The organism is Streptococcus downii (assembly GCF_004353325.1).
Lineage (GTDB): Bacteria > Bacillota > Bacilli > Lactobacillales > Streptococcaceae > Streptococcus > Streptococcus downii.
The window spans coordinates 181,099-238,475 of the sequence record NZ_MZNX01000008.1; the positions used below are offsets into that span (position 1 = coordinate 181,099).

A 57,377-nucleotide genomic window follows, 5' to 3' on the forward strand; every position below is an offset into this window, starting at 1 on the left:
CAAGCTCTCCTTCCATTTTGTAGAGAGCCTTGTCGCTGGCTTTGTCGTTGGTGCCTTGGTGATAAGGACTGGCAGTCATAACCGCAGGAATCTGTCCATCATATCGAGGGCGAATAATGCTGACCTTGACTAAATCAGGGAGTCCGTCTTTATCAGTATCCACACGACTCTCGACATACACGACTTCACGAATGACATCATGAGTAGAGAAGGTTGCCAAGCTCTTGCCGTTAAAGTAGTGGTAGTGATTATCTTCTGCAATAAGCCCATCACTAACAAGCTGGTCAATGAGTGTATTTCCCTTTTTGGTTCGAGTGTTGAGCAAATGGTAGAGATTTTCAATCAAATCTCCATAAATAATAGGAAATCCAGTCTCTTTACGGAATTGTTCGGCGTCCTCAAAGTCAACAAGATAGCTAAATCCTAAAAGTTGAAAAGCCACAGTATAAAAAATCTCAGCAGTCAGGTCACAATCTGACTGAAAGAAGGTAAGGAGATCAGTCTCCTTGTCTGCTGCTAAGACGGACAAAGGATAGTCGGTATTTTTATAAGTGAAAAAATTCCAGCGGACAAATTGTTCAAGTTGTTTTTTTGATGCTTGTTCTGGTACCAGCTTCAAACCAAGCTGAGATAACTCGCGTAAAACTTGCGAATGAGAAACAGGCAAGTAGCTGAATTGATTAAAACGCATGGCGCTCTCCTTTAGAAATATTCTAAATTTAGTATATCAAAAATAAGGTAAAAAAGATATTGTTGGCCTGTGATGAAGTCACTTTAAAAGGAATGATCTTCTACCTTTTCATTCTAGTTTTTAAAATGGTATAATAGTACTATATCTAAAGCAAGGAGGAGAAGAAATGATTGCACAACTCGACACCAAGACTGTTTATAGTTTTATGGAAAGTGTGGTTTCAATTGAAAAATACGTACAAATGGCTAAAGAATACGGCTATTCTCACCTTGCTATCATGGATGTGGATAATCTCTATGGAGCCTATCATTTTCTAGAAGCAACTCGTAAGCATGGCATTCAACCTTTAATTGGTCTAGAAATGACCTTGGTCAAAGATGAGGACAATATTTCTCTTCGTTTTCTAGCCCTATCCACTAAAGGTTATCAAGAGTTGATGAAGTTATCCACTTTAAAAATGACTGGACGGAAAAATTGGTCTGACTTCACCCCCCACCTCGAAGATGTTGCCATTATTGTTCCTTATTTTGCTGGAGTCGAACAATTGGATTTGGGGCATGATTATTATATCGGTGTTAGTCCAGATACTCCTCAAGAAGTTTTTACCAGACCCATTCTTCCACTGTATCAAGTCAATTCTTTTGAAAAAGAAGACCTACAGGTTTTACAAATCTTGTCAGCAGTCAAGGATAATGTCAGCCTAAGGGAAGTGGATGTGCATTCACAACAAGGAATCTTTCTACCTGCCTCAGACTTGGAAGCACGGTTTAAAAATCACTTCCCTCAGGCACTTGCTAATCTCCAAGATTTGATAGAGAATGTTAGTTACCAACTCGACCCAAGTTTAAAACTTCCTCGCTTTAATCCTGAAAAACCAGCGGTAGAAGAACTTAGAGAGAGAGCTGAGAAAGGCTTGAGTGACAAGGGGCTAACCTCAGCTATCTATCGTGAGCGACTGAATGAAGAGTTAGCTGTGATTCATGATATGGGCTTTGACGACTATTTCCTTGTAGTTTGGGATTTACTCCGTTTTGGACGTTCCCAAGGCTATTATATGGGGATGGGGCGTGGTTCTGCTGTGGGTAGCTTGGTGGCCTACTCACTTGACATCACAGGAATTGATCCGGTTGAAAAGAACTTGATTTTCGAGCGCTTTTTAAATCGTGAGCGCTACACTATGCCTGATATCGATATCGACATCCCAGACCTTTATAGGCCAGAATTCATTCGTTATGTTCGTGATCGCTATGGTAGTCAACACGTGGCGCAGATTGTCACTTATTCGACCTTTGGGGCAAAACAGGCAATTCGTGATGTTTTAAAACGCTATGGTGTTCCAGAGTACGAATTAACCAATATTACGAAAAAAATCAGTTTTCGAGATACGCTAACGACGGCTTATGAAAAGAATTTGCAATTTAGACAGCTCATCAATAGCAAGATTGAATACCAAAAAGCTTTTGAGATTGCTCGAAAGATTGAAGGGTATCCTCGTCAGACCTCTATCCATGCGGCAGGAGTGGTCATGAGTGACCAAGACTTGACGGACTATATTCCTCTAAAATACGGTGAGGATATGCTCATCACTCAGTATGATGCTCATGGTGTTGAAGCCAATGGACTTCTAAAAATGGATTTCCTAGGTCTGCGTAACTTAACTTTTGTCCAAAAAATGCAGGAATTACTGGCTGAGTCAGAGGGTGTTCATCTGAAAATCGAAGAGATTGATTTGGAAGACAAGGCGACTCTGGCCCTCTTTTCTGCTGGAAATACCAAGGGGATTTTCCAATTTGAACAACCTGGAGCCATTCGACTCTTGAAACGAGTTCAGCCGCAAGTCTTTGAAGAAGTTGTAGCAACGACATCCCTCAATAGACCAGGGGCTAGTGATTATATTGATAACTTTGTCGCTCGTAAGCATGGCAAAGAAAAGGTGACAGTGTTAGATCCTGCCTTAGAAGATATCCTTTCATCAACCTACGGTATCATGCTCTATCAAGAGCAAGTCATGCAGGTTGCTCAGCGTTTTGGAGGCTTCAGCCTTGGTAAAGCCGATATTCTCAGACGAGCCATGGGTAAGAAAAATGCTAAAGAGATGCATTTGATGAAGGAAGATTTTATCTCTGGAGCTATGAAATTGGGGCATTCTGAAGAAAAAGCCAACCAATTTTTTGCAGTGATGGAAAAGTTTGCGGGCTATGGATTTAACAGATCCCACGCCTATGCCTACTCAGCACTGGCATTCCAGCTTGCTTATTTCAAGACGCACTATCCTGCTATTTTCTTTCAAGTCATGTTGAATTATTCAAGCAGTGAGTATATTGTCGATGCTCTGCAGATGGGATTTCAAGTAGCGCCTTTAGCTATCAACAGTATTCCCTATCACGATAAGATTGCTCAGAAGAAAATCTATCTTGGTCTGAAAGCCATTAAGGGCATGCCAAGAGATTTTTCTTACTGGATTATCGAAAATCGTCCTTTTTCAAGTGTGGAAGATTTCGTCACTCGTCTTCCTAAAAATTACAAGAAACTATCGCTTTTGACGCCTTTGGTTGAACTAGGGCTTTTTGATGAATTTGACAAGAATCGTCAGAAAATCTTAGTGAACCTACCAAACTTATTTGTCTTTGTTGAGGAGTTGGGTGGACTCTTTGCGGATACAAATTATAGTTGGACTGAAGCTGATGATTTTACTGAGGCAGAGAAATTTTACAAAGAGCAGGAACTGATTGGGGTAGGTATCAGTCCCCATCCTCTCCAAACTCTTGCCAAACAAGCCCTATATCCGACCACTCCAATCACTAATCTTACTGAGGGAGCTCAAGCCACTCTTCTAGTAGAACTTCAAAAGATTAAAGTGATTCGAACCAAGAAAGGTGAGAGTATGGCCTTTCTACAGGTTCATGATAGTAAGTCTCGGATGGATGTAACTGTATTTTCAGACCAATATAGAAAATTTGCTTCCAATTTATCCGAAGGGAAATTTTACTACATCAATGGCAAAATTCAATCTCGAGATGGTCGTCTGCAAATGATTGCACAAGATTTGAAAGAAGCAGTCGCTGAACGATTCTGGATTCAAGTTAAAAATCACGACAACGATAAAGAGATTTCAAATATCCTAGAACAATACAAAGGCCCAATCCCTGTCATTATCAGGTATGTAGAGGAAGAAAAAACAATTGTTTCCTCCTGTCATTTTGTAAAAAAAGACCCTGCTTTACAGGAAAAATTAGAGGGAATTGCTATGAAAACGATTTATCGCTAAAAATACGAAAAATAGAAGAATTTTCAAATGAAATGTGGTATAATCAATAGGAATGTTAAAAGAAAAAGGAGCAAAACCAAATGAAACGTATTGCTGTTTTGACTAGCGGTGGAGACGCCCCTGGTATGAACGCTGCCATCCGTGCAGTAGTTCGTCAAGCAATCTCAGAAGGAATGGAAGTCTTTGGTATCTATGATGGATACGCAGGGATGGTTGCCGGTGAAATCTATCCACTTGATGCTGCTTCAGTTGGAGACATCATTTCACGTGGTGGTACTTTCCTTCACTCTGCTCGTTACCCTGAGTTTGCACAACTTGAAGGTCAACTTAAAGGGATTGAGCAGTTGAAAAAACACGGGATCGAAGGTGTCGTTGTTATCGGTGGTGACGGTTCTTATCACGGAGCTATGCGCTTGACTGAGCATGGATTCCCAGCTATCGGTCTGCCTGGCACAATTGATAATGACATCGTAGGTACTGATTTCACAATTGGATTTGATACTGCAGTTACTACTGCAATGGATGCGATTGATAAGATTCGTGATACATCATCAAGTCACCGTCGTACTTTCGTTGTAGAAGTAATGGGACGTAATGCTGGTGATATCGCACTTTGGGCAGGTATTGCTACTGGTGCCGATGAAATCATTATCCCTGAAGAAGGCTTCAACATGGAAGAAATCGTAGCTAGCATCAAAGCTGGTTATGAACACGGTAAGAAACACAACATCATTGTTTTGGCGGAAGGTGTTATGTCAGCAGCTGAATTTGGTCAAAAACTAAAAGAAGCTGGAGACACTAGTGACCTTCGTGTAACTGAACTTGGTCACATCCAACGTGGTGGTTCACCAACTGCGCGTGACCGCGTCTTGGCGTCACGCTTGGGAGCACATGCTGTTAAACTTCTCAAACAAGGAATCGGTGGTGTCGCTGTTGGTATCCGTAATGAAAAAATGGTTGAAAATCCAATTCTTGGTACAGCAGAAGAAGGAGCTTTGTTTAGCTTGACTGAAGATGGCAAGATTGTGGTGAACAACCCACACAAAGCTGATCTTGAACTCGCTAGCTTGAACAAGAGCTTGTCCTAATCAACTTTCATTAATTTGGTAACATGACCATAAAGGTCGAATTATATAAAGGAGTCACAAAATCATGAACAAACGTGTAAAAATCGTTGCAACTTTGGGTCCTGCGGTAGAAATCCGTGGTGGTAAAAAATTCGGTGAAGATGGATACTGGGGTGAAAAACTTGACGTTGAAGCTTCAGCTCAAAATATTGCGAAATTGATTGAAGCAGGAGCGAACACTTTCCGTTTCAACTTCTCACACGGTGACCACCAAGAACAAGGTGAGCGTATGGCAACTGTTAAACTTGCTGAAAAACTTGCAGGTAAGAAAGTTGGTTTCCTTCTTGATACAAAAGGACCAGAAATCCGTACTGAATTGTTTGAAGGTGACGCAAAAGAATACTCATACAAAACTGGTGAAAAAATTCGTGTTGCAACTAAACAAGGAATCAAATCAACTCGTGAAGTGATTGCTTTGAACGTTGCTGGTGCTCTTGACATCTACGATGATGTTGAGGTTGGTCGCCAAGTATTGGTTGACGATGGTAAACTTGGTCTTCGTGTTGTTGCAAAAGACGATGCAACTCGTGAATTTGAAGTTGAAGTTGAAAACGATGGAATTATCGCTAAACAAAAAGGTGTAAACATCCCTAACACTAAAATTCCTTTCCCAGCTCTTGCTGAACGTGACAACGATGATATCCGTTTCGGTTTGGAACAAGGTATCAACTTCATCGCGATCTCATTTGTACGTACTGCTAAAGACGTGAATGAAGTTCGTGCAATCTGTGAAGAAACTGGTAATGGTCACGTTCAATTGTTCGCTAAAATCGAAAACCAACAAGGTATCGACAACTTGGATGAAATCATTGAAGCTGCTGACGGTATCATGATTGCTCGTGGTGACATGGGTATCGAAGTACCATTCGAAATGGTTCCAGTTTACCAAAAAATGATCATCACTAAAGTGAACGCAGCTGGTAAAGTTGTTATCACAGCAACAAACATGCTTGAAACAATGACTGAAAAACCACGTGCCACTCGTTCAGAAGTATCAGACGTATTTAACGCTGTTATCGACGGTACTGACGCTACAATGCTTTCAGGTGAGTCTGCAAACGGTAAATACCCACTTGAGTCAGTAACAACAATGGCTACAATTGACAAGAACGCACAAACTCTTCTTAACGAATACGGACGTTTGAACTCAGATACATTCGAACGTAACTCTAAGACAGAAGTTATGGCTTCAGCTGTTAAAGATGCTACAAACTCAATGGATATCAAATTGGTTGTTACTTTGACTAAGACTGGTCACACTGCTCGTTTGATCTCTAAATACCGTCCAAATGCTGATATCTTGGCATTGACATTTGACGAATTGACAGAACGTGGATTGATGTTGAACTGGGGTGTTATCCCAATGTTGACAGAAGCACCTTCATCAACTGACGATATGTTCGAAATTGCTGAACGTAAAGCAGTTGAAGCTGGTCTTGTTGAGTCTGGTGACGATATCGTTATCGTTGCAGGTGTACCACTTGGAGAAGCTGTCCGTACAAACACAATGCGTATCCGTACAGTACGTTAATCTAAACTTTTAAAAGCCTATCATACCAAGCTTTTGTGCTTGTGTGATGGGTCTTTTTTCTATTTTAGAAGATAAAAAGAGAGTGATTTTTATTAAACAGAAATGGGAAAAATAGGAGAACTATGGTATAATAGAATGTAGAGACCTTTTTAGTAAATTTTGAAAGAGTATAACATGAGAAAAATTGTCATCAATGGTGGACATCCATTGCAAGGTGAGATCACCATTAGCGGTGCTAAGAATAGTGTTGTAGCATTAATCCCTGCTATTATACTGGCAGATGATGTTGTCACTTTGGATTGTGTCCCAGATATTTCAGACGTTGCTAGTCTTGTAGAAATTATGGAAATCATGGGAGCGAAAGTAAAACGCTACGATGATGTTTTGGAGATTGATCCGAGAGGTGTTCAAAACATTCCTATGCCTTATGGCAAGATCAATAGCCTTCGTGCTTCTTATTATTTCTATGGAAGTCTGTTAGGTCGCTTTGGTGAAGCTACAGTTGGACTTCCTGGTGGATGTGATCTGGGACCTCGTCCGATTGACCTTCACCTAAAAGCCTTTGAAGCCATGGGAGCCAAGGTAAGCTATGAGGGAGATAATATGAATTTATCTGCCCAAGGTAAGGGACTTCACGGCGCAAGTATTTACATGGATACCGTCAGTGTTGGTGCAACGATTAATACCATGATTGCGGCTGTTAAGGCTAAGGGACGGACTGTTATTGAAAATGCGGCTCGTGAACCAGAAATCATCGATGTGGCTACCCTTTTGAATAACATGGGGGCTCACATTCGTGGTGCTGGTACAGATCTTATCATTATTGATGGTGTCGAGAAACTTCATGGAACTCGTCACCAAGTAATACCAGATCGTATCGAAGCTGGAACCTATATATCACTTGCTGCAGCGGTTGGTAAAGGAATCCGTATTAACAACGTTCTCTATGAACACTTAGAAGGCTTTATCGCCAAACTAGAAGAAATGGGCGTTCGTATGACGGTCTCAGAAGACAGTATCTTCGTTGAAGAGCAGTCTGATTTGAAGGCCATCAATATCAAAACAGCTCCCTATCCAGGATTTGCAACCGATTTGCAACAACCAATCACACCACTTTTACTAACTGCTCAAGGTCGTGGTACTATTATTGATACCATTTACGAAAAACGTGTCAACCATGTCTTTGAGTTAGCAAAAATGGACGCGGATATTGCGACTACAAATGACCATATTTTCTACACTGGTGGGCGAATTCTACATGGTGCCAAGGTGAAAGCTACAGACTTGCGAGCTGGTGCTGCACTTGTGATTGCTGGACTGATGGCTCAAGGCCAGACTGAAATTACAAATATTGAGTTTATCCTTCGTGGCTACTCAGATATTATTGAAAAATTACGTAGTCTTGGAGCGGATATTACACTCGTTGAAGACTAAACCGTTGAGGTGATTATGAATATTTGGACCAAATTAGCAATGTTTTCTTTTTTTGAAACGGAGCGCTTGTATTTGCGTCCTTTCTTTTTTAGTGACAGTCAAGCGTTTTACGATATTGCTTCAAATCCGGAAAATCTGCAGTTTATTTTTCCCAGTCAAGCAAGTTTGGAAGAAAGTCAATACGCACTTGCTAACTATTTTATGAAGAATCCTCTAGGTGTTTGGGCAATTTGTCTCCAAGGAAATCAGGAAATGATTGGTTCCATCAAATTTGAAAAGATTGATGAAATCAAAAAAGAAGCAGAAATTGGTTATTTCTTAAAAAAGGATTCTTGGTCACAAGGTTTTATGACAGAAGTGGTTACCAAGCTATGTCAGCTTTCATTTGAAGAATTTGGTTTAAAACAATTATCCATCATCACTCATTTGGAGAATCAAGCTAGTCAAAAAGTAGCCTTAAAATCAGGCTTTAACCTAGTCCGACAGTTTAAGGGGAGCGATCGCTATACACGTAAAATGAGAGACTATCTTGAATTTCGATACATAAAAGGAGAATTCAATGAGTAAACACCAGGAAATTTTGTCCTATCTGGAAGAGTTACCAATTGGGAAGAGAGTTAGCGTTCGCAGTATTTCCAATCACCTAGGTGTTAGTGACGGAACAGCCTACCGAGCTATCAAAGAAGCTGAAAATCGTGGCATCGTTGAAACTCGGCCACGTAGTGGAACCATACGAGTCAAGTCCCAGAAAGTGGCTATTGAGCGGCTAACTTATGCTGAAATTGCTGAAGTAACTTCCTCCGAAGTTTTGGCTGGTCAGGAAGGGCTTGAGAGAGAGTTTAGCAAATTCTCCATTGGGGCTATGACGGAGCAGAATATCTTGTCCTATCTGAATGATGGTGGTTTGTTAATCGTCGGAGACCGTACTCGTATTCAACTTCTAGCTTTGGAAAATGAAAATGCGGTTCTCGTGACGGGTGGTTTTCATGTGCACGAGGATGTACTAGCTCTTGCCAATAAAAAGGGTATTCCTGTCCTGAGAAGTAAGCATGATACTTTTACAGTAGCGACCATGATCAACAGAGCTCTCTCAAATGTTCAAATCAAAACCGATATTCTGACAGTTGAAAAGCTCTATCGTCCTAGCCATGAGTATGGTTTTTTGAGAGAAACAGACACAGTGAAAGATTATCTAGACTTGGTACGCAAGAATCGAAGTAGTCGTTTCCCAGTCATCAATCAGCACCAAGTGGTTGTGGGAGTTGTTACCATGCGTGATGCAGGGGACAAATCCCCTAGCACGACGATTGATAAGGTGATGACGCGCAGCATTTTCGTGACAGGATTAGCGACCAATATTGCCAATGTCAGTCAACGGATGATAGCAGAAGACTTTGAGATGGTTCCGGTAGTGAGAAGCAATCAAACTTTGCTCGGAGTTGTAACGAGACGAGATGTCATGGATAAGATGAGCCGCTCTCAAGTTTCGGCTTTGCCGACTTTTTCAGAGCAAATTGGTCAGAAGTTGTCTTATCATCACGACGAAGTTGTGATTACAGTTGAGCCCTTTATGCTTGAGAAAAACGGGGTTTTGGCAAATGGTGTTCTTGCTGAAATTTTAACTCACATGACACAGGATTTGGTGGCAAATAGCAGACGCAATCTCATCATCGAGCAGATGCTAGTTTACTTCCTGCAGGCTGTTCAGATAGATGATACTTTGCGGATTCAGGCACGCATTATTCACCACACGAGACGCTCAGCCATTATTGATTATGATATTTATCATGGTCATCAAATTGTATCAAAAGCAAATGTTACAGTTAAAATCAATTAGAATCTAGGAGAAAAAATGATAACTTTAAAATCAGCACGTGAAATCGAAGCCATGGACAAGGCTGGTGATTTCCTAGCTAGTATCCATATCGGCTTACGTGATTTGATTAAGCCAGGCGTGGATATGTGGGAAGTAGAAGAGTATGTTCGTCGTCGTTGTAAAGAGGAGAATTTCCTTCCTCTACAGATTGGCGTGGATGGCGCAGTCATGGATTATCCCTATGCCACTTGTTGCTCTCTCAACGACGAAGTTGCTCATGCTTTTCCACGTCATTACATCTTGAAAGATGGAGACTTGCTCAAGGTTGATATGGTTCTAGGTGGGCCGATTGCCAAATCAGATCTCAATGTGTCAAAACTCAACTTCAACAATGTCGAGCAAATGAAAAAACACACCCAAAGTTATACTGGTGGTTTAGCTGACTCATGTTGGGCTTATGCGGTTGGTACACCGTCTGAAGAAGTGAAAAACCTGATGGACGTGACCAAGGAAGCTATGTATAAAGGGATTGAGCAAGCAGTTGTCGGCAATCGCATCGGTGATATCGGTGCAGCAATTCAGGAATATGCTGAAAGTCGCGGTTATGGTGTCGTTCGTGATTTGGTTGGTCATGGTGTTGGTCCAACTATGCATGAAGAGCCAATGGTTCCTAACTACGGTATAGCAGGTCGTGGACTCCGTCTCCGTGAAGGAATGGTACTAACCATTGAACCCATGATCAATACTGGTGACTGGGAAATTGATACAGATATGAAGACTGGCTGGGCTCATAAGACCATTGATGGTGGTCTATCGTGCCAATATGAACACCAGTTCGTGATTACCAAAGATGGACCTGTTATCTTGACCAGTCAAGGTGAAGAAGGAACGTATTAAAATGGGCTCTTTGTCAACTGTAGTGGGTTGAAGTCAGCTAAGATCGAGAAAGGACAAATTTCGTCCTTTCTTTTTTGATGTTGAGAGCGATGAAAATCCTTTTTTTGAAGTTTTCAAAGTTCCGAAAACCAAAGGCATTTCGTTTGATAAGTTTGCTGAAATTATTAGTAGCTTTTCATTATAGATCTTATGGGACTTTTTTGTACAAGGTTTATAAATAAACTGATTAAATTCCTATTTTTGCCTATCATTGTCCCTGTTTTTTCTGGAGTTTTGGGGATATAATAGACCTATCAAATCAAAGAATGGAGGAAGGCAATGGACAATGTAATCTTTTTTATCAGTGTTTTTCTTGCTGGAATTCTTTCCTTCTTTTCTCCTTGTATTTTACCCTTGTTGCCAGTCTATGCAGGAGTCTTATTGGATGATAAGAATGATGCTCAGGCTTCTAGCGGAAAATTTTCAATCTCAGTTATAAGTTTATTGCGAACTCTGGCCTTTATAGCGGGGATTTCCTTTGTTTTTATCTTACTGGGTTATGGAGCTGGTTTTTTAGGCAATTTGCTGTATGCTTCTTGGTTTCAGTATGCGACGGGTGCGATTATCATTCTCTTGGGCTTGCACCAGATGGGTGTTTTACATTTGCAGGGACTCTACAAGGAAAGAAGGCTACAATTAAAGAGACAGGGTCAAAATGCTAATGGCTATAGTCAGGCATTTTTACTGGGGTTGACCTTTAGTTTTGCTTGGACACCGTGTGTAGGGCCGGTTTTGGGATCTGTTTTGGCTTTAGCGGCTTCAGGTGGTTCAGGAGCTTGGCAGGGAGCTGGTCTTATGTTAGTTTATACGCTTGGTCTAGCGCTACCATTTTTAGTTCTAGCTCTTGCCTCCAGCTACGTTTTGAAACATTTCCGAAAACTCCATCCTTACCTCGGAACCCTCAAAAAATTCGGTGGTTTCCTCATTATCCTGATGGGAATCTTGGTGCTTTTGGGAAATGCTTCCATTTTGACTACATTATTTGAATAGAGAGGAAAAAGAAATGAAAAAATGGCAAACATGTCTCCTTGGAGTAGGCTCAATTTGTTGCTTGGCAGCCTGTTCGGCTAAAAATATGTCAGATCAATCTACTATGAAGGAGAAAACTAAAACAGAACAAGTTAGCTCGCAAACTGCCACCAAGGGTCAAGCAGTAGCTGATTTTGAACTGACAGGTGTAGATGGCAAGACCTATCGCTTATCTGATTACAAGGGCAAGAAAGTCTATCTTAAATTCTGGGCTTCTTGGTGTTCCATCTGTCTAGCCAGCCTTCCAGATACGGACGAAATCGCTAAAGAAGCTGGTGATGACTACGTGGTCTTGACAGTGGTGTCTCCTGGTCACAAGGGAGAACAAGCAGAAGCGGACTTTAAGAACTGGTACAAGGGATTGGATTATAAAAATTTTCCAGTTTTGATTGACCCGTCAGGTAAACTCTTGGAAAGTTATGGTGTTCGTTCTTACCCAACTCAAGCCTTTATAGACAAGGAAGGCAAGCTGGTCAAAACACAACCAGGTTTTATGGATAAGGATATGATTTTAAAGACATTGAAAGAAATGGGGTAGAGAAAGGCTATGAATGATAAAGTAAAACTTTTTGTCTTGGCAGGGGTCATTCTCCTAGCCATAATCGGTTTCTATTTTCTATTGATGCGAAATGCAGGGCAGACAGATAGCTCGCAAATTGAGAAAGCGTCAGTTAGCCAAGGAGGAAAAACAGTGAAAAAAACAGCAGTGAGCAAAGACGCAGACTTGCACGAAATTTATCTAGCTGGAGGATGTTTCTGGGGAGTGGAGGAATACTTCTCACGCGTTTCCGGAGTGACAGATGCCGTTTCAGGCTATGCAAATGGTAGAGGGGAAACAACCAAGTACGAATTGATTAACCAAACAGGACATGCAGAGACTGTCCATGTCACTTACGACGCCAATCAAATTTCCCTCAAAGAAATTCTTCTTCATTACTTCCGCATTATCAATCCAACCAGTAAAAATAAACAAGGAAATGATGTGGGGACCCAGTACCGTACCGGTGTTTATTACACAGATGACAAGGATTTGGAGGTGATCAACCAAGTCTTTGATGAGGTGGCTAAGAAATACGACCAACCTCTGGCAGTTGAAAAGGAAAACTTGAAGAATTTTGTGGTGGCTGAGGATTATCACCAAGACTACCTCAAGAAAAATCCAAATGGCTACTGTCATATCAATGTCAATCAGGCTGCCTATCCCGTCATCGATGCCAGCAAATATCCTAAACCAAGTGATGAGGAATTGAAAAAGACCTTGTCACCTGAGGAGTATGCAGTTACCCAGAAAAATCAAACAGAACGAGCTTTTTCAAACCGCTATTGGGATAAATTTGAATCCGGTATCTATGTGGATGTCGCAACTGGTGAACCCCTCTTTTCATCAAAGGACAAGTTTGAGTCTGGTTGTGGCTGGCCTAGTTTCACCCAACCAATCAGTCCAGATGTTGCTACCTACAAGGAAGATAAGTCTTACAATATGACACGCATGGAAGTAAGAAGCCGAGTTGGAGATTCTCACCTTGGCCATGTCTTTACAGATGGACCAGAGGACAAGGGTGGCTTGCGCTACTGTATCAATAGTCTCTCTATCCGCTTTATTCCCAAAGACCAAATGGCAGAAAAAGGCTATGCCTATTTACTAGATTATGTTGATTAAGAAGTCTTTCCTAAGCAGTTAGAGGAGAATTTTGCTATACTGATACTAGTAAGTGACAAAGGAGCAGAGCATGACCTACACAATCTTAATCGTAGAAGATGAGTATCTGGTAAGGCAAGGCTTGACCAAGCTGGTCAATGTAGCGGCCTACGATATGGAAATCATCGGTCAGGCTGAAAATGGAAGGCAGGCTTGGGACTTAATTCAAAAGCAGGTGCCAGATATCATTTTAACCGATATCAACATGCCTCAGCTAAATGGCATCCAGTTGGCCAGTCTGGTACGAGAAACCTATCCACAAGTGCATTTGGTATTTTTAACGGGTTACGATGATTTTGATTATGCCTTGTCTGCTGTCAAACTAGGTGTCGATGACTATCTGCTCAAGCCCTTTTCTCGTCAGGATATTGAGGAAATGTTAGGGAAAATCAAGCAAAAACTAGACAAGGAAGAAAAAGAAGAGCAGTTACAAGATTTATTAACTGATAAGTTTGAGGGAAATATTGCTCAGAAAATCCAGTCCCATCTAGCTGACAGTCAGTTTAGTTTGAAGTCTTTGGCCAGTGACTTGGGCTTTAGTCCGACTTATTTGAGTTCCTTGATTAAGAAAGAGTTGGGCCTGCCTTTTCAGGATTACCTGGTGAGAGAGCGTGTTAAACAAGCCAAGCTCTTGCTTCTGACTACGGATTTAAAGATTTATGAGATAGCCGAAAAGGTTGGTTTTGAAGATATGAACTACTTTACCCAACGTTTTAAACAAATTGCAGGTGTGACACCTCGTCAGTTTAAGAAAGGGGAAGGTCGATGAAGCGTTCTTCTCTTTTAGTCAGAATGGTTATTTCCATCTTTCTGGTCTTTCTCATTCTCCTAGCTCTGGTTGGGACTTTCTACTATCAATCGAGTTCATCAGCCATTGAGGCTACTATTGAGGGTAATAGCCAAACGACCATCAGCCAGACTAGCCACTTTATTCAGTCTTATATCAAAAAATTAGAAACCACCTCGACCAGTTTGACCCAGCAGACGGATGTGTTAGCCTATGCTGAGAATCCTAACCAAAACCAAGCCAAGGGAATCCGAGATCTGTTTTTGACTATCTTAAAGGCAGACCAGGACTTGAAAACGGTGGTACTGGTCACCAAATCCGGTCAGGTTATTTCTACAGATGACAGTGTGCAGATGAAAACTTCCTCTGATATGATGGCCGAGGATTGGTACCAAAAGGCCATTCATCAGGGAGCTAAACCAGTTTTGACACCAGCTCGTAAATCGGATAGTCAATGGGTCATTTCTGTTACTCAGGAACTTGTTGATGAAAAGGGAGCCAATCTTGGCGTACTTCGTTTGGATATTTCCTACGAAACTCTGGAAGCCTATCTCAACCAACTCCAGTTGGGCCAGCAGGGCTTTGCCTTTATCATCAATGAAAACCATGAATTTGTCTACCATCCTAAACGTACTGTCTATAGCTCAGCGAGTGAAATGGAGGCCATGAAACCCTTCATTGAGACGGGGCAGGGCTATACGCTGGATCACCAATCCTACGTCAGTCAGGAACAGATTGCAGGAACTGATTGGACGGTTATAGGCGTGTCTTCGTTGGAGAAGTTAGACCAGGTTCGGAGTCAACTCATGTGGACCTTGCTTGGTGCTAGTGCCTTATCCCTTCTTGCCTGTCTCTGCTTGGTGTGGTTCAGTCTCAAACGCTGGATTGCCCCTTTGAAGGATCTGAGAGAAACCATGCTGGAAATTGCTTCTGGTACACAAAATCTTCGTGCTAAGGAAGCTGGCGCCTATGAACTGAGAAAAGTGACTCGCCAGTTTAATGCTATGTTGGATCAGATTGATCAGCTGATGGCAGATGTGCGCAGGCAGGAAGAAGCAACCCGGCAGTATGAACTTCAAGCACTGTCGAGCCAGATTAACCCCCATTTCCTCTATAATACTTTGGACACTATCATCTGGATGGCTGAGTTTCAGGATAGTCAGCGAGTGGTTCAGGTAACCAAGTCTTTGGCAACCTATTTCCGCTTGGCGCTCAATCAAGGAAAGGATTTGATTTCTCTTTCTGATGAAATCAATCATGTCCGCCAGTACCTCTTTATCCAGAAACAACGCTATGGTGATAAGCTGGAGTATGAGATTGATGAAGAACCTGCTTTTGGTAACCTAGTCTTACCCAAGTTGGTGTTGCAACCTCTTGTAGAAAATGCTCTTTACCATGGTATTAAGGAGAAGGAAGGTCAGGGCCATATTAAACTTTCTGTTCAGAAACAGGATACAGGGCTTGTCATCCGCATTGAGGATGATGGTGTTGGTTTCCAAGCTGCTGGCGATAGTAGTCAAAGTCAGCTCAAACGTGGGGGAGTTGGCCTTCAAAATGTCGACCAACGACTCAAACTTCATTTTGGAGAAAACTATCAGATGAAGATCAATTCTACACCCGAAAAAGGGACGACGGTTGAAATATACCTCAATAAAATAGCAACTAGCTAACTCCCAGTCTATTCTGGGAGTTTTGCTTTTAAAAATCAGAATGATTAGTTGACCTTGATAAAATCAGTAAAAAAAGATATGATAGATAGTGACAAAAGAGGTATCAAGTATGAAGGAAAAAGACATTCAAAGAGCAACAAGCCAGATTGTTGAAGATGTTTTGGAGAAGGCTGGATTGTGTGAAGGAAGCCTCTTTGTCCTAGGTCTATCCTCTAGCGAAGTTTTAGGTGGCCATATTGGCAAGGAATCCAGCCAAGAAATTGGGGAAATCATTGTGAAGACCATCCTAGATATCCTAGAAGAAAAAGGAATTCATCTAGCTGTTCAAGGTTGTGAGCATGTCAATCGTGCCCTCGTTGTTGAACGCCAGGTGGCAGAGCAGTTTGGTCTGGAAATCGTCAGTGTACTACCTACTCTTCATGCGGGAGGTTCGGGTCAACTAGCTGCCTTCAAGTTTATGCAGGACCCTGTTGAAGTGGAGTTCATTAAGGCTCATGCTGGATTGGATATCGGAGATACCGCAATTGGCATGCATGTCAAGCATGTGCAGGTTCCGATTCGACCGGTACTACGTGAGATTGGGCACGCCCATGTAACGGCTTTAGCTAGCCGTCCAAAACTCATCGGTGGTGCGCGTGCACAGTATCCTGAAGACTTCATAAGAAAGTCATAAGTGGGCTGAAAGTTATCGTAAGTTAGAGATATTTCAAGTATGTAGAGGTATAAGGTTGGAAAATTGTGTTTATATCATTTCAGGTCCTCCAGGCGTTGGAAAGAGCACTGTCAGCAAAGAGTTGGTCTATTCTTTTGACAAAAGTGCAGTGATAGAGGGCGACATTATTTACTTAATGATTAAAGGAGGTCTCGTAGCTCCTTGGGAGGATGATGGATTTTACATGGATTTGTTCTGGGATAATATTATCAGTCTGACCAATAATTTCTTGGATCGTGGCATTACTGTCGTGATAGAGTATGTCATATTTGAAGAGCAACTGAAGAAAATTGCCACCTTCTTAAAAGAAAAACGGATTAAGCTAAAATATTGTGTCCTAATGGCTCAAGAAGAAACCTTGAAAGATAGAGATTCTTCTCGAAAAGAAATTGAGAGAACAGGCGATTTATCAATCCAAGCAAGAAGTGAGTTCCTAGCTAAAAATAGTGAGAAACATCATTTTCTGTACACGGATGATTTAGATGTCAAGGAAACGGTAAACATCATTAAAACTTCAAATCAATTTTTAATTTCTGAACAGTAAAAGACAGGGAGAGTAAGGGTACAGAAACCAAGACTCTCCCTGTTTTTTTGTTGAATTCTTGTGCAAAGTACTCCAAACAAGACCATCTTTTACAAGAAGAAGGGACGCCATCTGATGGAGAATTGCCGAAAGTAGAAAATAAGAGGTTTAGAGAAGATTTTGCGTCATAGAGATCAGTGAACAAAGCTGGATTTAGCTGTTCTAGGTCGGCTTTTTTGTGCTATACTTAAGGTATGCATAGAAAAACAGTGATTGATTTTAGGGCTTTGGGGGAGAGATACACCTTCACTCAGCCTATCAAAGAGTTAAAAACGAGAGACTTATCAGAAGTAGCGGACTTGCTGGCACAAGTGGAAAGCTACCAAGAGCATGGAACGGATGCCGTAGAAACATTGGATGAGAGGGATTTTAACCAGCAAAACAGGGTCTAAACTAGGACGACCTTTATCTTCAGAATAAGTATCTGCGAATAAGTCATAGATGAAGGAAAAATCGATCACTTGCTCAACCTGACGAAGAAAATGGGCTTGCGGAACGAGTTCATCTAGCGTGTAAAAACCAACTTGATTGCGGTTATATTCGAGATTTTCTTTGTGAAACATAGGGAACACCTCACAACTTTTCTTACCTCTATTATACGACTTTACACAAAGAAAAGCCCTTAGAAATTTGTAGTCTAAGGACTTTGTCTTCAATCTGAAGGGAGCTTAGCTCCTTTTTTTGTGTCAAGTTTAGATAAAATAAACAAGCGTAGCAGACTTCTTACAAATTTATTCTTTTGTAGTAAAATAGGATTAGAATTTTGAGAAAGTAGGTAATTTGTTGGAGTCGATTATATTTCTAGTATCCGTTTTTTTAGCAGGTATTCTGTCCTTCTTTTCACCCTGTATCTTTCCTTTACTACCTGTCTATGCTGGTATTTTACTGGATGATCAGGGAAATTCGAAAAGCTTTCGCTTTTTTGGAAGAGACGTTGCATGGTCAGGCTTAATTCGGACATTGTGCTTTATTGCAGGAATCTCCCTCATTTTCTTTATTTTAGGATTTGGAGCTGGATTCCTAGGACACATGCTCTATGCAGACTGGTTTCGTTATGCTATGGGGACAGTCATTATTCTTTTAGGGCTTCACCAGATGGAAATCTTGCATTTCAATAAACTGGAAGTTCAAAAGACAGTCACCTTCAAACAATCAAAGTCTAATCACTATCTGTCAGCCTTTTTACTTGGGATAACCTTTAGTTTTGGTTGGACCCCTTGTATCGGACCCGTTTTAAGCTCAGTCTTGGCCCTAGCAGCTTCAGGTGGCAATGGTGCTTGGCAAGGAGCATTACTAACCTTAGTGTATACATTGGGAATGGCCCTTCCTTTCCTTGTTTTGGCCTTGGCTTCGGGCTGGATTATGCCCTATTTTAGTAAATTAAAGCCCCATATGATCCTACTAAAGAAAATCGGGGGAGCTTTGATTATTTTGATGGGATTATTATTAATGCTAGGGCAGTTAAATGCCTTGTCAGGAATTCTTGGATAAAAGGAGAAAAATATGAAAAAAGTTATTTTTGCTGGATTGAGCCTCATGTCTCTATTCTTGTTGATTGCCTGTGGTGAAAAAGAAACCAAACAGACAAGCAGTCCAAAACAACCTGCTGTACAACAAATCGCAGTCGGTAAGGATGCTCCAGACTTCACCTTGCAGTCTATGGATGGCAAAGAAGTGAAGTTATCAGACTATAAAGGGAAAAAGGTCTATTTGAAATTCTGGGCCTCTTGGTGTGGACCTTGTCGAAAGAGTATGCCTGAGCTGATGGAATTAGCTGCCAAACAAGATCGAGACTTTGAAATCTTGAGTGTCGTTGCACCAGGACTACAAGGTGAAAAAACAGTTCAAGACTTTCCAAAATGGTACCAAGAACAAGGCTACAAGGATATTCCAGTTCTATATGATACCAAGGCAACTACCTTCCAAGCCTACCAAATTCGTAGTATTCCAACGGAATACTTGATTGACAGCCAAGGAAAAATCGGAAAAATCCAATTTGGTGCTATTAGCAATGCAGATGCGGAAGCAGCTTTTAAAGAGATGAAATAAAAAAATCGCGAAAACTCGCGATTTTTTTATAGTTTTTCATTGATAAAGCGGATAAATTGATTCCACCAAACTTTCAAAAAGAAGGCTTTTTCTACTTTCTTTTCAGAAACCATTTCAAAAGATGGTTTGTCAGAAGTGAGATAGCCTTGTCCGACCAAATCCTGGTCATCATAGGTTAGAGTACCAATAACCTTGCCTTCTTCCAATGGAGCCATTTCTGATGTTGATTTTGGTGTGAATTGGAGAGATGGTGTGGTACTGCTTCCAATGCGTTGGATGATAGAAATGTCTGACTTAGCAACGGCTGCAACGCTTTCTTCTTTCCCGTCAAGAACTGTCACTTTACTATCGTTGTATGCTTCACCTTTCTGGACGACAGTTTTTAAGGCAAAGTTTGCAGAAATATAATCTAAAAGTGCAGAAGTAGCAGTAAAACGTGCATAAGGGTTGGTATCTTGTTGATCTGCATTCAAAACAACCGTAATAATACGCATCCCTTTCTCAACAGTTGTTCCAACGAAAGAAGCTCCCGCCTTATCTGTTGTACCAGTTTTGAGCCCATCAACTCCACCACGATAGGCAGGCATTCCCTCCAACATATAGTTGGTTGAGTGGATTTCAAGTCCTGCAAAGGTAGAAGTTGGTTTTTTGGTGATTTCCAAAACTTGGGGATAATCTCGTATGAGGTTACGAGCGACGATTGCAACGTCGTAGGCACTCAACTTGTTTTCATCGTCTTTTTTAGAACCAGGATAGATATTATCGCCAAGGGTCTCATTATTTAAACCAGTAGTGTTTACAATAGTTGCATCTTGAATTCCCCATTCAAGAAGTTTAGCCCTCATTTTGTCTACAAAGTCTTTCTCAGAACCAGCAATCTTTTCTGCTAGTGCAATCGCAGCGCTGTTCGCGCTGGATACCATTGTAGCCTCTAATAGCTGTTCAACAGTATAATTTCGAGCTTCCATAGGGACGTTACTCGCCTCAGAATTAGTTGTAAGTTTGTAAGGATAGTCCGAAATATCAACAGGTGTTGACAGGCTGATAGTTCCTTGTTCCAGAGCTTCATAGACCAAATAAACTGTAACCAGTTTTGTAATAGAGGCAATTTCTACAGGCTGATTTGCATCTTTCTCATAGAGGATTTTTCCAGTTGTAGCCTCGACAGCAATGGCATGTTTAGCAGCAACATCAAACTCCTGAGCAGAAACAGTAGAAGCTGTTCCAAAAACAAAAAGTGTCATAAAAGATAGAATTATTTTTTTCATATTAGCTTTATTTTATCATAAAGAAAAAAAATATTCTCGCTTTTTTACTAAAGCCATCTTATCTTTTTCAGAAATATGGTAAAATAGAGAGAAGGAGGATACCTATGTTCCGTAGAAACAAATTATTTTTTTGGACAGCTGAAATTTTATTATTAACACTGATTTTCTATCTTTGGAGAGAAATGGGAGCCATCATTACGCCCTTTGTTACGGTTGTGAATACCATCATGATTCCATTTTTGCTTGGTGGATTTTTTTACTACATTACAAATCCAATCGTTACTTTTTTAGAAAAGAGATGTAAAATCAATCGTCTAATTGGTGTCTTGGTCACTCTTTGTGCCTTAATTGGTGCTATCGTTGTGGGGGTCGTTTATCTCTTGCCGATTTTGATTAATCAGTTGACCAGCTTGATTATTTCTAGTCAAAACATCTATAGTAGACTACAAGATTTGATCATCGATTTGTCCAAGAATCCTGTCTTCCAAAATATTGATATTCAACAAACTATTCAACAACTGAATCTCTCCTATGTGGATATCCTCCAGAATATCCTGAATAGCGTCAGCAACAGTTTAGGAAGCATTCTTTCAGCCTTGTTTAGTACGGTGCTGATTCTCATTATGACCCCTGTATTCTTGATTTATTTCTTGTTGGATGGTCATAAGTTGCTACCAATGTTGGAACGTACTGTCTTAAAGCATGACAAATTGAATCTTTCTAGCCTTTTAACCAATCTCAATACAACTATAGCCCGTTATATCAGTGGAATTGCGATTGATGCGGTTATTATTGGATTTTTAGCCTATATTGGCTATAGCGTTATCGGATTAAAGTACGCCCTAGTTTTTGCTATTTTCTCTGGAATCGCAAATTTGATTCCTTATGTTGGTCCAAGTATTGGCTTAATTCCAATGGTGATTGCCAACGTCTTTACTGATCCGCACAGAGTACTTATAGCTGTAATTTATATGCTGATTATTCAACAAATTGATGGAAATATCCTTTATCCTCGTATCGTTGGAGGGGTCATGAAGGTTCATCCAATCACCATTTTGGTTCTTCTCTTACTTTCTAGCAATATTTCTGGTGTAATCGGAATGATTGTGGCAGTGCCAACCTATTCTATCCTAAAAGAAATTACGAAGTTCTTGGTGAAATTATATGAAAATCATAAAGAAGCTAAAGAAAAAGAACTGGAAAAATCAGAATCAATCTAAAAATCAGGAAGACCTGATTTTTTTGATAAAAAGACTTGAGGTTAGACTGGTCAAAAGTGTTTTAAATGATTCCGTTGGAGAAGGAAAAGAATTTGAAATTATGAGATTTAGAATAATTCACAAAATGTGTGTAAAACACTTGCAATTTAGCTGAAATTTGATAAAATAGTAAGGAAAGTTAGACTGTATTGCCTACTGTCTATCTATAAAATATATTTTATTGGAGGCTTTTACTCAAATGGCAAAAGAAAAATACGATCGTAGTAAACCACACGTTAACATTGGTACTATCGGACACGTTGACCACGGTAAAACTACCCTAACTGCAGCTATCACAACTGTTTTGGCACGTCGCTTGCCTTCAGCAGTTAACCAACCTAAAGACTATGCGTCTATCGATGCTGCTCCAGAAGAACGCGAACGCGGTATCACTATCAACACTGCGCACGTTGAGTACGAAACTGAAAAACGTCACTACGCTCACATCGACGCTCCAGGACACGCGGACTACGTTAAAAACATGATCACTGGTGCCGCTCAAATGGATGGAGCTATCCTTGTAGTAGCTTCAACTGATGGACCAATGCCACAAACTCGTGAGCACATCCTTCTTTCACGTCAGGTTGGTGTTAAACACCTTATCGTCTTCATGAACAAAATTGACTTGGTAGACGACGAAGAATTGCTTGAATTGGTTGAAATGGAAATCCGTGACCTCTTGTCAGAATACGACTTCCCAGGTGACGATCTTCCAGTTATCCAAGGTTCAGCTCTTAAAGCTCTTGAAGGTGACTCTAAGTACGAAGACATCATCATGGAATTGATGAACACTGTTGATGAGTACATCCCAGAACCAGAACGTGACACAGACAAACCATTGCTTCTTCCAGTCGAAGACGTATTCTCAATCACTGGACGTGGTACAGTTGCTTCAGGACGTATCGACCGTGGTACTGTTCGTGTTAACGACGAAATCGAAATCGTTGGTATCAAAGAAGAAACTCAAAAAGCAGTTGTTACTGGTGTTGAAATGTTCCGTAAACAACTTGACGAAGGTCTTGCAGGAGATAACGTAGGTGTCCTTCTTCGTGGTGTTCAACGTGACGAAATCGAACGTGGACAAGTTATCGCTAAACCAGGTTCAATCAATCCACACACTAAATTCAAAGGTGAAGTTTATATCCTTACTAAAGAAGAAGGTGGACGTCACACTCCATTCTTCAACAACTACCGTCCACAATTCTACTTCCGTACTACTGACGTTACAGGTTCAATCGAACTTCCAGCAGGTACTGAAATGGTAATGCCTGGTGATAATGTGACTATCGACGTTGAGTTGATCCACCCAATCGCCGTAGAACAAGGTACTACATTCTCTATCCGTGAGGGTGGACGTACTGTTGGTTCAGGTATGGTTACAGAAATCGAAGCTTAATTCGATTTAGTTCCCAGAAGAACAATTATTTAAGTCAGACACTAAAAGAATCTTGCCTTGCAAGGTTCTTTTTTCATTCTATTTTTTTAAGAAGGCCTTCTAGTATAGCGATATGATAGATTTTTTGGTATAATAAAAGTTATGGAAATCGAAAAAACCAATCGCATGAATGCGCTTTTTGAATTTTATGCTGCGCTTTTGACAGATAAGCAGATGAATTATATTGAACTCTACTATGCAGATGATTACAGTCTTGCTGAGATTGCTGAAGAGTTCGGTGTTAGTCGTCAAGCTGTTTACGACAATATCAAGCGGACAGAAAAGATTTTGGAAGACTATGAGATGAAATTACACATGTACTCAGACTACATTGTCCGCAGTCAGATTTTTGACCAGATCTTGGAGCAGTATCCCAAGGATGATTTTCTGCAGGAGCAGATAGAAATTTTAACAAGTATTGACAATCGGGAGTAATCATGGGCAGTCTAGTTATTTATCAAGGATTACCTTGCAAACTATTAGCCGCAGAGGAACCATTTCCTACTCGACTACAGATTATCTCGCCCAATGATATCTCCAAAGCTATGAAAATAGGTTTTAGCTGTTGGGGATATCCAAATGAAATCATGAAAGAAATCACACCCGAAGAACTTGAGTGTTTGCAACATTTCGGACGATTTCCACTGAATTGAGTAAATAGGAGAAAAAAATGGCATTTGAAAGTTTAACAGAACGTTTGCAGAACGTCTTTAAAAATCTACGTAAAAAAGGAAAAATCTCTGAGGCTGATGTCCAAGAAGCGACTAAAGAGATTCGTTTGGCCTTGCTTGAAGCCGACGTTGCCTTGCCTGTTGTAAAGGACTTTATCAAGAAGGTTCGTGAACGTGTTGTCGGACATGAGGTCATTGATACCCTCAATCATGCCCAACAGATTATCAAAATCGTTGACGAGGAACTGACAGCTGTTTTAGGTTCTGATACGGCAGAAATTATCAAGTCACCTAAGATTCCTACGATTATCATGATGGTCGGTTTGCAGGGGGCTGGTAAAACAACCTTTGCTGGTAAGCTGGCTAACAAACTCAAGAAGGAAGAAAATGCACGTCCTTTGATGATTGCGGCGGATATTTATCGTCCAGCTGCCATTGATCAGTTGAAAACACTTGGACAGCAAATTGATGTTCCTGTCTTTGCACTTGGAACAGAAGTACCAGCTGTTGAGATTGTTCGCCAAGGTTTGGAGCAAGCGAAGGCCAATCACAACGACTATGTCTTGATTGATACGGCAGGGCGTTTGCAGATTGACGAACTCCTCATGAATGAGCTTCGTGACGTAAAAGCCTTGGCTCAACCAAACGAAATTCTGCTCGTAGTTGATGCCATGATTGGTCAAGAAGCAGCCAATGTTGCCCGTGAGTTTAATGCTCAGTTAGAAGTGACTGGGGTCATCCTTACCAAGATTGATGGGGATACTCGTGGCGGTGCTGCTTTGTCCGTTCGCCATATCACTGGTAAACCTATCAAGTTCACTGGTACGGGTGAAAAGATCACGGATATTGAAACCTTCCACCCAGACCGTATGTCTAGCCGTATCCTTGGTATGGGGGATATGCTCACTTTGATTGAGAAAGCTTCTCAGGAATACGATGAGCAAAAAGCCCTTGAAATGGCTGAGAAGATGCGTGAAAACACCTTTGATTTCAATGATTTCATCGATCAATTGGATCAGGTGCAAAACATGGGGCCAATGGAAGATTTGCTTAAGATGATTCCAGGTATGGCTAACAATCCAGCCCTTCAAAATATGAAGGTGGATGAGCGCCAGATTGCTCGTAAACGTGCCATCGTATCTTCGATGACTCCTGAGGAGCGTGAAAATCCTGATTTGTTAAATCCAAGTCGTCGCCGTCGTATCGCTGCAGGTTCTGGAAATACCTTTGTCGAAGTCAATAAATTCATCAAGGACTTTAATCAGGCCAAACAGCTCATGCAAGGGGTCATGTCTGGTGATATGAACAAGATGATGAAACAAATGGGCATCAATCCAAATAACCTCCCTAAAAATATGCCAAATATGGGCGGGATGGATATGTCTGCCCTTGAAGGAATGATGGGACAAGGTGGCATGCCAGATATGTCAGCTCTTGGAGGAGCTGGAATGCCAGATATGAGCCAGATGTTTGGTGGCGGACTTAAAGGTAAAATCGGTGAATTTGCCATGAAACAGTCTATGAAACGTATGGCCAACAAGATGAAAAAAGCTAAGAAAAAACGCAAATAAAAAGGGAAGCAGAAGTGCTTTCCTTTTTTATATAAAATATGTACTTTCTATGATTAGGTAATTTTCTTAATCAAAAATTACTAAATAGAAAGAGTGATTTCAAATCCTTGCATCCATTCGGATTTTACTGTGATTTCGATTTTTAAAGCATCTGCTAATTGTTTGACCAGATAGAGACCCATGCCTGTTGATTTTTTCCTTGTCTCTCCTGAATCACCTGTAAAGCCTTTTTCAAAGATATGAGGGAGGTCGCAAGCTTTAACTCCGCAGCCATTATCCCTAATAATCAGACTTGTGCGCCCCTTGTCTCTTGACATAGAAATACTGAGTTTGGGCTTGTCAGAGCTGTATTTAAGGGCGTTGGCGAGGATTTGGGAGAGGATAAATTCAAAACTGCGTTGATCAGTGTAGCAGGTTCCTTGTATATTTTCTAGCTGAATCGTAAAATTCTTTTCTTTGAGCAAGGGATCAAAGTTTTCCAAAAGATCTTGGATACATTCTTTTAGGTCAAGGTCATCAAATAGAAAATCATTTTTCTCACTTTTCACCCTATAGTAGAATAGGATTTGTGATACATTTCCTTGAATTTGATTTTTCACATAGTCCAACTTAAATGCTGTATCCTTCGGCAGTTGGTCGCTTTGGTTGTCCAAAAGGAGGGAAAGAAGCGATAGAGGGAGTTTAATCTCATGTGCCCATTTTTCAACATAGTCCTCGTACTCGGCTAGTAATGAGTTGAGCTTTCCTATTTCAGCCTGCTTTTGATAAAGTGTATCTGCCATTTTTTCAATGCTTTCTTTCTCTGAGGCACTTGATAAATGCAATAATTCAAGCTCAGTATCGATCTTAGGATTGGCTATGAAGGCTTTATAGGCAGCGGATTTTTTTCTTTCTTTTCTTATCAGTAGGAATGATAGGATGAAAAAGAGCAGGACGGTGGCTAAAATATAGAGAAGGATGAGGGCTTGAAACATTCTCACATCTGAAAGCCAAAGCAGGACAGCTGTAAATAGATCAAATACTAAAAGAACAAGTAACCAAGGCAGATAAGTAGCTAGATATTTTAGATTATATTTCATCTGGACTTACCTCTTCTAGCTTGTAACCAATACCTCTGACGGACTTGACTTGAAGGTCAATACCAGCCTGTTTCATCACCTTTTTGAGCCTTGCAATATTTACTTGAAGAGCATTTTCATCGATGAACTCAGTTGTATTCCACAGTTTCATGCTTAGTTCTTCTTTTGTGACGACAGAATCAGTTGCCACTAATAAGGTTTCTAACAATTTCCCTTGATTTTGAGGGAGTAAAATCGAATGTCCATTGATATAAAGGGTATAGGTATTTCTATCCAGCAGGAAATTATCTTTTTCAAGCAAATTTTGTCTACCTTCATAGCGTTTCAAGATATTTTCTATGCGTGCCAAAAATCTTTCTTTCTTGAAAGGCTTTGTTAGATATTCATCTGCCCCTAATTTTAGAGCGTGGATTTCATCTTTTAATTGTTCACGAGAGGTGAGAATCAATATGGGCACAGAGCGTTTTGATTTGAGATTTTTACAAATTTGAAAGCCAGTTTCTCCCGGTAAATTCAAATCCAGTATGATTAGATCCGTATCGTATTGCAGCACTTGCTGGGTTGTATCTTTGAAGTCAGTCAACTTATCAACTTGATAACCCGCTTTCTCTAACAAGATGACAATTTCATCTCGAATCAAGGCTTCATCTTCAATTACCAGAATATGCTTCATATCGGTTCCTCCTTTTCCTCGCTTTTTAAATTTTATTCTTCTCTTTTTGGTTCCATTAAGGATAACAAGTACTTGTTACTATTTTTCTTTACAATTCTGATATAGATGACTTCAAAACCAGCTAAGAGCAGTACGATCAGCATGGCTGTGATAAATTTCTGCCCCATGTCCATTCTTGCACTAGCTGGCACTATTCCTGTGAGGAGGGAGCTCACACCGAAGCTACTACTGATAAGTGCAAGGACTATTGGTAGACCGAAATACCAGTTGACTTGCTTTTCTGACGATTTACAAAGAGTTTCGTAGTTGGCGCCAAGATGAATCAAGGTTTGGTATCGTCTGTAGGATTGTCTTTGTCCCATCAAAAATTGCACGCCAATGATTGTATTTGCCACAACAAGGAAGATGATAGCCAGATAGATGGTGACATAGCTGGCAGAGATGATGTAAAACAATTGTCTTCCCATATTTTGTATATAGCTTTCATAGCCAAGAGAGGTTTGATTTAGCTTTTCATTCGTATCTGAGATAGCTCTCATCAGGCCTTTTTCCTTGACCAAATCAGGAGCCAGGATGCCACTGACATAGTTTGAGTATTTACTTTCAGTATAGCTCATAAAGGTTTCATCTGGGACTATGAGAGCGACAGAGAGGGTTACCTCACGGTCCGTTACAATTGGTAAAGACTGTACCTCTCCAATCAATTTTATATCATTTCCCATGACTTTGATTTGAGGGTTTGCTTTCAGAACAGAGTTAACCAAGTTTTCATCAGGGAGAAAATCTTTCCCCATATACAAGTAGGCTTCCTTACTAGTTAATTCTAGAGGAGGGAGATTGGCAGCCTTTCTAAGCTCATTGTATTCAGAGAGTGGCAAAAGGTGGCAACTTATATATTTTTGGAAATTATGGACTAAGATTTCCTTGTTTTTACTGTCTTTTTGCTCTTTCAACACCTTGATGAACTGTTCAAAGGACACGGACTCATGTTCTTTCGGTTTGCCGACTTTGATTTGTAGAATCTTTGAAAACTGTGATGCTAGTCCTGCAGCTTCAAGCTCTTTTTTAACTGTGTCTATATCAAGATTTTCATCTGTTTCCTGCTTGCTATCTCTAAATGTATAATCCAATACGTGGGTTTGATTGCCTGAATTGCCACTTGCAATAGCAACACCTGCTCCAAAGAGGCACAAGGCAGAGAAGATTAAGAGGGAGCAGACAGCCAGTATAGTTGAGCGCTGGATAACTAATTCCTGAATCTGTCTAAAATTATAGGCATGAAGTTTTCGATTGTTTCCAAGCTTGACCAAAAAGTCTATAAATAAACGCATACCAAAGAAGAATAGGATAGTTCCCAGAGTTCCTAAGAGAACGGTGATGCCCATTGTTATGACACTCTCCCAAGCTCGTCCACTCATACCCAAGTAATAGGCTGTTCCAAGAAGTAAAATTCCGAGGACAGAAGCAAGAAGGTACACACCCTTGGGGAGTAGTTTTTTCATCCCAGAAGGAGAATAGGATAGCAGGTTTCCGATTTCCTTATTGGCTGTCTTTGCACTTAGAAGGACAAAAACAGCTAATTTGACGGCTAGGAATCCGATGACTGTATAGAGTATAGCTGTGGTAGATAGAGAAAATTGATGTTCAATAATCCCTAGTCCCACAATTTTAGCGGTTATTAGGCTAATCAATTCTGAAATTAAGATGGAAATAGGAAGGCCTATTCCAAGGGCAAGGACACTGTTTCTCAAATCCTCGAGCAGAAGTAGCAAGAACAGTTTGCTTCTTCGCATTCCCAGTGTGAGATAGACACCAAATTCATGTTTTCTCCTTTCCATCTGCATACTGCTTGCGAAGTAGACTAGAAAAAAGAGAATAAAGAGCGTTGCCACGTAAAGAATAGGAATCATGCTAAAGAGTTTATTTACAGCGACACTTTCTATTTGTTTTAGAAAGAGCATCACATCTTGATGAGACAAAGAAAGGATGATGTAAAAGGAGATAATAGAAAGAACCATAGAACTGAAATACAAGCCGTTATTCTTTCGATCTCTCTTGCTATTTCTTGAGACTAATTTAGAAAACATTGCCATCACCTCCAGCTAGCGCTGCCATGACCTTTAATATTCTGTGGTAAAAATCTTCTTGACTTTCTCTTGGATAATCTCGTCGGATTTCATGGAATAGTTTTCCATCTTGGATAAACAGGATGCGATTACAAAAGCTAGCAGCGACCGAGTCGTGGGTAACCATGAGAATGGTGGTTTTTTCCATTTGATTCATTTCAGATAGTTTCTGCATCAAAATGCTTGCATTTTTTGAATCCAAAGCCCCTGTGGGCTCGTCTGCAAATACAATTTTAGGGTCTAAAATCAAAGCACGCGCAGCAGCTACCCTTTGCCGTTGACCACCCGATAATTGAGATGGGAACTTATCCAGAAGTTCAGAAATATCCAGATATTGGGAAAGCAATTCTAACCGAACCTTGCTTTCGTTGGCATCGACCTTGTGCAAAGACAAGGGAAGTAAAATATTTTCTTTGGCTGTCAGATTGTCCAAAAGCTCAAAATTTTGAAAGAGGTAACCGATTTCCTTACCACGATAATCAGCTAACTGACTACCTTTTAATTGACTTAAATCCTTTTCTTGCATTTGAATGGAGCCGTCAGTTGGCTTGATGATAGTGGCGAGACAGTTAAGAAGGGTTGTTTTCCCAGAACCACTGCTCCCCATAATCCCTAAGAACTCACCTTTGACAACTTGAAAAGATATGCCGTTCAAGGCCTTAGTGATATTCGGCTCTTTTCCATAATGCTTTGTTAATGATTCTACTCGTAAAATTGTTTCCATATGAAACACCTCCATCTTTTGTTACTTTCATTATAGTATGAATCAGAGTAGAATAACACTTACGGATGATGTAAGAAATCTTTATCGCTGACTTTTATAGTCAGGTTATTGGACTTATACTTACTATATTATATCATGGTTTTAGGGATTTAAAAAGGAGAGTAGAGGTTGAGAAATTTTCCTAATATTGAAATCATAAAAAATAATACCACTGAAGTTCATGCTCCAGCGGTATTATCTTACAGGAAAATCTATTTCCGTTCTTATTTTCTATTGTTACTTCATTTAAATCTGACAAAGAATAATTGTAGCAAGCTAGTTTTAAAGAATTCTCTTCAGCCTACACTATTTTTTATCCAAAGATAAATCTCACTATACGATTACTGGCTTTCTCTGTTGCCTTATTAATATCATCTTTTTTCCAATAGGGCTTTACAGTATTGCCATAAGTTTCTACAAGAGCAGTCGCTAAGGGATAAATGCTATTAACATAGCCTAATTTACTCTTTTGTGTTGTAGATACCTTTGTTCTAAACCATTCATTTCCAATTGTTTATAGCCAATAAAACAGTAAGAGAATTTGATTTTATTGTTTTTTTGATTTATAATTATAATAGGTTAGATTTGTATAGTATTAAATTTTCGGAGGATACATGGATGCCAAGAGAAGGAGTGACTATTTACGATTTATTAATTTCGTGTCCCGGGGATGTTACTGGCTATCTTCAATTAATTAAGGAAGCTGTTGATAATTTTAATAAACTATATGGTAGTTTGAATAATATACAAGTATCAATCAAGCATTGGTCAACGGATAGCTTTCCTGAATCAGGTGATAAACCACAGGAATTATTGAATAAGCAAATTGTTAGGGAATGTGATGCAGCTGTTGCTATATTTTGGACAAGATTTGGTACAGCAACAGATAATTATGGATCAGGAACGGAAGAAGAAATTGAGGAGATGCTATCAGCTGATAAACAAGTTTTTATGTACTTTTTAGAAGCTCCGATAATTCCGTCTAATATAGACATTAAGCAATATGAAAAAGTGCAAGAATTTAAAGAAAGATATAAAGATAGAGGGATATTTTTTATAGTTAATGACGAGAGTGATTTTCAAAGGCTTTTTACAAATCATCTATCACTTTATTTTTTAAAATTAATTTCAGAAAAAGAAACTTATCAAAACAAAAATATAAAACCGTTTGTGACAATAAGGGATAAAAATACATTATCTGACGAAAATGTTTTACCTAAACAATTTAGTTTACTGGAGTCAAAATTTATCAATGAAAAGCAAAGTAGGATTAATGAATATATAGATGAACTAAACAGTACCGTAATTTCTGAAGAATCAGGTATATTAGAAGATAAAACTAAACAGTTGATCATACATTCAAAAGAAGATGCGAATGTTGATTTTCTTTATAAAATGGCTGATCCTGTGGTTATTAGTGATGAATTCAAAGATACTATAAATAATTTCGCTAAAGAAAACCAAATCAAACTACATGAAAATTTTTGGTACTTAGGAAATTTAAGGAAAGATAAATTTCAGGTAAAAATTCCTTTCGGTAACAGTAGTCCTTCGTATATAGGGTCTGATAGGGAAAAGAAACGCTTTTCTAAATTAAACAAATTATATTGGGAAATAATATCTTACAAAGAGTATATTGAATATTTCACATACATAGATAACATTAAATTTGTCGAACTAATCGTTTCTAACTTAGGAAAAACATATGATGAAGATATTGATGTAAAACTAATGGTACCAAAAGGTTGTCTATTAAAACATAATAACTTACTTTATCCAGGAGAGAACATAATTGAGGAGATACAGGAAATTGAATTAGATGAATTGCTATTTAAAATTGAAGAAAGTGACTCAGTTGATGCTTACTCTTATTTTCAAATAATCCCATCAAATATAGAAAGAATTAATATTAATCCGTCTCTCACATATATTACAAAACCCAGTTATGAAGATCAAAAATACAACTATAAAAACTCTTTAGAACACATATTTATATATAAAAATTTTACAAATTCAGAATTTGATATTTTAAGATTTGGCATTGAGTATTTGAAACATAACTCCTCAATGGCATTTCCATCGATACTAATGTTTGAGAATGTTCCTCAAACGATTGAATATGAGATTACTTCAAAATATATACCGGATGTAGTGAAGGGTAAGATACATTTAAAAATTGATTAATAGGTGTTTAATTGGTTAATAGAGCTCAGGAAGTATTCAGAAAATTTAGGTAGTAAGGAAATAATAAATAAAGAAATAGATTTGATTAGTGAGTTTGAATATAATAATGATTTTTACCGTGTTTATGAATTGTGTGAGGATAATACAGATTATGCTAGAATTGTTAGCAAGTCTAAGAAAGGTATGTATATAGAAAGTACCAAAAAGGTTAAAATGATATTAGGTTTAAATACTGAAAAATAGTTTTTGTTGTTAAATTGTTGTTAAAGCAAAATAAAAAGCCTTAGAAATATTGATTTCTAGGCTTTTTTTAACTCATTAACTCTATTCCCACTCAACGGTTGCTGGTGGTTTACTTGTAATATCGTAGACGATACGGTTAACGTGGTCTACTTCGTTTACGATACGTACAGAGATTTTTTGAAGGACTTCCCAAGGGATCTTGGCAAAATCAGCTGTCATACCATCGATAGAAGTGATAGCGCGAATGGCAATGGTGTAGTCATATGTACGACCGTCACCCATAACACCTACTGAACGAACGCCTGTGTTGACAGTGAAATATTGCCAGATATCACGGTCAAGACCTGCTTTAGCAATTTCTTCACGAAGGATGGCATCCGACTCACGAACAGTTTCAAGTTTTTCCTCAGTGATTTCGCCCATGACACGGATAGCAAGCCCTGGTCCTGGGAATGGTTGGCGCCATACGATGTGGTCTGGCATACCAAGCTCTGTACCAAGGGCACGAACTTCGTCCTTGTAAAGAGTGTTGAGTGGTTCGATGAGTTCAAACTGCATGTCTTCTGGAAGACCACCAACATTGTGGTGTGATTTGATGGTTTGAGCAGTATCTGTACCAGACTCAATCACGTCAGTGTAAAGCGTTCCCTGAGCAAGGAATTTTACATCTTTGAGCTTGCTTGCTTCGTCATCAAAGACATAAACAAACTCGTTACCGATGATTTTACGTTTTTGTTCAGGGTCAGAAACGCCGGCAAGTTTATCAAGGAAGCGTTTTGAAGCATCAGCTTTGACAATATTCAAACCAAACTTACCACCAAGCATGTCCATAACTTGGTCAGCCTCTCCCTTACGAAGAAGACCGTGGTCTACAAAGATACAGATTAATTGATCACCGATTGCTTTTTGAAGAAGAACTCCAACAACAGAAGAGTCAACACCACCTGATAGGCCGAGAAGAACGCGCTTGTCACCTACAGTTTCACGGATTTTCTTGATCTGCATATCGATAAAGTTGTCCATTGACCAGTCACCTTTAGCTTTACAGATTTTAAGGGCAAAGTTGCGAAGGATATCATTCCCGTATACAGAATGGCGAACTTCTGGGTGGAATTGGATACCATAGATGTGCTTATCAGGGTTTTCAATAGCTGCATAAGGACAGTCAGCAGAAGTTCCAGTACGAACGAAATCAGCTGGAATCTCTGTAACAGCATCGCCATGGCTCATCAAAACAATCTGTTCTTCAGGAGTCCCTTCAAAGAGGGCAGAAGTGGTATGGGTAAGTGGTGATTGGCCATACTCACGGTTACCAGCATCACCCGCAGGGACAACTTTTCCTCCAAGTTTATGAGTTAAAAGTTGCATACCGTAGCAGATTCCCAAAATTGGAATACCAAGTTCAAAAATTTCTGGGTCAATATCAAATGAACCATCTTCATATACAGAGTTTGGTCCACCAGAGAGGATAATTCCTACAGGGTTTATCGCACGAACCTCTGCGGCTGAGATTTTGTGACTTTTTAGCTCTGAAAAAACACCGATCTCACGGATACGGCGTGAAATCAGCTGGTTGTATTGGCTACCATAGTCCAGCACGATGATTTTTTCGACATCTTGCAAATCAGTTGAAATGTTGCTCATCTTTTTCCTTTCTCAAAAGAAATATCTTTTTCAATATTCTATCACAAATAGGGGCGAATTACCAACTAAACAAGGCAAAGTTTGACTTTTTCTAATTAAATACGGTACAATAGAGAAAATATAGAAAAGAAGTGAGAATCATGTTACCAGCTTATATGAAAATCCACGATCAAATCAAGAAGGATATAGATGAGCATCATTGGAAAATCGGAGAGAGACTTCCAAGTGAGCGAGATTTAGCGGAACAGTTTCAAGTTAGCCGGATGACATTACGCCAAGCTATCTCTCTCTTGGTTGAGGAAGGAGTTTTGGAGCGTCGTGTAGGAAGTGGGACTTTTGTCTCCAGCACTCGTGTCCAAGAAAAAATGAGAGGGACAACCAGTTTTACGGAGATTGTCAAATCTCAGGGCAAAGTACCTTCCAGCCAACTTATTTCTTACAGAAGAACCATTCCCAACGAGCAGGAAGTGGCAAAGCTAGGTATTTCACCAACTGAAAATATCATCCGTATGGAACGGGTGCGTTATGCTGACCAAGTTCCGTTAGTCTATGAAGTAGCTTCTATCCCCGAAAAGTTCATTAAAAATTTTAAGAAAGAAGAAGTAACTAGTCACTTCTTTCAAACCTTGCAGGAACATGGCTACCGGATTGGCAAATCCCAACAGACCATTTATGCGAAGTTGGCTAAGGAAAAAATTGCTCATTACCTAGAAATTGAAAAGGGGCATGCCATTTTAGCCTTGACTCAGGTCTCTTATCTTGAAGATGGGACGGCTTTTGAATATGTAAAGAGTCAATACGTGGGCGAACGCTTTGAATTTTATCTTGAAAATAACTAGTCTAGAAAGGCTAGTTTTTTGTTTTAGAAAAGATTAGAATTGTCAAAACAATCTGCCTAGGCTTGATTTTATCGCTTATTTACTATAAAATGAGAAGGAAAAACGTCAAACTTTTATATTGCAAATAGGAGAAAAAATGACAAAAACATTAAAACGTCCTGAGGTTTTATCACCTGCAGGAACTTTAGAGAAGCTGAAAGTAGCTGTTCAATATGGTGCGGACGCAGTCTTCATCGGTGGACAGGCCTATGGTCTTCGTAGCCGTGCAGGAAACTTCACCTTTGAACAGATGGAAGAAGGCGTGCAGTTTGCTGCTAAGTACGGTGCCAAGGTCTATGTGGCTGCTAACATGGTTATGCACGAAGGAAACGAAGCTGGTGCTGGAGAATGGTTCCGTAAGTTGCGTGACATCGGGATTGCAGCAGTTATCGTGTCAGATCCGGCCTTGATTATGATTGCAGCAACAGAAGCACCAGGTCTAGAAATCCACCTTTCAACTCAAGCCAGTGCGACCAACTATGAAACTCTTGAGTTCTGGAAAGAACTTGGTCTAACTCGCGTGGTTTTGGCCCGTGAAGTTTCAATGGAGGAATTGGCAGAGATTCGCAAACGTACAGATGTTGAGATTGAGGCCTTTGTCCATGGAGCCATGTGTATTTCCTACTCAGGTCGCTGTACGCTCTCAAACCACATGAGTATGCGTGATGCCAACCGTGGTGGTTGTTCACAGTCTTGCCGTTGGAAATACGATCTTTACGACATGCCTTTTGGTCAAGAACGTAAGAGTCTTAAAGGTGAAATTCCAGAAGAATTTTCAATGTCAGCCGTTGACATGTCCATGATTGACCATATTCCAGATATGATTGAAAACGGTGTAGACAGTCTTAAGATTGAAGGCCGCATGAAATCTATCCACTATGTTTCAACAGTGACTAACTGTTACAAGGCGGCTGTAGATGCTTATCTTGAAAGTCCTGAGAAATTTGAAGCCATCAAACAGGACTTGGTAGACGAGATGTGGAAGGTTGCTCAGCGTGAACTGGCAACAGGTTTCTACTATGGTACACCTACAGAAAACGAACAGTTATTTGGCGCTCGTCGTAAAATTCCTGAATACAAGTTTGTCGCTGAAGTGGTTGCGTACGATGATGCGACTCAAACGGCAACCATTCGTCAACGGAATGTCATCAACGAAGGCGATCAAGTCGAGTTTTATGGACCAGGTTTCCGTCATTTTGAGACTTATATCGAAGACCTTCATGATGCCAAGGGTAATAAAATTGACCGTGCTCCAAATCCAATGGAACTCTTGACAATTAAAGTCCCACAACCTGTTCAAGCTGGGGACATGGTTCGCGCTCTCAAGGAAGGTCTTATCAATCTCTATAAAGAAGATGGAACCAGCGTCACAGTTCGTGCCTAGAGAAGGAAAAGTGAATGAATCAAGCACAAGGTTTGTTAGTTGATGATGAAGGCAGATGTGTTCATTATCATGGCGAAAAGGACATCGTTTCTCTTCAGTGCTATGAGTGTAAAAAATATTATGCTTGCTATCAGTGCCACAATGCTATAGAAACGCATGTTTTTTCGCCCTATCCTTTGGCGCTTTCTGAGGATCGACCGATTTTATGTGGGGCTTGTATGAGGACAATAACATTTCAAGAATATCAAAAGCAGATAGCCTGCCCTTATTGCAAATCTCCATTTAATCCAGGGTGTAAACAACACTATTCCCACTATTTCAAATAAAATGAATCTATCCAAGTTCTAAACTTGGATTTTTCAATTTATTTCGGAAAATATAGAGAAAGTGGAAACACATTTCATCATAAAATGAGAAACTTATCTATACAGTGGTATAAAAATAGCAAAAATAAAAATAAATCATCTGAAACGCTTCCAACGTAAGTAAAAAGTTGACAAAAACAAATTTTAGGACTAAACTAAGTAAGTAAATTTTAAATAAAAGGAGAATTCATCATGAATTTAACATTTTTCGGTCTATGTCTTGCCTGTATGGGTGTATCCCTTGCAGAAGGATTTTTGATGAACGGTTTGTTCAAGTCTGCAGCACGCCAACCAGATATCATCCCACAATTGCGTAGTTTGATGATCATGGGGATTGCCTTTATCGAAGGAACATTCTTTGTAACCTTGGCGATGTCATTTGTCATTAAATAGACAACTCTATTTAGAAATGGAGGTGTCAAACCATGGAAGAAAGTTTGAATCCAACCGTTAATATTGGACCAATATCCTTTGATTTGACCCTGCTTGCCATGTCTCTTGTAACTGTTTTGATGGTTTTTGCCTTTGTCTACTGGGCAAGTCGTAAAATGACCATCCGTCCAAAGGGCAAACAAAATGCTCTTGAGATGATTTACGACTTTGTGATTGGTTTTACCAAACCAAACATTGGAGAATCATACATCAAGGATTATTCCTTATTTCTGTTTTCTCTATTTCTGTTTATCTTGGTTGCCAATAATATCGGCTTAATGGCAAAAGTACAAACAACAAACGGTTATAACTTGTGGACTTCTCCAACAGCCAACCTTGGATACGATTTATCCCTATCATTCTTGATCACTTTGATCGCCCATGTAGAAGGAGTTCGTCGTAGAGGCGTTAAAGAATATTTGAGAGCATTTGTTACACCTGGCTTTATGACTCCGATGAACATTTTAGAAGAGTTCACCAATTTTGCTTCCTTGGCGATTCGGATCTACGGAAATATTTTTGCCGGTGAGGTCTTAGCTGGATTGCTATTAGCCTTGTCACAAAATGCTTTGTATTGGTATCCTTTTGCCTTTATCGCAAACATGTTATGGACAGCCTTTTCAATTTTCATTTCATGTATTCAGGCTTATGTATTTACCATGTTGTCATCTATGTACATTGGTAAAAAAATAAATGAAGGGGAAGAGTAAGTAGAGGAGGATTAGAAGATGGATTTAACTATTAGTACCATTATCGGTGACTTTATTCTTATCGCTGGTTCCTTCCTTTTATTAATCTTTTTAGTGAAAAAATATGCTTGGGGAAATATTTCCAGCATCTTGGATGAACGTGCTGAAAAGATTTCTTCAGATATTGATGGTGCCGAGGAAGCCCGTAAAAAGGCTGAGGAACTAGCTAACCAACGTGAAGCTGAGTTAGCAGGTAGCCGTACCGAAGCTAAAACGATTATCGAGAATGCAAAGGGAACTGCTGAGAAAAGTAAAGCCGATATTTTAGCCGAAGCTAAACTTGAAGCAGGGCGCTTAAAAGAAAAAGCCAACCAAGAAATTGCGCAAAATAAAGCTGAAGCTTTACAAAGTGTTAAGGGCGAGGTGGCAGATTTGACAGTTAGTCTAGCTGGGAAAATCATCTCACAAAACCTTGACAGTCATGCCCATAAGGAACTCATTGATCAGTATATCGATCAGCTAGGAGAAGCCTAATGGACAAGAAAACAGCAAAGGTCATTGAAAAGTACAGCATGCCTTTTGTCCAATTAGTGATTGAAAAAGGAGAAGAGGACCGGATTTTTTCAGACTTGGATCAAATCAAGCAAGTCGCAGAAGAAACGGGTTTACCTTCTTTTTTAGCTCAGGTGGCAGTCGATGAGTCAGATAAGGAAAAAACAGTTCGTTTCTTTCAAGACTCTGTGTCACCTTTAATGCAAAACTTTATTCAAGTTCTGGTTTACAATCACAGAGCAAATCTTTTTTATGAAGTAATTGCAGATTGTTTGAATCGCCTTGAAAAAGAGACCAATCGTTTTGTAGTCACGATTTCTTCAGCTCATCCTTTAACAGATGAACAGAAGGAACGTCTGCTCCCATTGATAGAGAAAAAAATGTCTCTGAAAGTGCGGAGCGTCAAAGAACAAATTGATGAAGGACTCATTGGTGGTTTTGTCATTTTTGCTAATCACAAGACAATTGATGTGAGTATTAAACAACAACTTCGAGTTGTTAAAGAAAATTTGAAATAGAAAGTGGTGTTCTTTTGGCAATTAACGCACAAGAAATCAGCGCTTTAATTAAGCAACAAATTGAAAATTTCAAACCCAATTTTGATGTATCTGAAACAGGTGTTGTAACCTATATCGGGGACGGAATTGCGCGTGCTCACGGCCTTGAAAATGCCATGAGTGGGGAGCTGTTGATTTTTGAAAACGGCTCTTATGGGATGGCGCAGAACTTGGAGTCAACAGACGTTGGGATTATCATCCTAGGTGACTTTACAGATATTCGTGAAGGCGATACCATTCGCCGTACAGGTAAAATCATGGAAGTTCCTGTTGGTGAGAGCCTTATTGGACGTGTTGTGGATCCACTTGGTCGTCCAGTTGACGGTCTTGGAGAAATCCATACTGATAAGTCTCGTCCAGTAGAAGCGCCGGCTCCTGGCGTTATGCAACGTAAGTCTGTATCAGAACCATTGCAAACAGGTTTGAAAGCTATTGACGCGCTTGTACCGATTGGTCGTGGTCAACGTGAGTTGATTATCGGTGACCGTCAGACAGGGAAAACAACCATTGCAATTGATACAATCTTGAACCAAAAAGGGCAAGATATGATCTGTATCTATGTAGCGATTGGACAAAAAGAATCAACAGTTCGTACGCAAGTAGAAACACTTCGTCAGTATGGTGCCTTGGATTACACAATCGTTGTGACTGCCTCTGCTTCACAACCATCTCCATTGCTCTTCCTAGCTCCTTATGCTGGGGTTGCTATGGCAGAAGAGTTTATGTACCAAGGCAAGCATGTTTTGATCGTATATGATGATCTTTCAAAACAAGCGGTCGCGTATCGTGAGCTTTCCCTCTTGCTTCGTCGTCCACCAGGTCGTGAAGCCTTCCCAGGGGATGTTTTCTATCTTCACAGCCGTTTGCTTGAGCGCTCAGCTAAAGTTTCTGATGAACTTGGTGGTGGATCTATTACAGCCCTACCATTTATCGAGACACAAGCGGGAGATATCTCTGCCTATATCGCAACCAACGTGATTTCTATCACTGACGGACAAATCTTCCTTGGTGATGGTCTCTTCAATGCGGGTATTCGTCCAGCCATCGATGCGGGTTCATCTGTATCCCGTGTAGGTGGTTCTGCACAAATCAAAGCCATGAAGAAAGTAGCTGGTACACTTCGTATCGACCTTGCTTCATACCGTGAGTTGGAAGCCTTCACTAAGTTTGGTTCTGACTTGGATGCAGCAACACAGGCTAAGTTAAACCGTGGACGTCGTACTGTGGAAGTATTGAAACAACCTGTTCATAAACCACTACCTGTTGAGAAACAAGTAACCATTCTCTATGCTTTGACACATGGTTTCTTGGATACGATTCCAGTAGATGACATTGTTCGTTTTGAGGAAGAGTTCCATACTTTCTTTGATGCACAACATCCAGAGATTTTGGAAACTATTCGTGAAACAAAAGACTTGCCAGATGAAGCAGTCTTGGATGCTGCGATTACAGAGTTTCTCAATCAATCCAGCTTCCAATAAGAATAGAGGTGTCAGATGGCAGTATCTCTAAATGATATTAAAACAAAAATCGCCTCAACCAAAAATACGAGTCAAATCACTAATGCCATGCAAATGGTATCGGCTGCCAAGTTAGGTCGCTCTGAAGAAGCAGCGCGCAACTTTCAAGTTTACGCTCAGAAGGTCCGTAAGCTTTTGACGGATATTCTGCATGGTAACGGATCTGGTGGTTCAACCAATCCGATGCTCATCAGTCGCCCAGTTAAGAAAACAGGCTATATCGTTATCACTTCAGACCGTGGCTTGGTTGGAGGTTATAATGCTTCCATCCTTAAAGCCGTTATGGAGTTGAAAGAAGAATACCATCCAGATGGTAAAGATTTTGAGATAATCTGTATCGGTGGTATGGGAGCTGATTTCTTTAAGGCTCGAGGTATTCAGCCAATCTATGAACTACGTGGCTTGGCAGATCAGCCTAGTTTTGATGAAGTTCGTAAAATTATTTCAAAAACGATTGAGATGTACCAAAACGAACTTTTTGATGAATTATACGTCTGCTACAACCATCATGTCAATACTCTCACAAGTCAAATGCGTGTGGAACAAATGCTTCCGATTGTTGACTTGGATCCAAATGAAGCGGATGAAGAGTATAGCTTGACATTTGAGTTGGAAACGAGCCGTGATGAGATTCTAGAGCAATTGTTGCCACAGTATGCTGAAAGTATGATTTACGGGGCTATTATCGATGCCAAGACAGCTGAAAATGCTGCAGGTATGACAGCCATGCAAACGGCGACCGATAATGCCAAAAAGGTCATCAATGATTTGACAATCCAGTATAACCGTGCTAGACAGGCGGCGATTACACAAGAAATTACAGAAATCGTAGCGGGGGCTAGTGCCTTAGAATAAGGCCTTACCCTGTAGGTATCAAAATGAACTTAGGCCCTAGGTAAACTAGGAACCGACAGTATCTTATATAGAATAGGAGAAGGAGATGAGTTCAGGTAAAATTGCTCAGGTTATCGGACCCGTTGTAGACGTTTTGTTTGCAGCTGGGGAACCACTTCCTGAGATTAACAATGCACTTGTCGTCTACAAAAATGACGAAAGAAAAACAAAAATCGTCCTTGAAGTAGCCTTGGAGTTGGGTGATGGTATGGTCCGTACTATCGCCATGGAATCAACAGATGGTTTGACTCGTGGTATGGAAGTTTTGGACACAGGCCGTCCAATCTCTGTGCCAGTAGGTAAAGAAACTTTGGGACGTGTCTTCAACGTTTTGGGGGATACTATTGACTTGGATGCTCCTTTCGCTGAAGACGCTGAGCGTCAGCCAATTCATAAGAAAGCTCCAACTTTTGATGAATTGTCTACCTCATCTGAAATCTTGGAAACAGGGATCAAGGTTATCGACCTTCTTGCCCCTTACCTAAAAGGTGGTAAAGTTGGACTTTTCGGTGGTGCCGGAGTTGGTAAAACTGTCTTGATCCAAGAATTGATTCACAACATTGCTCAAGAACATGGTGGTATTTCAGTATTTACTGGTGTTGGGGAACGTACTCGTGAAGGGAACGACCTTTACTGGGAAATGAAAGAATCAGGCGTTATCGAGAAAACCGCCATGGTATTTGGTCAGATGAATGAGCCACCAGGAGCACGTATGCGTGTTGCCCTTACTGGTTTGACAATCGCCGAATACTTCCGTGATGTAGAAGGCCAAGACGTGCTTCTCTTTATCGATAATATCTTCCGTTTCACTCAAGCTGGTTCAGAAGTATCTGCCCTTTTGGGTCGTATGCCATCAGCCGTTGGTTACCAACCAACACTTGCTACGGAAATGGGGCAATTGCAAGAACGTATCACATCAACCAAGAAGGGTTCTGTAACCTCTATTCAGGCCATCTACGTGCCAGCGGATGACTATACTGACCCAGCGCCAGCGACAGCCTTCGCTCACTTGGATTCAACGACTAACTTGGAACGTAAGTTGGTACAATTGGGGATTTACCCAGCCGTTGATCCGTTGGCTTCAAGCTCTCGTGCCTTGGCACCTGAGATTGTCGGAGAAGAACACTATGCAGTTGCTGCGGAAGTCAAACGTGTCCTTCAACGTTACCATGAATTGCAAGATATCATTGCCATCCTTGGTATGGATGAGCTTTCTGATGAAGAAAAGACCCTGGTTGCGCGTGCTCGTCGTATCCAGTTCTTCTTGTCACAAAACTTCAACGTTGCGGAGCAATTTACTGGTCAACCTGGTTCTTATGTACCAGTAGCAGAAACAGTTCGTGGTTTCAAGGAAATCCTTGATGGTAAACATGACCACTTGCCAGAAGATGCCTTCCGTGGAGTTGGTTCAATCGAAGACGTTATTGCTAAGGCTGAAAAAATGGGATTTTAAGAGGTGATCTATGGCTCATTTAACTGTCCAGATCGTGACACCAGATGGCCTCGTCTATGATCACCATGCCAGCTTTGTATCGGTACGAACTCTGGATGGTGAGATGGGGATCTTGCCACGACATGAAAATATGATTGCGGTTTTAGCGGTTGATGAAGTAAAGGTCAAACGCATCGATGATGATACTCATGTGAACTGGATTGCAGTAAACGGAGGAATCATTGAGATTGCCAATAATGTGATTACCATTATTGCTGACTCTGCTGAACGTGCACGTGATATCGATGTTAGTCGTGCTGAACGTGCTAAACTTCGTGCAGAACGTGAAATCGAAGAAGCACAAGACAAACACTTGATTGACCAAGAGCGTCGCGCTAAGATTGCTCTTCAACGTGCCATTAACCGTATCAATGTCGGAAATAAACTATAATCAAAAAATGAACTTGAATCTCAAGTTCATTTTTTGATTATCTTAGTTCGCAAAGTGGATGCAGACTGCTTCAGGAACCTGAAAGTCGTTAGAAAGTTCTGCAAGACGGCCAGTTTCAGGATTACGCTTAAAGACGGTTGCATTATCAGAATCTTGATGAACTGCAATGAGAAATTCTTGATTAGGAGTTAGGTCGAAATCACGTGGATTTTGTCCATGTGTTGGTACTATCTCTAATAATTCCAGACTGCCATCAGCGAGGATTGTATAGACGGCAATGGAATCATGACCTCGGTTGGATGCATAAAGGTATTTCCCATCTTTTGAAAGACGAATAGCAGCAGTAGCGTTGAAATCTTCGTATCCATCTGGTAAGGTTGAAATGACTTGCATGCGTTCAAATTCACCAACCCCATCGTAAATCAAGACTTCAATGGTACTATTTAGTTCGCAGATGAGATAAGCAATCTTATAGTGGTTGTGGAAAACGATGTGGCGAGCACCTGCTCCAGACTGGCTGTGATAGGTGGAGAGTTTACTTAGTCTTCCTTCTGGGCTGACATCATAGGTCGTCACCTCGTCAGTACCGAGGTCACATGTGATGAGATACTGGTCAGGTGTTAGATTCGTAAAGTGAACATGTGGGGAAGTTTGGTTTTCGTGAGGACCATGTCCACTATGCTGATCCAGGTCCGTTTGGATGAGACTACCATCTGCTTGGCGCTGATAAACCAGAACTTGACCTTTGTGGTAGTTGGCTCCGTAAACGAGATTGCGCTTTTCATCCACTGCCACATAACAATGGGGAGCGCCTTCTTCAACCACATGATTTAGCAAAGCGCCATCTGTCTTGTATGCAGCGATTCCCCCCAAGCCATCCTGACTCCCTACGGTGTATATGTGTTGCTGTTGGTCAAAGGCAAGGTAGGTCGGACTTGGTTCAGCAGCAAAAAGCTCAAGATTTGCAAGCTGGCCTGTTTCTGTATCAAAATCTGCCTTGTAAATCCCTTTAGATGAGCGACGAGTATAAGTTCCAAAATAAACAGTTTCTTTCATGTCCATACCTCTTAATAATGATAAGTTCATTATACCACAAAATGACAGTCAGGAAGTGTTCGTTTAATCTATGTAAGCACTTTAATAAGAGTTATTTTAGATTAAAAATGGTATAATGAAATAATGACAGAAAGGATGTATTTATGGAACATAAAGAGAAACATTTTAGCCTATCCTGGTTCTTCAAGTGGTTTTTAGATAATAAAGCTATCACTGTATTTTTAGTAACCTTGTTACTGGGGCTAAACATTTTCATTCTAAGTAAGATTAGTTTTATATTTTTACCCGTTTTAGACTTTCTTGGGGTTGTCATGTTGCCAGTTATTTTATCTGGTTTACTTTATTACCTCCTCAATCCGATTGTGGACTGGATGGAGAAACACAAGATCAATCGTGTCCTTGCCATTAGTATTGTTTTTGTCATTATTGGACTCTTTATCATTTGGGGTCTGGCAGTCGCAATTCCTAATCTGCAACGCCAAGTCTTAAATTTTGCGAAGAATGTGCCGACTTATCTTAAGGATGCTGATATGGTTATCAATGACCTTGTAACCAAACGCTTGCCAGATGATTTTAGACCGCAGTTGGAGCAGGTTCTTGCAAATGTTTCTACAGAAGCAACGATATGGGCCAGCAAAATTTCTTCTCAAGCCGTTAACTGGGTCAGCGCCTTTATCAGTAGCGTTTCTCAGGTGATTGTAGCGGTCATTATCGTACCCTTTATGCTCTTTTATCTTTTGAGAGATGGGAAAGGCTTGCGTGATTACCTGACTAAATTTATCCCAAACAAGTTAAAAGAACCTGTCGGACAAGTTTTGTCAGATGTTAATAAACAGTTGTCAAACTACGTTAGAGGGCAGGTTACAGTTGCTATTATCGTGGCGATTATGTTTATTATCTTCTTTAAGATTATTGGTCTCAGGTATGCTGTAACACTTGGTATCACGGCTGGTATTCTCAATCTAGTACCTTACCTGGGTAGTTTTCTAGCGATGTTGCCTGCTCTTGTTTTAGGTTTAATAGCAGGACCTGTCATGCTATTGAAAGTTGTGATAGTCTTTATCTTAGAACAAACGATTGAAGGGCGTTTTGTTTCACCGCTTATTTTAGGTAGTCAACTCAATATTCATCCGATTAATGTCCTCTTTGTTCTCCTAACTTCAGGTTCTATGTTTGGTATCTGGGGAGTCTTGCTGGGAATCCCTGTCTATGCCTCCGCTAAGGTGGCTATCTCTGCTATCTTTAACTGGTACAAAAAAGTCAGCGGTTTGTATGAAGAAGAAGGGGAGGAAATCAAGAGTGAACAATAGTCAACACATGCTCCAAGCTTTGGATGACCAAGATTTAAACAAAGCAGATCAGTATTTTCGCAAAGCACTTGAAACTGATTCTATGGAAGTTCTCTACGAACTAGCAAATTATCTTGAGGGAATTGGCTTCTATCCTCAAGCCAAGGAAATCTATCTAAAAATTGTGTCAGAATTTCCAGAAGTGAATCTGAACTTAGCTGCAATTGCAAGTGAGGATGGCAATGTTGAGGAAGCCTTTGCCTATCTCGAGGAAATCACACCTAAAAGTGATTGGTATGTATCGGCTTTGGCCTTGAAGGCCGACCTCTATCAGTTGGAAGGATTGACAGATGTAGCACGTGAAAAGTTACTGGAAGCCCTAAACTACTCAGATGATCCCTTATTAGTTTTTGGTTTGGCTGAGTTGGATAGCGAGTTAGGAAATTATCAGGAAGCCATTCAGGGCTATGCCCAATTAGACAATCGCTCCATCTATGAGCAAACGGGTGTCTCAACCTACCAACGAATTGGCTGCGCTTATGCCCAGTTAGGCAAGTTTGAAGCTGCTACAGAATTCTTAGAAAAAGCTTTAGAACTAGAATACGATGACCAAACCGCCTTTGAACTGGCTAGTCTTTACTTTGACCAAGAAGAGTATCAAAAATCAACTCTCTACTTTAAGCAGATTGATACCATTTCGCCAGATTTTGAAGGATATGAGTATGGTTATAGTCAATCCTTGCACAAGGAACATCAGATAGAAGAAGCTCTCCGTATCGCTAAACAGGGTTTGGAGAAAAATCCATTTGAAACTCGTCTCCTGCTAGCTGCTTCTCAGTTCTCGTATGAATTGCATGATTCTAGCGGTGCGGAGCAATTTCTCCTTACTGCCAAAGAAGATGCAGAAGATACGGAAGAAATTTTCCTTCGTCTCGCAACCATTTATATGGAACAAGAGCGGTTTGAGGACATTATCGCTCTCCAAAGTCAAAAACCTGAAAACCTCCTGACCAAGTGGATGATTGCACGCTCTTATCAGAAAATCGAGGATTTAGATAAGGCTTATGAGCTCTATCAAGAACTGTCGTCTGACCTCAAGGACAATCCCGAATTTCTGGAGCAATATACTTATCTCTTGCGTGAATTGGGGTATTTTGAAGAAGCCAAGATGCAAGCAGAGGCATATTTAAAACTGATTCCAGATGATGTTCAGATGCAAGAACTGCTAGAAACACTTTAAAAATATCCTATAAATAAAGCAAAACTGTATCTAGTCATTTTGATGGATACGGTTTTTTATTTTCAAAAAGAAACAGAATTTTTTTACAATAACCCTTGCTAAATTGTTTATTTATGCTATAATAGGAACAATTATTTTTAGGAGGTACAGTATGTCTTATTTGTTTGAGATATTACCGAGTTTATTGAGCGGTGCAAGCATGACTTTACAGGTTTTTGTACTGGTCTTGATTTTTTCTATTCCCTTGGGCGTTTTGATTGCCTTTGCCTTGCAAGTCCATTGGAAGCTCCTCCATTATCTGATCAACATTTATATCTGGATCATGCGGGGAACACCCTTGCTCTTGCAATTGATCTTTATCTATTATGTGCTCCCAAATATTGGGATTCGTTTGGATCGCCTTCCTGCGGCTATTATTGCCTTTGTTTTGAATTATGCAGCTTACTTTGCTGAAATCTTCCGTGGAGGGATTGATACCATTCCTAAGGGGCAATATGAGGCTGCTAAGGTCTTGAAGTTTAGCCCTTTTGCCACAGTGCGCTATATTATCTTACCACAGGTGACCAAAATTGTTCTTCCTAGTGTATTTAATGAAGTCATGAGTTTGGTCAAGGATACTTCTTTGGTCTATGCCTTAGGTATTTCAGATTTGATTTTGGCTAGTCGTACAGCAGCCAACCGTGATGCTAGTCTGATTCCTATGTTTTTAGCTGGAGTGATTTATTTGATCATGATTGGTATTGTGACTATCCTTGCCAAAAAAGTTGAGAAGAAGTACAGTTATTACAGATAGGAGGATTGCTATGTTAGAATTACGAAACATCAACAAGGCCTTTGGTGGCAAACAAATCTTAACCAATTTCAGCCTATCAATTCCTGAAAAGCAAATCCTCGCAATCGTAGGTCCATCAGGAGGCGGAAAAACAACCTTATTACGTATGTTAGCCGGACTGGAAACTATCGATTCTGGAGAAATCTACTATAACGGTGAATCTCTAGCTTTAGACGAACTAGAAAAGCGCAACCTACTAGGATTTGTCTTCCAAGATTTTCAACTTTTCCCTCATTTATCAGTTCTGGACAATTTGACCCTATCGCCTGTGAAAACTATGGGAATGAAGCAGGAAGAGGCTGAGAAGAAGGCGCGTGGACTCTTGGAACAGTTAGGACTAGCAGGGCACGCAGATGCTTATCCCTTCTCACTATCAGGTGGGCAAAAGCAGCGGGTGGCTTTGGCGCGTGCCATGATGATTGACCCAGAAATCATTGGTTACGATGAACCAACTTCTGCCTTGGATCCAGAATTACGCTTGGAAGTGGAAAAACTGATTTTGCAAAATAGAGAACTTGGGATGACGCAAATTGTGGTTACCCACGATTTACAATTCGCTGAAAATATTGCAGATGTATTATTAAAAGTAGAGCCTAAATAGGAGGAAAAATGATGAAAAAATTGATGCTTGTATTAGTCAGTCTAATGACTGCTTTGTTCTTAGTAGCTTGTGGGAAAAATTCTAGTGAAACTAGTGGAGATAATTGGTCTAAGTACGAGTCTAACAAGTCTATTACTATTGGGTTTGATAGTACTTTTGTTCCAATGGGATTTGCTCAGAAAGATGGTTCCTATGCAGGATTTGATATTGATTTAGCTACAGCTGTTTTTGAAAAATACGGAATTACGGTAAATTGGCAACCGATTGATTGGGATTTGAAAGAAGCTGAATTGACAAAAGGAACGATTGATCTGATTTGGAATGGCTATTCAGCTACAGACGAACGTCGTGAAAAGGTAGCATTCAGTAACTCATATATGAAGAATGAGCAGGTATTGGTTACTAAGAAATCGTCAGGTATCACGACTGTAAAAGATATGACTGGAAAGACTTTGGGAGCTCAAGCTGGTTCATCTGGTTATGCGGACTTTGAAGGAAAGCCAGCGATTTTGAAGGATATTGTCGCTAATAATGAAGCGAATCAATACCAAACTTTTAATGAAGCCTTGATTGATTTGAAAAACGATCGAATTGACGGCCTATTGATTGATCGTGTCTATGCAAACTATTATTTAGAAGCAGAAGGCGTTTTAAACGATTATAATGTCTTTACAGTTGGACTAGAAACAGAAGCTTTTGCAGTTGGAGCACGTAAGGAAGATACAACTCTGGTTAATAAGATAAATGAAGGATTTTCTAGTCTTTACAAGGATGGTAAGTTCCAAGAAATTAGTCAAAAATGGTTTGGGGAAGATGTAGCCACCAAAGAAGTACAAGAAGGACAGTGAGATAAAATAGTGGATGAGACTGCGTTTTGATTAGCAAAACGTAGTCTTTTTATCAATTGGGAAAGAGCATGATAGCCATTTAATATAGCGGATTGAATCTGGAATAGTATACTGTGACTTCTAAAACATTGCTAGAAATTGATTTGACTTTCCCAATCAATTTGTTCAGATTTTATTTCATTTCACTATATTCTGGAGAAATTTTCTAAAATTTTTCCTCAAATTGAGTCTCTTTTCTTATCAAAAAATCCTCTGGCAATCACCAGAGGACATTAGTTTATTTCATTGTTGGGAAGAGCAATACGTCACGGATAGTGGTTGTATCAGTGAGGAGCATGCAGAGACGGTCAATACCGATTCCCAAACCACCTGTTGGTGGCATACCATATTCAAGGGCTTCGATGTAATCGTAGTCAATGCCTGTTGCCTCGTCGTCACCAAGTTCTTTAGCTTTAGCTTGAGCTTCAAAACGGCTAAGCTGATCGATTGGGTCGTTCAACTCGGTAAAGGCATTACCATATTCCTTGGTCATAATGAAGAGCTCGAAACGGTCAGTAAAGCGTTCGTCTTCAGGATTTTTCTTAGCGAGCGGTGAGACAGCTACTGGATGACCATAGACAAAAGTTGGTTGGATCAAGGTTTCTTCAACGTACTCTTCAAAGAAAGCGTTGATGATGTGACCAACTTCAGTGTAGTGTTTTTCAACTGGAACTTTCTTCTCAGCAGCGATAGCTTTTGCTTCTTCGAAAGTCATATCTTGCCAGAAATCAACACCAGTAATTTCCTTGATAGCATCCACCATATGAACACGTTTAAACGGTTCATTGATCTTAATTTCAGTTCCTTGATAGTTTACTGGGCCATCACCTTTGACTGATTTAGCAGCGTGCTGGATAATACCCTCCGTCAAGTCCATGATATCTTGGAAGTCAGCATAAGCTTGATAAACTTCGATAGAAGTGAACTCAGGGTTATGAGTGGCGTCCATTCCTTCGTTACGGAAGATACGGCCAATCTCGTAAACGCGCTCCATACCACCAACGATGAGGCGTTTCAAGTGAAGCTCGGTCGCGATACGAAGCACCATGTCAATGTTCTGAGCATTGTGGTGAGTGATAAATGGACGAGCCGCAGCACCACCGGCTTCGTTGTGAAGGACAGGTGTTTCCACTTCAAGGAAACCTTTTTGGTCTAGATAACGACGGATTTCAGAGATGATTTTTGAACGAGTGACAAAACGCTCAAAGCTTTCACGATTCGAAATCAAGTCAAGGTAACGTTTGCGGTAAATTGTTTCAACATCAGTCAAACCGTGGAATTTCTCTGGAAGCGGGCGAAGCGCTTTAGACAAGTGCGTGATGTGTGTGGCCTTGATAGAGAGTTCTCCCATATCTGTACGCATGACTTCACCTTCGACACCGAGGAAGTCTCCTAGGTCAGCCTTTTTGAAGATTTCGTAGTTTTCTTCACCAACTTCGTCTTTACGAACGTAGATTTGGATTTGATCTTCGCGGTCTTGAAGATGGGCGAAGCCAACTTTCCCTTTACCACGTTTGGTTACTAAACGTCCAGCGATAGTAGCAGTTTCGTTTAATTCATGTAATTGTTCTTTATCAAGTTCTGCAAATTTGTCTTTTAGTTCTTGAGAGTTAGCAGTACGTTCAAAACGTTTTCCGAAGGGATCGATTCCTTGTTCACGGAGCGCAGCCATTTTTTCACGGCGAACGATCTGCTGGTCATTTAGTTCTTCCATATGTTCTGTAGACATGGGTTCCTCCTAATTTTACTCAAAATTTGATACGATGAGTCATTTTTTGCGATACTCCCATTTTATCATAAATAGCAGAGAAATTCACGGATATTCTTTGAAAACTAAAAAGAACTTGACTATTAAGATCAAGTTCCATTATTTTCGTTGATAGGAAGTGTCATTCCATCTTTCCAGAGTGAAGGTTTCAAAATCATTAGTCTCTAAAATTGTCAAACTAGCATTGGCCAAGCCTCCATCTTTGCGGAGGTGAGCTTCTTTATAGCCTAAGAGAGTGCGTAGGCTAGCAGTGAGATTTGCACCATGACCGACGATTAGAATGTTTTCAGCCGGACTTCCTTTCAGAGATTTGATAAATTGAATGGTACGCTGAGTCGTAGAGTAGAGGGATTCTGCTTCAAACATCTTCGTATCAAACTGAGCGAGATTAGAGCGAAAGGCCTTGATTTGTTGTGGATAGATGGCATTGAGCGTTGCGATTTTTAAACCTTCAAGTTTTCCAAGTTGCCATTCGCGCAGTTCTGGAATACTTTCTAAAGGACAGGGGGTCTGGAGTTGGCTTTGGATAATCTCAGCAGATTTGACTGCTCGAGGTAAATCACTTGAATAAATCTGATCAAAAGGAATATCCTTAAGATACTGGCCAAGTTGCTTTAGGATATCAATAGACTCTGGAAGAAGGGGAGAGTCACCACTAGCACCTTGAAAACGTCCTTCAAGATTCCAGAGGGTGCGACCATGACGAACAAAATAGAGTTTCATTACTTACTTTCCTCCAAGATATCAGCAAAATCCGCTTTTACAAAGCTGGCTAAGTCTTGAGGTCGGATGATGATACTATGCCCGACTTCCCCAGCAGAGACAATCATTTTATCCAAATCCAAAGCTATTCTATCAATAAAAATAGGATAATTGTGTTTTTGGCGAATGCCGACGGGGTTATTAGCCCCATGAATATAGCCTGTCGTTTTTTCTAGGTCTTTTTGAGGAATCATGCTCACTTTTTTATTGCCAGAAACCTTTGCTAGTTTTTTCTCAGCGAGGTGTTCTGTTATGGGAACGATTCCGATAATTGGCCCCGTTTTGTCCCCTAATAGAGCCAAGGTTTTAAAGATATGAGTTCGATCATATTCTGAAGGAAGTTCACCCTCAAGCGCGTTGATCTGAATACCAGTATGGTCAATACCCGCCTTGGTCAAGATTTGTTCTACCAAGGTTTTTTTAATCTTAACTTTCTTTGCCATTATTTATACTTATCCTCCAATTGACTCATCCAGATACCAAGCCAAATACCAAGCGCAAAGAAGAAGGCAATGAGAACATAACTCACAATAGAAAGCCCAGTGTATTGGATACTTTCAGCATTTCCAGCATTTGGAATCAAGATTAAGAGGGTGCTTGAAAGCACAATTCCGATAATAAAGTGATAGACACGAGAGTGGTAGTTGTTCAAGGCGTGATCCATTAATTTTGAAAAGATAATGAGAGTTGCTCCTGCACCAATACCAATAGGAAGGAAGGTACCAAACAAATCAAAGGTCTTAAAACCAGTGAGCATTGGAGCGTACAGTCCCAAAATCAAGAGTAGATTTGACGGACTTAAACCAGGCACCAAGACACCAAGAGCTAAAAGAACACCTGCTAAGATGAAACTAGCGAAACTAGCACTGAGAGAACCAACAACAAAATTTAACGCGTAGAGTCCTAGGCCTGAAAGGATAAAGGTAGTCCAGAACCAGACTAGGTCAATCTTATCACGATCAGATTCTCGAGTAGATTCTTTAAGGAGGCTAGGAACCGTACCGATGATAGCTCCAGCAAAACTCCATAAAACATAGACTTGGTAATTTTCTAGCAAATATTCAATCGGATAAGAAAACAAACCAATTCCGAGCAACATCCCGATAGCTACTGGGATAAAGTAAAGGACATTTGATTTGAAATCCTTAAAAGGATGAGCCAGAAAAGAAATCATTCGCTCGTAAATTCCCAAAATAGCTGCTAAAACACCGCCAGAAATTCCAGGTAGGATAAATCCTAAGGCGATGACGATTCCTTTAATAACTCGTGCAATCCATGAAAACATAATAAAATCCTCAATTCATAAAATTCTTTCTCTATGCTATCAATTATAACACAGACGGGGAGAAAATGAAAAAACAAGTGAAAAAGTTTGTTATTTTCACTTGTCTTATGGTCTTAAAAATAGTTTTCTGAAGGTTTCTTCCTTCTCTTTAGTAGTAGAAATCAAATTGATGTCCAAATGATGTTCAAATCCTGCAATTCTTCCCTTAGAAGTGTACTGGTGGAGATCGTAGTCCAGATCAGTATTTGGCTTCGTTTCAAAATAACCAGAGTCTGTTCCATAGGAGGGGATCCAAATAGCAGAGAATTTATCTGTATTGATACTATGCTCTTGCATGAAGTAAACCCCAACGTAGATGCCGATGTTTTTAGCGCCGAGAGCTGCCAGTTTGGCACGAAAGGCTTCAACGCCTTCATTCATATCGGACATTGTTTTTTCTTCAACATCTAACCAGTAGTAGCTAGGATTGTAAGGAGAAGCAGCGTTGTAGAAGACTTCAGCAGCCTTCTCCATATCTTCTTTGCTTTTTCCAGCTACATAGGCATAAACCCCCACAGGGACATTCCGTTTTTGAAATTCTGCTATATGATTTTTATAGGCTTTATCGACACCATTGATAAAGGCAGCATCATTTGCTTCAGTATGCTGAGCCCCATTGTGCACGCGAACGATAACACCAGAAATGTTTTGAGATAAGGTGTCGTAGTTGATCTCCTCAGGTCTTTGCCAACCAGAGACATCGATAATGGGCTTGTCAAGATTATGCAAGGCTTGTGTTTCAACTTGAAGAGCATTTGGTTTAATTTTGATAGGATGGTCCTCAAAACTTGGTTTGTTGAGGAGTAAAATCGCTATGAAAATTCCAAATAAACTAAAAATAATAGCAGGATGAATTTGTTTTCTCATATTTATTTAGTTTATCGTAAAAATTTAAAAAAATCAAAGGAAACAGTTTAGAAATGTAGACAATTAGGGGAGATTTTCAGGAAAGCACCTGTTTGTTTGTTCTTTAAAAGTAAAATTATGGTATAATATAAGGGAATTTTTACAGAAAAGAGAATAGTATGTCAAATTATGCCATTATTTTAGCAGCGGGTAAGGGTACTCGCATGAAATCAGATCTTCCCAAAGTACTTCATAAAGTAGCAGGAATTTCGATGTTGGAACATGTTTTTCGCAGTGTTGGAGCTATTCAACCTGAAAAGACAGTTACCGTAGTGGGTCACAAGGCTGAGCTAGTTGAGCAAGTATTGGCTGGTCAGACAGACTTTGTTACCCAATCAGAACAACTAGGCACAGGGCATGCTGTCATGATGGCAGAACCCATTCTCCAAAATCGTACTGGCCATACCTTGGTTATCGCTGGGGATACTCCTCTGATTACAGGTGAAAGCTTGAAAAATCTCTTGGATTTCCATATCAATCACAAAAATGTGGCGACCATCCTGACAGCTGAAGCAGCAAATCCTTTTGGGTATGGTCGTATCGTCCGTAACGATAATGCTGAAGTTCTTCGCATTGTGGAGCAGAAAGATGCCACAGACTTTGAAAAACAAATTAAGGAAATCAATACTGGAACTTACGTATTTGACAATGAACGTCTTTTTGAAGCCCTGAAAAACATCAACACCAACAATGCCCAAGGTGAGTATTATATTACTGACGTGATTGGTATTTTCCGTAATGCGGGTGAGAAGGTTGGCGCCTATACTCTCAAGGATTTTGATGAAAGTCTTGGAGTAAACGACCGAGTGGCTCTTGCTACTGCAGAAGCAGTGATGCGTTGCCGTATCAATCACGCTCACATGGTCAATGGTGTCAGCTTTGTTAATCCAGAAGCAACTTACATTGACATTGATGTTGAGATTGCTCCTGAAGTCCAAATTGAAGCCAACGTTACCTTGAAAGGTCAAACGAAGATTGGGGCGGAGACTATTTTAACAAATGGGACTTATATCGTGGATAGCACCATTGGAGCTGGAGCTGTGATTACGAATTCTATGATTGAGGAAAGTAGTGTTGCGGACGGTGTGACAGTCGGTCCCTATGCCCACATTCGTCCAGGTTCAAGCCTAGCTTCCCAAGTACACATTGGAAACTTTGTTGAAGTAAAAGGATCTTCAATCGGTGAAAATACCAAGGCGGGTCATTTGACTTATATCGGAAATTGTGAAGTGGGTAGCCATGCTAACTTCGGTGCAGGTACGATTACAGTGAACTATGATGGGAAAAACAAATACAAGACTGTTATCGGTAACAATGTCTTTGTTGGCTCAAACTCAACCATTATTGCTCCTGTAGAACTTGGGGATAATTCTCTGGTTGGAGCGGGTTCAACCATTACCAAGAATGTTCCTGCCGATGCCATCGCTATCGGTCGTGGACGTCAGGTCAACAAAGATGAATATGCGACTCGCCTCCCTCATCATCCAAAGAACCAGTAGGAGTCTGTCATGGAATTTGAAGAAAAAACGATTAGTAGGAAGGAAATCTATCAAGGTCCTATTTTCAAACTAGTACAAGATCAGGTGGAACTACCAGAAGGAAAGGGTACTGCCCAACGTGACTTGATTTTTCACAATGGAGCTGTTTGTGTGCTAGCTGTGACAGCCGAAGACAAAATCGTTCTCGTTAAGCAATACCGAAAAGCTATTGAGGCGGTTTCTTATGAGATTCCTGCTGGTAAACTAGAACTTGGTGAAAATGCGGATCCAATGGCGGCTGCCCTCCGTGAATTAGAAGAAGAAGTTGCATACACTGGTAAGTTAGAACTGTTGTACGATTTCTATTCTGCGATTGGATTTTGTAATGAAAAACTAAAACTCTACCTTGCTAGTGATTTGGTCAAGGTGGAAAACCCTCGTCCACAAGATGATGATGAAACCTTGGAAGTTTTAGAAGTCAGTCTAGAGGAAGCCAAGGATCTGATCCAGTCAGGTCATATCTGTGATGCCAAGACAATCATGGCAATCCAGTACTGGGAACTACAAAAGAAATAGAGGAGCAACCCATGGGAAAACCTTTATTAACAGACGAAATGATTGAACGTGCCAACCGAGGTGAGAAAATCTCAGGACCACCTCTTCAAGATGATGAGAAAACCAAGATCCTACCAACATCTTCACAACATTTTGGTAATTCACGTTCTAGAGACCACGGTTTTAGTCAAGATACACTTACAATCGAAGTAGAACCAACGATTCATAAGAGCCGCCGCATTGAGAACACCAAGAGAAATGTTTTTAATTCGAAACTCAATCGCATCTTGTTTGCAGTCATCCTACTTTTGATTTTGCTAGTTTTGGCAATGAAACTCTTGTAATTGAAAGGAAATGAAATGAAAATTGGAATCATTGCTGCCATGCCAGAAGAGCTGATACATTTGACTCAGAATTTGGATAAACCTCAAGAAGTCCAAGTCCTCGGAAATACATACTACACTGGCTCTATTGGCAAGACAGAAGTTGTCCTAGTTCAGAGTGGGATTGGGAAAGTTATGTCGGCTATGAGTGTAGCGGTGTTAGCTGACCACTTCCAAGTAGAAGCCATTATTAATACAGGATCAGCAGGTGCACTTGCAGAAGGGATTGCCGTTGGAGATGTAGTGATTGCGGATAAGTTGGTTTACCATGATGTGGATGTGACTGCTTTTGGCTATGCTTATGGTCAGATGGCTGGTCAACCTCTTTACTTTGAGTCAGATCAGAAGTTTATCACTAGGATTAAAGAAAGTTTATCTCAAGTAGAACAGACCTGGCACCTAGGCTTGATTGCTACAGGGGACAGTTTTATAGCTGGAGATGATAAGATTGCTAGTATCAAATCCCACTTTCCAGATGTTTTAGCAGTTGAAATGGAAGGGGCAGCCATTGCTCAAGCGGCTCAGGCTCTTGACCTACCTTTCCTCGTCATTCGCGCTATGAGTGACAATGCCAATCACGAGGCCTCTATCTCATTTGATGAGTTTATTATCGAAGCTGGACGTCGTTCGGCCCAAGTCTTACTAGCCTTTTTAAAGGCCTTGAATTAAGCGGAAATTTGACAGTTTATCTAGCTTATGATAAGATTTAAATAAAGAAAAGCTAGAAAACGTTTCAGAGGATATTATGAGTATTGAAATGACCGTCAGCGAGATTGCAGAGGTCTTAGGACTATCTCGTCAGGCAATCAACAATCGTGTCAAAGAACTTCCCGAAGAGGACACGAAAAAAAATGACAAAGGTGTAACTGTAGTTACTCGAAGTGGCTTGATCAA

At 40.3% G+C, this 57,377-nt stretch carries 57 protein-coding genes and 2 pseudogenes (2 of these 59 only partly in view); 44 read left to right on the top strand and 15 right to left on the bottom strand.

The window, feature by feature from the left end:
• Nucleotides 1–691 carry the start of a Xaa-Pro dipeptidyl-peptidase gene (locus E2R31_RS05245; protein ID WP_132973224.1) on the bottom strand. Its footprint begins 1,583 nt before the window's first position, so only the first 691 of its 2,274 coding nucleotides appear in the window; its start codon is at nucleotides 689–691; the stop codon falls past the left edge of the window.
• Nucleotides 692–857: 166 nt separating this feature from the next.
• Here E2R31_RS05245 and E2R31_RS05250 point away from each other — a divergent pair, with 166 nt between their 5' ends.
• From E2R31_RS05250 to E2R31_RS05280, 7 genes are all read left to right on the top strand, one after another.
• The gene (locus E2R31_RS05250) at nucleotides 858–3,959 is read left to right on the top strand and encodes a DNA polymerase III subunit alpha (RefSeq protein ID WP_132973226.1); all 3,102 of its coding nucleotides are present in this window, start codon (nucleotides 858–860) and stop codon (nucleotides 3,957–3,959) included.
• An 80-nt stretch (nucleotides 3,960–4,039) separates the two neighbouring features.
• A complete protein-coding gene (gene pfkA / locus E2R31_RS05255) occupies nucleotides 4,040–5,047 on the top strand; it encodes a 6-phosphofructokinase (RefSeq protein ID WP_000820884.1) in 1,008 nt (335 codons plus the stop codon).
• Nucleotides 5,048–5,111: 64 nt separating this feature from the next.
• Nucleotides 5,112–6,617 carry a pyruvate kinase gene (pyk, locus tag E2R31_RS05260; protein ID WP_001042830.1) on the top strand — a complete coding sequence of 502 codons (1,506 nt, stop codon included), beginning with the start codon at nucleotides 5,112–5,114 and terminating at the stop codon, nucleotides 6,615–6,617.
• A 174-nt stretch (nucleotides 6,618–6,791) separates the two neighbouring features.
• Entirely contained in the window at nucleotides 6,792–8,051 is a 1,260-nt protein-coding gene (locus E2R31_RS05265) for a UDP-N-acetylglucosamine 1-carboxyvinyltransferase (RefSeq protein WP_001227076.1), read from the top strand.
• A 15-nt stretch (nucleotides 8,052–8,066) separates the two neighbouring features.
• The gene (locus E2R31_RS05270; protein WP_001028750.1) at nucleotides 8,067–8,618 is read left to right on the top strand and encodes a GNAT family N-acetyltransferase; all 552 of its coding nucleotides are present in this window, start codon (nucleotides 8,067–8,069) and stop codon (nucleotides 8,616–8,618) included.
• Nucleotides 8,611–9,888 (top strand): CBS-HotDog domain-containing transcription factor SpxR, encoded by a 1,278-nt coding sequence (gene spxR / locus E2R31_RS05275; protein WP_132973228.1) that lies wholly within the window; start codon nucleotides 8,611–8,613, stop codon nucleotides 9,886–9,888. Before E2R31_RS05270 ends, spxR begins: the two co-directional genes overlap by 8 nt.
• Nucleotides 9,889–9,903: 15 nt before the next feature.
• Nucleotides 9,904–10,764, top strand: coding sequence for a methionyl aminopeptidase (locus E2R31_RS05280; RefSeq protein ID WP_084947854.1), 861 nt, complete (start codon nucleotides 9,904–9,906; stop codon nucleotides 10,762–10,764).
• Nucleotides 10,765–10,801: 37 nt separating this feature from the next.
• Here the strand turns inward: E2R31_RS05280 and E2R31_RS05285 are convergent.
• Nucleotides 10,802–10,939, bottom strand: a pseudogene (locus tag E2R31_RS05285) (transposase); the annotation flags it as partial.
• A gap of 143 nt (nucleotides 10,940–11,082) precedes the next feature.
• Between E2R31_RS05285 and ccdA2 (E2R31_RS05290) the strand changes: the two are divergent.
• From ccdA2 (E2R31_RS05290) to E2R31_RS05320, 7 genes are all read left to right on the top strand, one after another.
• Entirely contained in the window at nucleotides 11,083–11,793 is a 711-nt protein-coding gene (gene ccdA2, locus E2R31_RS05290; protein WP_132973230.1) for a thiol-disulfide oxidoreductase-associated membrane protein CcdA2, read from the top strand.
• A gap of 13 nt (nucleotides 11,794–11,806) precedes the next feature.
• Entirely contained in the window at nucleotides 11,807–12,370 is a 564-nt protein-coding gene (locus E2R31_RS05295; RefSeq protein WP_132973232.1) for a redoxin family protein, read from the top strand.
• A gap of 9 nt (nucleotides 12,371–12,379) precedes the next feature.
• Nucleotides 12,380–13,492 carry a peptide-methionine (R)-S-oxide reductase MsrB gene (gene msrB, locus E2R31_RS05300; RefSeq protein WP_132973233.1) on the top strand — a complete coding sequence of 371 codons (1,113 nt, stop codon included), beginning with the start codon at nucleotides 12,380–12,382 and terminating at the stop codon, nucleotides 13,490–13,492.
• A gap of 70 nt (nucleotides 13,493–13,562) precedes the next feature.
• On the top strand, nucleotides 13,563–14,300 hold the full coding sequence (locus E2R31_RS05305) for a response regulator transcription factor (protein ID WP_000222604.1): 738 nt from the start codon (nucleotides 13,563–13,565) through the stop codon (nucleotides 14,298–14,300).
• Entirely contained in the window at nucleotides 14,297–15,988 is a 1,692-nt protein-coding gene (locus E2R31_RS05310; protein ID WP_132973235.1) for a cache domain-containing sensor histidine kinase, read from the top strand. The genes E2R31_RS05305 and E2R31_RS05310 overlap by 4 nt, the downstream gene beginning before the upstream one ends.
• Before the next feature lie 109 nt (nucleotides 15,989–16,097).
• A complete protein-coding gene (locus E2R31_RS05315) occupies nucleotides 16,098–16,661 on the top strand; it encodes a TIGR01440 family protein (RefSeq protein WP_162284870.1) in 564 nt (187 codons plus the stop codon).
• A 55-nt stretch (nucleotides 16,662–16,716) separates the two neighbouring features.
• Complete coding sequence (locus tag E2R31_RS05320; protein ID WP_132973237.1) at nucleotides 16,717–17,244, top strand: AAA family ATPase; 528 nt, start codon at nucleotides 16,717–16,719, stop codon at nucleotides 17,242–17,244.
• A gap of 368 nt (nucleotides 17,245–17,612) precedes the next feature.
• Here the strand turns inward: E2R31_RS05320 and E2R31_RS05330 are convergent.
• Nucleotides 17,613–17,846, bottom strand: a pseudogene (locus E2R31_RS05330) (transposase); the annotation flags it as partial.
• Between the two features lie 220 nt (nucleotides 17,847–18,066).
• Here E2R31_RS05330 and ccdA2 (E2R31_RS05335) point away from each other — a divergent pair.
• Nucleotides 18,067–18,774 (top strand): thiol-disulfide oxidoreductase-associated membrane protein CcdA2, encoded by a 708-nt coding sequence (gene ccdA2 / locus E2R31_RS05335; protein WP_132973241.1) that lies wholly within the window; start codon nucleotides 18,067–18,069, stop codon nucleotides 18,772–18,774.
• A 12-nt stretch (nucleotides 18,775–18,786) separates the two neighbouring features.
• Nucleotides 18,787–19,332, top strand: coding sequence for a thiol-disulfide oxidoreductase-associated lipoprotein SdbB (gene sdbB, locus E2R31_RS05340; RefSeq protein WP_132973242.1), 546 nt, complete (start codon nucleotides 18,787–18,789; stop codon nucleotides 19,330–19,332).
• Nucleotides 19,333–19,358: 26 nt separating this feature from the next.
• Here the strand turns inward: sdbB and pbp3 are convergent, their stop codons facing one another.
• Complete coding sequence (gene pbp3, locus E2R31_RS05345; RefSeq protein ID WP_084947879.1) at nucleotides 19,359–20,600, bottom strand: D-alanyl-D-alanine carboxypeptidase PBP3; 1,242 nt, start codon at nucleotides 20,598–20,600, stop codon at nucleotides 19,359–19,361.
• Nucleotides 20,601–20,704: 104 nt separating this feature from the next.
• Here pbp3 and E2R31_RS05350 point away from each other — a divergent pair, with 104 nt between their 5' ends.
• The 5 genes from E2R31_RS05350 to ffh all read left to right on the top strand — a co-directional run bounded on the left by E2R31_RS05350 (nucleotide 20,705) and on the right by ffh (nucleotide 25,536).
• Nucleotides 20,705–21,820: an AI-2E family transporter gene (locus E2R31_RS05350; protein WP_084947881.1), complete on the top strand. Its 1,116-nt coding sequence runs from the start codon at nucleotides 20,705–20,707 to the stop codon at nucleotides 21,818–21,820.
• A 238-nt stretch (nucleotides 21,821–22,058) separates the two neighbouring features.
• The gene (gene tuf, locus E2R31_RS05355; RefSeq protein WP_001040719.1) at nucleotides 22,059–23,255 is read left to right on the top strand and encodes an elongation factor Tu; all 1,197 of its coding nucleotides are present in this window, start codon (nucleotides 22,059–22,061) and stop codon (nucleotides 23,253–23,255) included.
• Between the two features lie 141 nt (nucleotides 23,256–23,396).
• Nucleotides 23,397–23,729, top strand: coding sequence for a putative DNA-binding protein (locus E2R31_RS05360; protein ID WP_000402061.1), 333 nt, complete (start codon nucleotides 23,397–23,399; stop codon nucleotides 23,727–23,729).
• A gap of 2 nt (nucleotides 23,730–23,731) precedes the next feature.
• Nucleotides 23,732–23,947, top strand: coding sequence for a hypothetical protein (locus E2R31_RS09990; RefSeq protein WP_000535217.1), 216 nt, complete (start codon nucleotides 23,732–23,734; stop codon nucleotides 23,945–23,947).
• A 17-nt stretch (nucleotides 23,948–23,964) separates the two neighbouring features.
• Nucleotides 23,965–25,536 carry a signal recognition particle protein gene (ffh, locus tag E2R31_RS05370; protein ID WP_132973244.1) on the top strand — a complete coding sequence of 524 codons (1,572 nt, stop codon included), beginning with the start codon at nucleotides 23,965–23,967 and terminating at the stop codon, nucleotides 25,534–25,536.
• Nucleotides 25,537–25,616: 80 nt separating this feature from the next.
• Here ffh and E2R31_RS05375 read toward each other — a convergent pair whose 3' ends face one another.
• From E2R31_RS05375 to E2R31_RS05390, 4 genes are read right to left on the bottom strand one after another with little or no spacing between them, the layout of a single operon-like run.
• On the bottom strand, nucleotides 25,617–26,615 hold the full coding sequence (locus E2R31_RS05375; protein ID WP_132973246.1) for a sensor histidine kinase: 999 nt from the start codon (nucleotides 26,613–26,615) through the stop codon (nucleotides 25,617–25,619).
• On the bottom strand, nucleotides 26,605–27,288 hold the full coding sequence (locus E2R31_RS05380; protein ID WP_132973249.1) for a response regulator transcription factor: 684 nt from the start codon (nucleotides 27,286–27,288) through the stop codon (nucleotides 26,605–26,607). Before E2R31_RS05380 ends, E2R31_RS05375 begins: the two co-directional genes overlap by 11 nt.
• Before the next feature lie 32 nt (nucleotides 27,289–27,320).
• Nucleotides 27,321–29,375, bottom strand: a complete 2,055-nt coding sequence (locus tag E2R31_RS05385; protein WP_132973251.1) for an FtsX-like permease family protein — start codon at nucleotides 29,373–29,375, stop codon at nucleotides 27,321–27,323.
• Nucleotides 29,365–30,138 carry an ABC transporter ATP-binding protein gene (locus E2R31_RS05390; protein WP_132973253.1) on the bottom strand — a complete coding sequence of 258 codons (774 nt, stop codon included), beginning with the start codon at nucleotides 30,136–30,138 and terminating at the stop codon, nucleotides 29,365–29,367. Before E2R31_RS05390 ends, E2R31_RS05385 begins: the two co-directional genes overlap by 11 nt.
• A gap of 657 nt (nucleotides 30,139–30,795) precedes the next feature.
• Here E2R31_RS05390 and E2R31_RS05395 point away from each other — a divergent pair.
• Together E2R31_RS05395 and E2R31_RS05400 are read left to right on the top strand one after the other, a co-directional pair.
• Nucleotides 30,796–32,361, top strand: coding sequence for a hypothetical protein (locus E2R31_RS05395; RefSeq protein ID WP_084947899.1), 1,566 nt, complete (start codon nucleotides 30,796–30,798; stop codon nucleotides 32,359–32,361).
• Between the two features lie 3 nt (nucleotides 32,362–32,364).
• Nucleotides 32,365–32,604, top strand: coding sequence for a hypothetical protein (locus E2R31_RS05400; RefSeq protein ID WP_084947901.1), 240 nt, complete (start codon nucleotides 32,365–32,367; stop codon nucleotides 32,602–32,604).
• A gap of 81 nt (nucleotides 32,605–32,685) precedes the next feature.
• On the opposite strand, the gene guaA is transcribed toward E2R31_RS05400, so the two are convergent.
• The gene (gene guaA / locus E2R31_RS05405; protein ID WP_000065696.1) at nucleotides 32,686–34,248 is read right to left on the bottom strand and encodes a glutamine-hydrolyzing GMP synthase; all 1,563 of its coding nucleotides are present in this window, start codon (nucleotides 34,246–34,248) and stop codon (nucleotides 32,686–32,688) included.
• A gap of 140 nt (nucleotides 34,249–34,388) precedes the next feature.
• Between guaA and E2R31_RS05410 the strand changes: the two genes are divergently transcribed.
• The 11 genes from E2R31_RS05410 (at nucleotide 34,389) to E2R31_RS05460 (ending at nucleotide 43,402) form a co-directional block, all read left to right on the top strand.
• A complete protein-coding gene (locus E2R31_RS05410; protein ID WP_132973255.1) occupies nucleotides 34,389–35,087 on the top strand; it encodes a GntR family transcriptional regulator in 699 nt (232 codons plus the stop codon).
• A 136-nt stretch (nucleotides 35,088–35,223) separates the two neighbouring features.
• Entirely contained in the window at nucleotides 35,224–36,510 is a 1,287-nt protein-coding gene (locus E2R31_RS05415; RefSeq protein ID WP_000169101.1) for a peptidase U32 family protein, read from the top strand.
• Between the two features lie 14 nt (nucleotides 36,511–36,524).
• Entirely contained in the window at nucleotides 36,525–36,836 is a 312-nt protein-coding gene (locus tag E2R31_RS05420; protein ID WP_080978772.1) for a CHY zinc finger protein, read from the top strand.
• A gap of 231 nt (nucleotides 36,837–37,067) precedes the next feature.
• Nucleotides 37,068–37,268 carry a F0F1 ATP synthase subunit C gene (locus E2R31_RS05425; protein ID WP_001054551.1) on the top strand — a complete coding sequence of 67 codons (201 nt, stop codon included), beginning with the start codon at nucleotides 37,068–37,070 and terminating at the stop codon, nucleotides 37,266–37,268.
• Nucleotides 37,269–37,300: 32 nt separating this feature from the next.
• Nucleotides 37,301–38,017, top strand: a complete 717-nt coding sequence (gene atpB, locus E2R31_RS05430) for a F0F1 ATP synthase subunit A (RefSeq protein ID WP_000392938.1) — start codon at nucleotides 37,301–37,303, stop codon at nucleotides 38,015–38,017.
• A gap of 18 nt (nucleotides 38,018–38,035) precedes the next feature.
• Complete coding sequence (gene atpF, locus E2R31_RS05435) at nucleotides 38,036–38,530, top strand: F0F1 ATP synthase subunit B (protein WP_044020867.1); 495 nt, start codon at nucleotides 38,036–38,038, stop codon at nucleotides 38,528–38,530.
• Nucleotides 38,530–39,066: a F0F1 ATP synthase subunit delta gene (locus tag E2R31_RS05440; RefSeq protein ID WP_000358986.1), complete on the top strand. Its 537-nt coding sequence runs from the start codon at nucleotides 38,530–38,532 to the stop codon at nucleotides 39,064–39,066. The genes atpF and E2R31_RS05440 overlap by 1 nt, the downstream gene beginning before the upstream one ends.
• 14 nt (nucleotides 39,067–39,080) lie before the next feature.
• A complete protein-coding gene (gene atpA / locus E2R31_RS05445) occupies nucleotides 39,081–40,586 on the top strand; it encodes a F0F1 ATP synthase subunit alpha (RefSeq protein ID WP_044020865.1) in 1,506 nt (501 codons plus the stop codon).
• A 15-nt stretch (nucleotides 40,587–40,601) separates the two neighbouring features.
• Entirely contained in the window at nucleotides 40,602–41,480 is an 879-nt protein-coding gene (locus E2R31_RS05450; protein WP_000301228.1) for a F0F1 ATP synthase subunit gamma, read from the top strand.
• 85 nt (nucleotides 41,481–41,565) lie between these two features.
• On the top strand, nucleotides 41,566–42,972 hold the full coding sequence (gene atpD / locus E2R31_RS05455) for a F0F1 ATP synthase subunit beta (protein ID WP_125395032.1): 1,407 nt from the start codon (nucleotides 41,566–41,568) through the stop codon (nucleotides 42,970–42,972).
• Nucleotides 42,973–42,982: 10 nt separating this feature from the next.
• Nucleotides 42,983–43,402, top strand: a complete 420-nt coding sequence (locus tag E2R31_RS05460; protein WP_006148659.1) for a F0F1 ATP synthase subunit epsilon — start codon at nucleotides 42,983–42,985, stop codon at nucleotides 43,400–43,402.
• A 42-nt stretch (nucleotides 43,403–43,444) separates the two neighbouring features.
• On the opposite strand, the gene E2R31_RS05465 is transcribed toward E2R31_RS05460, so the two are convergent.
• On the bottom strand, nucleotides 43,445–44,458 hold the full coding sequence (locus tag E2R31_RS05465) for a lactonase family protein (RefSeq protein WP_132973257.1): 1,014 nt from the start codon (nucleotides 44,456–44,458) through the stop codon (nucleotides 43,445–43,447).
• A 143-nt stretch (nucleotides 44,459–44,601) separates the two neighbouring features.
• On the opposite strand from E2R31_RS05465, the gene E2R31_RS05470 reads away from it, so the two are divergent.
• The 5 genes from E2R31_RS05470 to E2R31_RS05490 all read left to right on the top strand — a co-directional run bounded on the left by E2R31_RS05470 (nucleotide 44,602) and on the right by E2R31_RS05490 (nucleotide 49,268).
• Nucleotides 44,602–45,768: an AI-2E family transporter gene (locus E2R31_RS05470; protein WP_132973259.1), complete on the top strand. Its 1,167-nt coding sequence runs from the start codon at nucleotides 44,602–44,604 to the stop codon at nucleotides 45,766–45,768.
• Nucleotides 45,758–46,987 carry a tetratricopeptide repeat protein gene (locus E2R31_RS05475; RefSeq protein WP_165941794.1) on the top strand — a complete coding sequence of 410 codons (1,230 nt, stop codon included), beginning with the start codon at nucleotides 45,758–45,760 and terminating at the stop codon, nucleotides 46,985–46,987. Before E2R31_RS05470 ends, E2R31_RS05475 begins: the two co-directional genes overlap by 11 nt.
• A gap of 151 nt (nucleotides 46,988–47,138) precedes the next feature.
• Nucleotides 47,139–47,780: an amino acid ABC transporter permease gene (locus E2R31_RS05480; protein WP_132973261.1), complete on the top strand. Its 642-nt coding sequence runs from the start codon at nucleotides 47,139–47,141 to the stop codon at nucleotides 47,778–47,780.
• Between the two features lie 10 nt (nucleotides 47,781–47,790).
• On the top strand, nucleotides 47,791–48,420 hold the full coding sequence (locus E2R31_RS05485; protein WP_000891749.1) for an amino acid ABC transporter ATP-binding protein: 630 nt from the start codon (nucleotides 47,791–47,793) through the stop codon (nucleotides 48,418–48,420).
• Between the two features lie 11 nt (nucleotides 48,421–48,431).
• Nucleotides 48,432–49,268, top strand: a complete 837-nt coding sequence (locus E2R31_RS05490) for an amino acid ABC transporter substrate-binding protein (RefSeq protein ID WP_038805646.1) — start codon at nucleotides 48,432–48,434, stop codon at nucleotides 49,266–49,268.
• 277 nt (nucleotides 49,269–49,545) lie between these two features.
• On the opposite strand, the gene lysS is transcribed toward E2R31_RS05490, so the two are convergent.
• The 5 genes from lysS to E2R31_RS05515 form a co-directional block, all read right to left on the bottom strand.
• Nucleotides 49,546–51,036, bottom strand: a complete 1,491-nt coding sequence (gene lysS / locus E2R31_RS05495) for a lysine--tRNA ligase (RefSeq protein WP_132973263.1) — start codon at nucleotides 51,034–51,036, stop codon at nucleotides 49,546–49,548.
• A gap of 138 nt (nucleotides 51,037–51,174) precedes the next feature.
• Nucleotides 51,175–51,798 (bottom strand): histidine phosphatase family protein, encoded by a 624-nt coding sequence (locus E2R31_RS05500; RefSeq protein ID WP_132973265.1) that lies wholly within the window; start codon nucleotides 51,796–51,798, stop codon nucleotides 51,175–51,177.
• On the bottom strand, nucleotides 51,798–52,280 hold the full coding sequence (locus E2R31_RS05505; RefSeq protein WP_132973267.1) for an aminoacyl-tRNA deacylase: 483 nt from the start codon (nucleotides 52,278–52,280) through the stop codon (nucleotides 51,798–51,800). Before E2R31_RS05505 ends, E2R31_RS05500 begins: the two co-directional genes overlap by 1 nt.
• Nucleotides 52,280–53,122, bottom strand: coding sequence for a DUF368 domain-containing protein (locus E2R31_RS05510; protein WP_132973269.1), 843 nt, complete (start codon nucleotides 53,120–53,122; stop codon nucleotides 52,280–52,282). The genes E2R31_RS05505 and E2R31_RS05510 overlap by 1 nt, the downstream gene beginning before the upstream one ends.
• 105 nt (nucleotides 53,123–53,227) lie before the next feature.
• Nucleotides 53,228–54,028: a glycoside hydrolase family 25 protein gene (locus E2R31_RS05515; protein WP_132973271.1), complete on the bottom strand. Its 801-nt coding sequence runs from the start codon at nucleotides 54,026–54,028 to the stop codon at nucleotides 53,228–53,230.
• Between the two features lie 158 nt (nucleotides 54,029–54,186).
• Here E2R31_RS05515 and glmU point away from each other — a divergent pair, with 158 nt between their 5' ends.
• The 5 genes from glmU to rocS form a co-directional block, all read left to right on the top strand.
• Nucleotides 54,187–55,566: a bifunctional UDP-N-acetylglucosamine diphosphorylase/glucosamine-1-phosphate N-acetyltransferase GlmU gene (gene glmU / locus E2R31_RS05520; RefSeq protein WP_132973273.1), complete on the top strand. Its 1,380-nt coding sequence runs from the start codon at nucleotides 54,187–54,189 to the stop codon at nucleotides 55,564–55,566.
• Nucleotides 55,567–55,575: 9 nt separating this feature from the next.
• Nucleotides 55,576–56,121, top strand: coding sequence for an NUDIX hydrolase (locus E2R31_RS05525; protein WP_132973275.1), 546 nt, complete (start codon nucleotides 55,576–55,578; stop codon nucleotides 56,119–56,121).
• Nucleotides 56,122–56,132: 11 nt separating this feature from the next.
• Entirely contained in the window at nucleotides 56,133–56,444 is a 312-nt protein-coding gene (macP, locus tag E2R31_RS05530) for a cell wall synthase accessory phosphoprotein MacP (protein ID WP_132973277.1), read from the top strand.
• A gap of 15 nt (nucleotides 56,445–56,459) precedes the next feature.
• Nucleotides 56,460–57,152, top strand: a complete 693-nt coding sequence (locus E2R31_RS05535) for a 5'-methylthioadenosine/adenosylhomocysteine nucleosidase (RefSeq protein ID WP_132973279.1) — start codon at nucleotides 56,460–56,462, stop codon at nucleotides 57,150–57,152.
• Nucleotides 57,153–57,228: 76 nt separating this feature from the next.
• Nucleotides 57,229–57,377, top strand: the start of a protein-coding gene (rocS, locus tag E2R31_RS05540) for a chromosome segregation protein RocS (protein WP_000021247.1). It continues 346 nt past the right edge of the window; 149 of the gene's 495 nt are visible here — the first part of the coding sequence; its start codon is at nucleotides 57,229–57,231; its stop codon lies beyond the right edge, outside the window.

Bases quoted from the DNA above. Each gene is read 5' to 3' on its own strand.
- E2R31_RS05250 (WP_132973226.1), top strand. From the start codon at position 858: ATGATTGCACAACTCGACACCAAGACTGTTTATAGTTTTATGGAAAGT.
- pfkA (WP_000820884.1), top strand. From the start codon at position 4,040: ATGAAACGTATTGCTGTTTTGACTAGCGGTGGAGACGCCCCTGGTATG.
- pyk (WP_001042830.1), top strand. From the start codon at position 5,112: ATGAACAAACGTGTAAAAATCGTTGCAACTTTGGGTCCTGCGGTAGAA.
- E2R31_RS05265 (WP_001227076.1), top strand. From the start codon at position 6,792: ATGAGAAAAATTGTCATCAATGGTGGACATCCATTGCAAGGTGAGATC.
- E2R31_RS05270 (WP_001028750.1), top strand. From the start codon at position 8,067: ATGAATATTTGGACCAAATTAGCAATGTTTTCTTTTTTTGAAACGGAG.
- spxR (WP_132973228.1), top strand. From the start codon at position 8,611: ATGAGTAAACACCAGGAAATTTTGTCCTATCTGGAAGAGTTACCAATT.
- E2R31_RS05280 (WP_084947854.1), top strand. From the start codon at position 9,904: ATGATAACTTTAAAATCAGCACGTGAAATCGAAGCCATGGACAAGGCT.
- ccdA2 (WP_132973230.1), top strand. From the start codon at position 11,083: ATGGACAATGTAATCTTTTTTATCAGTGTTTTTCTTGCTGGAATTCTT.
- E2R31_RS05295 (WP_132973232.1), top strand. From the start codon at position 11,807: ATGAAAAAATGGCAAACATGTCTCCTTGGAGTAGGCTCAATTTGTTGC.
- msrB (WP_132973233.1), top strand. From the start codon at position 12,380: ATGAATGATAAAGTAAAACTTTTTGTCTTGGCAGGGGTCATTCTCCTA.
- E2R31_RS05305 (WP_000222604.1), top strand. From the start codon at position 13,563: ATGACCTACACAATCTTAATCGTAGAAGATGAGTATCTGGTAAGGCAA.
- E2R31_RS05310 (WP_132973235.1), top strand. From the start codon at position 14,297: ATGAAGCGTTCTTCTCTTTTAGTCAGAATGGTTATTTCCATCTTTCTG.
- E2R31_RS05315 (WP_162284870.1), top strand. From the start codon at position 16,098: ATGAAGGAAAAAGACATTCAAAGAGCAACAAGCCAGATTGTTGAAGAT.
- sdbB (WP_132973242.1), top strand. From the start codon at position 18,787: ATGAAAAAAGTTATTTTTGCTGGATTGAGCCTCATGTCTCTATTCTTG.
- pbp3 (WP_084947879.1), bottom strand. From the start codon at position 20,600: ATGAAAAAAATAATTCTATCTTTTATGACACTTTTTGTTTTTGGAACA.
- E2R31_RS05350 (WP_084947881.1), top strand. From the start codon at position 20,705: ATGTTCCGTAGAAACAAATTATTTTTTTGGACAGCTGAAATTTTATTA.
- tuf (WP_001040719.1), top strand. From the start codon at position 22,059: ATGGCAAAAGAAAAATACGATCGTAGTAAACCACACGTTAACATTGGT.
- E2R31_RS05360 (WP_000402061.1), top strand. From the start codon at position 23,397: ATGGAAATCGAAAAAACCAATCGCATGAATGCGCTTTTTGAATTTTAT.
- E2R31_RS09990 (WP_000535217.1), top strand. From the start codon at position 23,732: ATGGGCAGTCTAGTTATTTATCAAGGATTACCTTGCAAACTATTAGCC.
- ffh (WP_132973244.1), top strand. From the start codon at position 23,965: ATGGCATTTGAAAGTTTAACAGAACGTTTGCAGAACGTCTTTAAAAAT.
- E2R31_RS05375 (WP_132973246.1), bottom strand. From the start codon at position 26,615: ATGAAATATAATCTAAAATATCTAGCTACTTATCTGCCTTGGTTACTT.
- E2R31_RS05380 (WP_132973249.1), bottom strand. From the start codon at position 27,288: ATGAAGCATATTCTGGTAATTGAAGATGAAGCCTTGATTCGAGATGAA.
- E2R31_RS05385 (WP_132973251.1), bottom strand. From the start codon at position 29,375: ATGTTTTCTAAATTAGTCTCAAGAAATAGCAAGAGAGATCGAAAGAAT.
- E2R31_RS05390 (WP_132973253.1), bottom strand. From the start codon at position 30,138: ATGGAAACAATTTTACGAGTAGAATCATTAACAAAGCATTATGGAAAA.
- E2R31_RS05395 (WP_084947899.1), top strand. From the start codon at position 30,796: ATGCCAAGAGAAGGAGTGACTATTTACGATTTATTAATTTCGTGTCCC.
- guaA (WP_000065696.1), bottom strand. From the start codon at position 34,248: ATGAGCAACATTTCAACTGATTTGCAAGATGTCGAAAAAATCATCGTG.
- E2R31_RS05410 (WP_132973255.1), top strand. From the start codon at position 34,389: ATGTTACCAGCTTATATGAAAATCCACGATCAAATCAAGAAGGATATA.
- E2R31_RS05415 (WP_000169101.1), top strand. From the start codon at position 35,224: ATGACAAAAACATTAAAACGTCCTGAGGTTTTATCACCTGCAGGAACT.
- E2R31_RS05420 (WP_080978772.1), top strand. From the start codon at position 36,525: ATGAATCAAGCACAAGGTTTGTTAGTTGATGATGAAGGCAGATGTGTT.
- E2R31_RS05425 (WP_001054551.1), top strand. From the start codon at position 37,068: ATGAATTTAACATTTTTCGGTCTATGTCTTGCCTGTATGGGTGTATCC.
- atpB (WP_000392938.1), top strand. From the start codon at position 37,301: ATGGAAGAAAGTTTGAATCCAACCGTTAATATTGGACCAATATCCTTT.
- atpF (WP_044020867.1), top strand. From the start codon at position 38,036: ATGGATTTAACTATTAGTACCATTATCGGTGACTTTATTCTTATCGCT.
- E2R31_RS05440 (WP_000358986.1), top strand. From the start codon at position 38,530: ATGGACAAGAAAACAGCAAAGGTCATTGAAAAGTACAGCATGCCTTTT.
- E2R31_RS05450 (WP_000301228.1), top strand. From the start codon at position 40,602: ATGGCAGTATCTCTAAATGATATTAAAACAAAAATCGCCTCAACCAAA.
- atpD (WP_125395032.1), top strand. From the start codon at position 41,566: ATGAGTTCAGGTAAAATTGCTCAGGTTATCGGACCCGTTGTAGACGTT.
- E2R31_RS05460 (WP_006148659.1), top strand. From the start codon at position 42,983: ATGGCTCATTTAACTGTCCAGATCGTGACACCAGATGGCCTCGTCTAT.
- E2R31_RS05465 (WP_132973257.1), bottom strand. From the start codon at position 44,458: ATGAAAGAAACTGTTTATTTTGGAACTTATACTCGTCGCTCATCTAAA.
- E2R31_RS05470 (WP_132973259.1), top strand. From the start codon at position 44,602: ATGGAACATAAAGAGAAACATTTTAGCCTATCCTGGTTCTTCAAGTGG.
- E2R31_RS05480 (WP_132973261.1), top strand. From the start codon at position 47,139: ATGTCTTATTTGTTTGAGATATTACCGAGTTTATTGAGCGGTGCAAGC.
- E2R31_RS05485 (WP_000891749.1), top strand. From the start codon at position 47,791: ATGTTAGAATTACGAAACATCAACAAGGCCTTTGGTGGCAAACAAATC.
- E2R31_RS05490 (WP_038805646.1), top strand. From the start codon at position 48,432: ATGAAAAAATTGATGCTTGTATTAGTCAGTCTAATGACTGCTTTGTTC.
- lysS (WP_132973263.1), bottom strand. From the start codon at position 51,036: ATGTCTACAGAACATATGGAAGAACTAAATGACCAGCAGATCGTTCGC.
- E2R31_RS05500 (WP_132973265.1), bottom strand. From the start codon at position 51,798: ATGAAACTCTATTTTGTTCGTCATGGTCGCACCCTCTGGAATCTTGAA.
- E2R31_RS05505 (WP_132973267.1), bottom strand. From the start codon at position 52,280: ATGGCAAAGAAAGTTAAGATTAAAAAAACCTTGGTAGAACAAATCTTG.
- E2R31_RS05510 (WP_132973269.1), bottom strand. From the start codon at position 53,122: ATGTTTTCATGGATTGCACGAGTTATTAAAGGAATCGTCATCGCCTTA.
- E2R31_RS05515 (WP_132973271.1), bottom strand. From the start codon at position 54,028: ATGAGAAAACAAATTCATCCTGCTATTATTTTTAGTTTATTTGGAATT.
- glmU (WP_132973273.1), top strand. From the start codon at position 54,187: ATGTCAAATTATGCCATTATTTTAGCAGCGGGTAAGGGTACTCGCATG.
- E2R31_RS05525 (WP_132973275.1), top strand. From the start codon at position 55,576: ATGGAATTTGAAGAAAAAACGATTAGTAGGAAGGAAATCTATCAAGGT.
- macP (WP_132973277.1), top strand. From the start codon at position 56,133: ATGGGAAAACCTTTATTAACAGACGAAATGATTGAACGTGCCAACCGA.
- E2R31_RS05535 (WP_132973279.1), top strand. From the start codon at position 56,460: ATGAAAATTGGAATCATTGCTGCCATGCCAGAAGAGCTGATACATTTG.